Raw genomic sequence first — 55,193 nt, forward strand, 5'->3', positions numbered from 1 at the left:
CGCTGAACATACTTCATCAATACAACTGGCATTGACTTTTGGCACGCTGTTGAGTTCTCAAGGAACGGACACTTCCTTCAAGCCCCTCTCAGGACCCTCCGGGCGTTTCCCTTCGCTGTGTCCACCATATTAGCGGACTTCTCGGAGTGCTCCGCACCCCGTTTCCCGCTCCGGATTTTCGGCGTGCCGAAAGAGACCCCGGTGGGGGAAAGTCGTGCTGAGCTGAGTGGTCCGCCTGCGAAGCCGCTCCCGCGAGTCTTTCGACTCTGTGGGGCGATATCCGCTTCAGGCGACTCGACCTACGTTACGACCCAGGACCGGGTGCGTCAAGTCGCGTCCTCGGGCGGCGGGGCTGGTGGGCCCGGTAGGGGCTCACGCTGGGGTCGTCGGTGATCCAGAAGCGCCACGGGTGGGCGGCGCCGTCGCCCCCGACGCCCGTGCGCGGACCCGTGCTGATCGAGCCCGTCGCGACGGGCTTGCCCGGAAGGACCCGCAGGGGTGCCTTCTCGTCGGCGGAGCAGACGTCGGTGCCGTCGAGGACGCGGTCCACCTCGAGGGCCGTCGCCAACCGGGCGGGCCCCCTGGCGAGTTCGGCGTCGGTCCGCGACCTGGGGCGGCGGGCGCGGGCCAGCTCCGCGCCCGAGCTGACCTCGCCCGCGCGCAGCAGGACCCCGCTGGCGTGGTCCTTCGGGCCGCAGACCAGGTTGAGGCAGTACCACATGCCATAGGTGAAGTAGACGTACGCGTGGCCAGGGGGGCCGTACATCGTGGCGTTCCGGGCGGTGCGGCCGCGGTAGGCGTGGGAGCCGGGGTCGGCCTCGCCCGCGTATGCCTCGACCTCGGTGAGGCGCAGGGTGATCTCGCCCTCGGGCAGGTGGCGGACAAGGGTGCGGCCGAGGAGGTCGGGCGCGACGTCGAGGACGGGGCGGTCGAAGAAGTCGCGGGGCAGGGTGTCCATGGTCCTTCCGGTCGTCGTCCGGCTCAGCCGAGGAGCACGGTCATCGGGGTGGCCCGGCTCAGCCAGTGTGCCGTGGCGTCCTCGGCGATCCCGGCCGGGGTCCCGGTGAGGCCTGGGGCGTTCCGTTCGAGGGCGTGCCAGCCGCGGGCCACGATCAGGTAGCCGCGCGGGGTGCCCCACCACGAGAGGTCGATCAGGCAGTCGTACAGGGAGTCCCATGTGCCGCCGAACCACCCGGGGAGGTCGAGGGCGCGGGCGCACTCGGCCAGGAAGGTCTCCTTGTCGACAACGGCCGTGAGGTCGAGGGCGGTCGCGCGGCGGCCCTCGCTCGCGGCCCGGCGGAGCGCGGCCTCCGCACCGGCCTCGGTGGCGCCGGGGAGCCACCGGTGGACCCCGGGCGCGAGGGGGATCCCGACGTCCTCGCCGTGCTCCCGGTGGCTGGTCATCGTCTCCTCCCGCTGGCCAGGACAGGGCCGAGGGCCTGGCCCTAGGCTAGCGGCGCCAGTGATCACGACGTTAAGGAGGTTCCTCATGTCCCAGCCGCAGAGGCGTCCGCTCCCCCATGACTTCCACCCGCGGGTGCCCTCGTTCACGGTGCTCAGCGACGACGTCAGCGACGGCGGGCGCCTGGGGGACGGCCAGGTCTTCGCGGCGGGCAACACGTCGCCGCACCTGCGGTGGGCGGAGGCCCCCGAGGGCACGCGGAGCTACGCCGTGACCTGTTACGACCCCGACGCGCCGACGGGCAGTGGGTTCTGGCACTGGGTGCTGTTCAACATCCCCGCGTCCGTCGCCGAGTTGCCCGCGGGGGCGGGCAGCGGGGAAAAGGCCGGGCTGCCCGCGGGCGCGGTGCACGCGCGGAACGACTACGGCACACGGGACTTCGGGGGCGCCGCGCCGCCGCCGGGGGACGGGCCGCACCGCTATGTCTTCACCGTCTACGCAGTGGACAAGGAGGAGCTCGGCCCCGACGAGAACGCGACGCCCGCGCAGGTCGGGTTCATGCTGCGGTTCCACGCGATCGGGCGGGCGCACCTGATCGGGGAGTACGAGAACCCCGCGGAGAGCTGAGCCGAGGGCCGCGCTTCATCCGGCGTTTCCGTTCCCTTCGGTTTCCTGTCCCGCGGACCCCGGGGAAATTGCATTGTCCGCCCGCGGGGCCGGGGGCACAGTGGACGCAGCCCGCCGCGGGGCGGGGGAGAAGAACGGGAGGTGGGCGGGGTGCGGCAGACTCTGGTGCTCAACGCGAGCTACGAGCCGCTTTCGACGGTGTCACTGCGGCGGGCCGTGGTGCTGGTGATGCAGCGCAAGGCCCTGGTGGAGCACGCCCACCCCGGGCTCCGCGTGCGGGCGGCGGCGGTGGACATGCCGGTGCCGCAGGTGATCAGGCTCAGGCGCTTCGTGAAGGTGCCCTTCCGACAACGCGCCCCGTGGTCGCGGCGCGGCGTCCTGGTGCGTGACCGGCACCGGTGCGCGTACTGCGGCCGCAGGGCGACCACCATCGACCACGTGGTGCCCCGCTCCCAGGGCGGCGGGGACACCTGGCTGAACACGGTGGCGGCGTGTGCCGAGGACAACCACAGGAAGGCGAACCGGACGCCGGCGCAGGCCGGGATGCGGATGCTGGCCCCGCCGTTCGAGCCGACGCCCGCGGACGCGCTGCTGCTCGCGGTGGGGGCGCAGGACGGGGACGCGCTGCCGGACTGGCTGGCCGTGACGGGCGCGGGGGCGCTGCCCGAGGCCGCGTCGGCGTGAGGCGCGAGGGCGTGTGACAGGGGGGCCGTTCCCTCGGATGCGGGGGAACGGCCCCCCTGTCGCGTGCTCGGTCGTCAGTCGACGCGGGGCTGCTGCGGGGGGACGGACTTGTCGAGGGAGGACTGGGGGGGCGCTTCGTTCCCGCCGCCGCCACCGTTGGCGAACTTGCTGAGGTTGCCGCCGAGTCCCTTGAGCGCGTCGCCGATCTCGCTGGGCACGATCCAGAGCTTGTTGGCGTCGCCCTCGGCGATCTTCGGGAGCATCTGGACGTACTGGTACGACAGGAGCTTCTGGTCGGCGTCGCCCGCGTGGATGGCCTCGAAGACCGTCCTGATGGCCTGGGCCTCGCCCTCGGCGCGCAGCGCGGCGGCCTTGGCGTCACCCTCGGCGCGCAGGATCTCGGACTGCTTGGCGCCCTCGGCCTGGAGGATCTCCGACTGCCTGACGCCCTCGGCCTGGAGGATCGCGGCGCGCTTGTCGCGGTCGGCGCGCATCTGCTTCTCCATCGAGTCCTGGATGGACGTCGGCGGCTCGATCGCCTTCAGCTCGACGCGGTTGACGCGGATGCCCCACTTGCCCGTCGCCTCGTCCAGGACGCCGCGGAGGGCGGCGTTGATCTCCTCGCGCGAGGTCAGGGTGCGCTCAAGGTCCATGCCGCCGATGATGTTCCGCAGCGTGGTGACGGTGAGCTGCTCGATGGCCTGGATGTAGTTGGAGACCTCGTAGGTGGCGGCCCTGGCGTCGGTCACCTGGTAGTAGATGACCGTGTCGATGTTCACCACGAGGTTGTCCTGGGTGATCACCGGCTGGGGCGGGAACGGTACGACCTGCTCGCGGAGGTCGATGCGGTTGCGGATGCGGTCGATGAACGGAACGACAATGTTCAGGCCGGCGTTCAGCGTCCTGGTGTAGCGGCCGAAGCGCTCGACGATCGCGGCGCTCGCCTGCTGGATCACCTGGATGGTCTGGACGAGGGCGATGACGACCAGCACCACCAGGATGACCAGCACGATGATGATGGCGTCCATCGTGACTCCCCTTGCAGTTGGACGAGTTGGGATGATTGTCGGTGAACTACCGGGCCATCACATCACGACGGCCGTGGCTCCGTCGATCTCGACGACGCTGACCTGCGTGCCCGGCTCGTAGGTGTCTTCCCCCAGCGAGCGGGCCGACCACACCTCCCCGGCGAGCTTGATCCGCCCGGTGTGGGCGTCGACGCGCTCGAGGACGAGCGCGGAGCGGCCCATCAACGCGTCGGAGCCGCTGCGGTGCGCGGGAAGCTGGTCGCGGGAGCGGCGGGCGAGCGGCCGGACGGCCAGGATCAGGGCCGTGGAGGCGACGGCGAAGACGACGACCTGGAGAACGAGGCTGTCGGTGAGACCGGCCGTCAGGGCGGCGGCGGCCGCGCCGATAGCGAGCATGCCCAGCTCGGGCATGGTGGTGAGGACGAGAGCGATCGCGAATCCTCCGGCGGCTATGAGCCACCACACCCAGAAGTCCATCAACTCATGGTAGTGCGCCGAACGCGGCGTGGAACAGGGCTCGTTGGGGAGGTGGGCCGGATCGGGCGACGGTCAGGAGAGCGGCAGGCCGTGGGCGGTCCAGCGGTCGGCGCGGCGTTCGACGATCAGCGGGAGGCCGAAGCAGCGGCTGAGGTTGGCCGAGGTGAGGACGTCGTCGACGGGGCCCGCGGCCAGCACCTTGCCCTGGCGGATCAGCAGGACATGGGTGAACCCGGGGGCGATCTCCTCGACATGGTGGGTGACCATGAGCATCGAGGGGGCGTAGGGGTCGCGGGCCAGCCTGCCGAGGCGGCGGACCAGGTCCTCGCGCCCGCCCAGGTCGAGCCCGGCGGCGGGCTCGTCGAGGAGAAGCAGCTCGGGGTCGGTCATCATCGCGCGGGCGATCTGGGTCCGCTTGCGCTCACCCTCGGAGAGGGTGCCGAATCTGCGGTCGAGGAACGCGCTCATGCCGAGCCGGTCGAGGAAGGCGCGGGCGCGGCGTTCGTCCACGTCGTCGTAGCTCTCCTGCCAGCCCGCGGTCATCCCGTAGGCGGCGGTGAGCACCGTCTGGAGGACGGTCTGACGGCGGGAGAGCTTGTCGGCGAGCGCGCTGCTCGCGATGCCGATGCGGGGGCGCAGCTCGAACACGTCGACGCCGCCGAGCTTTTCGCCGAGGATCTGGACGGTTCCCGAGGTCGGGAAGAGGTAGCTCGACGCGATGTTCAGCAGCGTCGTCTTGCCCGCCCCGTTGGGTCCCAGGATGACCCAGCGCTCGCCTTCGGCGACGGACCAGGAGACCTTGTCCACCAGAGGCCGGCCTTCGCGGACCACGGATACGTCCACCAGCTCCAGTACATCGCTCATGCGCGCGGTATCTCCCCTTGCAGTCGCCGTCGGTCACAAACCTACGCCACGGCCTCTCGTCGCCTTGCGTCAGGAGGCTTGTTGGACGCACCTCCCTAAGGTAGAGGGCATGCTGGATGAACCTCGTGCGGGGCGGCTGGCCGCCTGGGGCAATGCCCTGTTCGCCGGACTTGTCTCCCCCGATGACGCCATGGTGGGCGCGGTGGGCACGGATACGGTGCACCGCGTCGTCGGACTGCCGGATGAGCCGGGCGCCGTCGGGTTGACGCTCGCGTTCGGACGGATGCGGGCGCTGGGGGTGCGGGGGCTGCGGATCGCGCTGCCCGCGCCCGGGCACCCGCTGGGGCTCAGCGGCCCCGCGGCGTTCAACTCCGCGGCGATCGAGGCGGGTGAGGCGGTGCTGGCGTCCGGCTGCCCGCTGGGGCTCGTGCCGGAGGTCGACGAGGTGGGCCCCGCGGGCGACGTGCTGACGGATGTGGTGTGGCGCTGTCTGCCGGTGCGGCCCGCGGCGCCCGCGGACGTGCCGTCGCTCGGCGAGGCGGAGCGGGAGCTCGCCGAGGTGCTGCGGGAGGCGACGGAGGCGTTGACGCGGCTCGATGTCGCGGGGGCCGGGCCCATGGCGATGACGCGGCTCGAGGCGTACCGGGCGCGGATGGAACGCGGGCGGCAGCTGCTCGCGCCCGGGTATCCGCCGCGCGCGGTGCGGGTGCTCGAGCTCGCGGGGCGGGTGGGCGCGCTGGTGGACATCGCGGACGAGGCGGCGGGCGAGGGGCACGGCGCGGCGGTGAGCGCGGCGCAGATCGCCGAGCGTGACCGGGTGTTGCGGGCGGTGGAGCGCGCGGCGCGGCGGGCGAGGGTGGCGGCGTACAACGCGTACGCGGAGGAGCTGGAGCGCCAGCGGGGCTGAGGGGGCGGGGAGCGGAGGAAAGCGAAGGGCCCCGGGAACGGCGTGCGTTCCCGGGGCCCTTACGGCGCGGTGGCTCAGCGGATGACGGCCGTGTTGCCGAACGCGGGGTTCAGCAGGCCGACGAGGTTCAGGGTGTTCCCCGAGATGTTGGGCTCGATGCTGAGCGGCACCTGGAGCAGGTTGCCCGAGAGGACACCGGGCGAGGCCACCGCCCCGCCCCCGGCGGCCGAATCCGCGGAAGCGGCGCCGGCGACGGTACCCACGACGGCTCCTGTGGCGGCCAGCACGAAGGCGACCTTCTTGGCAGTGTTCATGGTTGGGATCCTCCTGGACGGAACTGTGCAAGGACTCCGGCGACGGAGTCGCACGCTGCACAACGCGCGGGCCGAGCGCGCGGCACGGGCGAGGCGCCCGATACCCACGTTCGGCCCAACGCTCCGTCCGGGGAAGGACCGGTCAGTTGTTGGTGGCGACGTTGCCCCAGACGGGGTTCAGGACGCCGATCACGTTCACGGAGTTGCCGCCGGCGTTCACCGGGACGTGGACGGGCACCTCCACGAGGTTGCCCGAGACGACGCCGGGGGACTCCAGAGCGGTGCCGGCGGCGTTCGCCTGGGCCGAGGCCACGCCCGCACCGGCGGCGGCGAGACCGCCGACCATCAGGGTGACAGCGGTGGCCTTCTTGAGGTTCTTCACTTCCAGACCTTCCTTGCACGACCGCCGCGGCCACTCGCCGCGGCGTGACCTGCACAACGCCTGGGGCTCCTGGGAGTTGCGCTGAACGGGTTACATCCACACGACGGTATGAATCTCATCCCGGACGGTGACGCCCGGCTTGGCGTCGTCGGCCTCCGTGGGGTAACGGGCCGGGGGTGGGTCAGTCAGAGATCCCGTGGCGCACGGCCCACAGCGCGGCCTGGGTGCGGTCGGCCAGGTCGAGCTTCATCAGGATGTTGGAGACATGGGTCTTCACGGTCTTCTCGGAGAGGACCAGCGCCCTGGCGATCTCGCGGTTGGAGCGGCCGCGGGCGATCAGGGCGAGCACCTCGCGCTCGCGTTCGGTGAGCGAGCCCGCGCGGCTGTTCTCGCCCGAGCCTTCCCGCGCCAGCAGGGCGCCCGCCACCTCGGGCTGGAGCAGGACGTGCCCGGCGTGGACGGAGCGGATGGCGCCCGCGAGGGCGTCGGGGTCGATGTCCTTGTGCACATAGCCTGCGGCGCCCGCGCGCAGGGCGGGGACGACGGTGCGGCGCTCGGTGAAGCTGGTGACGATCAGGACGCGGGCGGGGTTGCCGAGCTCGCCGAGGCGGCGCAGGGCCTCGACGCCGTCGCTGCCCGGCATCTTGACGTCCATGAGGATCACGTCGGGGCGCAGCTCCTCGGCGCGCGCGACGCCCGAGGCGCCGTCGGCGGCCTCGCCGATGACCTCGATGTCGTCCTGGACCTCGAGGAACGTGCGCAGCCCGCGGCGGACCACCTGGTGGTCGTCGACGAGCAGGACGCGGATGGCGTCAGCCACCGGGGACCTCCATCTCGATCGTGGTGCCCTCGCCGGGCGCGGATACGACGGTGAGCCGGCCGCCGACCGAGGCGGCACGGTCGCGCATGGAGACCAGGCCGAGGTGGCGGCCCGCGGTGCGGACGGCCTCGGGGTCGAAGCCGGTGCCGTCGTCGGCGATCCGCAGGACGGTGCCGACGCCGCGGTGGAGGAGGGAGACCCTGACCGTGTGCGGGTCGCCGTGGCGCAGGGCGTTGTGCAGGGCCTCCTGGGCGACGCGCAGCAGCGCCTCCTCGTGGGCGGCGGGGAGGGCGCGTGAGGCGTGGCAGTCGAACGTGACGCGCGCGGGGTGCGCGCGGTCGAGGACCTGGGTCTGGGCGCGGAGGGTGGCGACGAGGCCGTCCTCGTCCAGGGCGGCGGGGCGCAGCTCGATGACGGCGGCGCGCAGCTCGTCCGCGGCCTCGGCGGCCAGCGAGGTGACCTGGGCCAGCTCGGCCCTGGCGCGGCGGGGGTCGCGGTCGAGGAGCGTGGCGGTGGCCTGGGCGGTGAGGCGCAGCGAGAACAGCTTCTGGGCGACGGCGTCGTGCAGCTCGTGGGCGAGGCGGGCGCGTTCGTCGGCGATGGTCAGCTCGCGGCTGCGCTCGTAGAGCCTGGCGTTGGTCAGGGCGATGGCGGCGTGCTCGGCGAGGAGGCGGAGCAGGTCCTCGTCCTCCGCGGTGAACGCGCAGCCGTCGGGGCCGCGGCGGCCCGGGGGGCAGCGTTTGTCGGCCAGGAAGAGGGCGCCGAGGACCTCCTCGCCGTCGGCGATGGGCATGCCGAGGAAGTCGGACATCTCGGGGTGGGCGCCGGGCCAGCCCTCGAAACGGGGGTCGCGGCGGACGTCGGCGAGGCGGACGGGGGTCGCGCTCCTGAGCATCGCGCCGAGGATGCCGTGCTGGCGGGGCAGGGGGCCGATGGCCTTCCACCGGCGGTCGCTGACGCCGTCCACGAGGAACTGGGCGAACCCGCCGTTCCCGTCGGGCAGGCCGAGGGCGGCGTAGCGGGCGTCGAGCAGCTCGCGCGCGGACGCGACGATCGTCTGGAGGACGTCGCGCACCTGGAGGGTGCGGTTCATGGCGAGCAGCGCCGCGCTGACGGCGGCGAGCCCCGTGCGTGGGCCCATGGGGAGAAGGTAACGCGTGAGGGCACCCGGCCGGATCGGGCGGGGGCGGGGGCGGCGTTGCGACGGTGGACCTAGGTCCGGGGGCGGAGGGCGGACGGCGGGTGGACGGCGGGCGGCGGGTGCCCGTGGGTGGGCGCCCGCCGCCGTGGGCCAGGTCGGGGGTGGCGGGTCAGTCGCGCATGACCTCGGGCTCGTGGCGCCGCAGGAACTTCATCACCAGGAAGCCGCAGGCGACGGCGATGAGGACGAGCATCGTGACGTCGAGGAGCCAGTACCCGGCCTCGTGCTTCCAGATGGGGTCGGGGTCGGGCTCGGCGGCGGGCGAGGCGGTCAGGACGTTGAGGTCGACCGTCGAGCCGGTGCCCGCCAGGGCCCAGCGGGAGGGCATCAGCCACGCGAGCTGCTCGACGCCGAGGCTGCCGTGGACCTGGAACAGCGCGCCGGTGAAGACGAGTTGGACCACCGAGATCATGACGAGCAGCGGCATGGTCATCTCGGAGGTGCGGACCAGGGCGGAGATGAGCAGGCCGATCATCATCGAGGTGCAGCCGAGGACCATCAGGACGAAGGCCATCTCGAGGGCGGGCGAGCCCTCGATGATCACGCCCTCGGGGGGCATGTCGCGCGGGAAGAAGCCGATGATGCTGAGCAGGGCGCCCTGGAAGACGGTGACGATGCCGAGGACGAAGACCTTTGACATGAGATACGCGGACCGTGAGAGTCCCACGGCGCGTTCCCGCTCGTAGATGACGCGTTCCTTGATCAGCTCGCGGACCGCGTTGGCCGAGCCGGTGAAGCACATGCCGACGACGAGGATCAGCAGGATGATGCTGGCGTCGCCGTTGCGCCCGCCGTTCTCGACCGGGCCGTAGCCGAGGCCGTGGTCGGCGGGGATGAACGTGCTGACCAGGCCGAGGACGATGGGCAGGGCGATCGTCAGGCCGAGGAAGCCCTTGTCGGCCATGATCACGGCGGCGTATCTGCGCATCAGCGTGAGCACCTGGGAGCCCCAGGTCTGCGCCTTCTGCTGGACGGGCGCGACGGGCCAGTACTGCTGGGGCTGCGGCTGCGCGGCGTCCAGGTCGGCGGCGTACATCTGGTAGTGCTGCGAGCCGCGCCAGCGGCCCATCCAGTCGTAGTCGCGGTAGTTCTCGAACGCGGAGAAGACGTCGGCCCAGGTGTCGTAGCCGAAGAAGTTGAGCGCCTCGTCCGGGGGGCCGAAGTAGGCGACGCCGCCGCCGGGGGCCATCACCAGGACGCGGTCGCACAGGCCGAGTTCGGCGACGGAGTGGGTGACGACCAGGACGGTGCGGCCGTCGTCGGCGAGGCCGCGCAGCAGCTGCATGACGTCGCGGTCCATGCCGGGGTCGAGGCCCGAGGTGGGCTCGTCGAGGAAGATCAGCGACGGCTTGGTCAGCAGCTCGAGGGCGACGGAGACGCGCTTGCGCTGGCCGCCGGAGAGCGAGGAGATGCGCTTCTCGGCGTGGTGGCTCAGCTTCAGCTCGGCGAGGACCTCCTCGACGCGGGCGTTGCGCTCGGCGTCGGCGACGTCGCCGGGGAAGCGGAGCTTGGCGGCGAGCCTGAGGGCCTGCCTGACCTGGAGCGCGGTGTGCAGGATGTCGTCCTGCGGGACCAGCCCGATGCGGTGGCGCAGCTCGGCGAAGTGCGTGTACAGGTTCCGGTGGTCGTAGAGCACCTCGCCATAGGTCGCGGGGCGGTAGCCGGTGAGGGCGCGCAGCAGCGTGGACTTGCCCGAGCCCGAGGGGCCGATGACGCCGACCAGGGACTTCTCGGGGACGCCGAAGGAGACGTCGTTGAGGATCGTCAGCTGGTTGTTGTTCACCTGCACCGTGAGGTGGCGGGCGGAGAAGGAGACCTCGCCGGTGTCGACGTACTCCTGGAGCTGGCTGCCCACGAGGCGGAACGTCGAGTGGCCGATGCCGACCGTGTCGTTCTGGCCGAGGTACTGGCGGCCGTTCTTGGGCAGCTGCTGGCCGTTGACATAGGTGCCGTTGTGGCTGCCGAGGTCGTGGATCTCGAAGCGGCCGTCGGGGTGCGCGAGGAACTCCGCGTGGAAGCGGGAGACCTGGAGGTCGGAGACGACCAGCTCGTTCTCCAGCGCGCGGCCGATGCGGGTGACCTGGCCGACGGCGAGCTGGTGGAGGCTGGTGGCGCCGCGGTCGGCGCCCGCCGCCCCGCTCCCCTGCTGCGGCGGCGGCTGGTGCGGCGGCTGCTGCTGGGGTGGCTGCTGCTGGGGTGGCTGGGCCGGGGGCTGGTGTCCCTGGGGCATCGCGGGCGGGTGGCCCGCCATGGCGGCGGCCTGGGCCGGGTACTGCGCCTGCGCCGGGTACTGGCCCTGCGCGGGGTACTGCTGGCCCTGCTGCTGGTGCGGCACGTGCGCGCCGCCGGCGGCGAACGTGAGCCGCGGACCGTCGGCGGCGTTCCCCAGATGGACGACCACGCCGGGGCCGAGCGGCAGGTGCTGGACGCGTTGCCCCTGGGCGTAGGTGCCGTTGGTGCTGCCGTGGTCCTCCACGATCCAGCCCTGGCCGACCCAGCGGACGGTGGCGTGCCGCCACGAGACGCGGGAGTCCTGGAGGACGACGTCGCCCTGGGGGTCTCTGCCCACCTGGTACGACCTGGTCGGATCCAATATCCAGGTTTGTCCGTTCAATTCGAGTACGAGTTCCGGCACTCCATGCCCCACAAAGTTGTCCCCCGAATAGACCCCCGCCAGGAGGTCTTGGGATGTTTGAACATCGTGGGGGAACTATTCCAGGCTCCGGCGGCGATCGGGAACCCGCCCCCCGAAAGTCACCAAGCTGGTGCAGAGCGTGCGTAGCTCCGTGACGTTCACCTCAAGGCCGCGTCCACGCACCGGAACGGACATGGCGTGGACGCCGGAAGCGGCTACCGTGGAAGAACCATGACCCTTGCACATATGGCCGAGGAATCCGCTGAGGGCGTGCTCCCTGGCGTTCCCACGTTGCTGGTGAAGGTGTTCGGCAGGGACCGGCCAGGACTGACCGCTTCGCTGTTCGAGACTCTGGCCGCCTATGCCGTGGACGTCATCGATCTGGAGCAGGTCGTCACGCGCGGGAGGATCACGCTCTGCGCCCTGGTGACCATGCCCGCGCCCGGCACCGGCACGGAGGGCGAGCTGCGCGCCACCGTGCACTCGTGGGCCGAGTCGGCGGGCGTGCAGGCCGAGATCATCTCGGGGCTCGGCGACAACCCCGCGCGGGGCGCGGGCCGCTCGCACGTCACCGTGCTCGGACACCCGCTGAGCGCCGAGGTGACGGCGGCGATCGCCGCGCGGATAACGCTGGCGGGCGGGAACATCGACCGGATCTACCGGCTGGCCAAGTACCCGGTGACCGCGGTGGAGTTCGACGTGTCGGGAGTGGCGACGGAGGCGCTGCGCACCGCGTTGGCCACGGAGGCGGCGGCGCGCGCGGTGGACGTGGCGGTGGTGGCCTCGGGGCTGCAACGCCGGGCGCCGCGCCTCGTGGTGATGGACGTGGACTCCACGCTGATCCAGGACGAGGTGATCGAGCTGTTCGCGGCCCACGCGGGCTGCGAGCGCGAGGTCGCCGAGGTGACGGCCGCCGCGATGCGGGGCGAGCTGGACTTCGAGGAGTCGCTGCACGCCAGGGTCGCGCTGCTCGCGGGCCTCGACGCGTCGGTGGTGGACAAGGTCCGCGACGAGGTGCGGCTCACGCCGGGCGCCAGGACCCTGATCCGCACGCTCAAGCGGCTCGGCTGCCAGGTGGGCGTGGTGTCGGGGGGGTTCACCCAGGTGACGGATGTGCTGCGGGAGCGGCTCGGCCTCGACTTCGCCGCGGCCAACACCCTCGAGGTGGCGGAAGGGCGGCTGACCGGGCGCGTCGTCGGGGAGATCGTGGACCGGGCGGCCAAGGCCAGGCTGCTGCGGAGCTTCGCCCATGAGGCGGGGGTGCCGCTGACGCGGACGGTGGCCATCGGCGACGGGGCCAACGACCTGGACATGCTCAACGCGGCGGGGCTCGGGGTGGCGTTCAACGCCAAGCCGCTGGTGCGCGAGGCCGCGCACACGGCGGTCAGTGTGCCGTTCCTCGACACGGTCCTCTACCTGCTGGGGATCACCAGGGAAGAGGTCGAGGCGGCGGACGCCCAGGGCTGACGCGTGCGTGCCCCGGGGTCCGGCGTGCGTCAGGACTGCGGGCTCCAGAAGGCGACGAGGCGGGCGGAGCCGTGCTCCACCGCCTTCCAGTCGCCGCTGAGGCTGAGGACGGCGAGCGACGAGGTGGGGTAGCCGCCTCGGTTCATCCGCTCGCGGGTGTCGCCGTCCGACGCCCCGGCGAGCGCGTCGGCGAGGGCGTGGACCGCGGGGTTGTGGCCGACGAGCATCAGGTCCTTGACCGCGTCGTCCGTGCCGTTGATCACGGCGATCAACTCGCCGAGCGTGGCCTCGTAGAGCCGCTCGTCGTAGACCGTCCTGGGGCGCTCGGGCAGCTCGGGGGCGAACAGCTTCCAGGTCTCGCGGGCGCGGGCCGCGGTGGAGCAGAGGGTCAGATCAGGGGCCACGCCGGCGCCGGCGAGCCAGCGCCCGGCCGCCGGCGCGTCCTTGCGGCCGCGCTCGGCCAGGGGACGCTCGTGGTCGGGCACCTGCGGCCAGTCGGCCTTGGCGTGTCGGAGAAGAACGATCCTGCGGGGAACATCGACGCTCATGTGCCCCAGCTTCGCACGAAAGGAGTGGGCGGGCGCGGGTGGTTGGGAATCGGAAAGGCCCTGATGCCCAGGTGGGGGCGGGGCCCGCTCTCAGGGCAGCAGCGCGGCGTGGACGTGGGCGACCAGGTCGCCGACGGGCTGCCACGGGGTGTCGGTGGCCGCGTCGGCCTCCGTGCCGGAGACGAGCAGCATCAGCAGGGCGACGAACGCGGCGGCCGGGAGTGCGACGGCCCACCAGCGCAGGCGGATGTCCCCCGTTGAACGATTCGCGTGGGGGGCGGCCATGACGGGTCTCCCTCGGTCGGGCGCCGGGGTCAACTCTGTTCCCCGGCCGGTGAGTCCAACCTACGCAACGCGCCGGGCGCGGGCCCATCCGGTGAGCCACCCAGTCCCCCCTGAACCTGACCCCCTAGGGGACGGTGGGGCTGGCACCACCATGGGCCTTCGGGAGGCATCGGGAGGCGTCGGGGGAACGTCAGGGGGAGGCGATGATCGCGATCACGGCGATCACGACGCTGATGCCGAGCATGGCGCCGAGGATCTGGAGGAGCTTCCGCTGGCCGCCGGTGGGGTGGGGTTCGAGCGCTGGCATGCGGCCATTGTCCCATGGCCCACGCGTCCCACCTCAGTCGCCTTCGCCCCTCAGTCGCCGTCCTCCACGCGGCGGTCCCGCCCCGCGACGACGCCGACGGCGATCTGGACGGCCATGAGCCCGGCCATCACGGCGAGCGGCACGTCCCAGCCGCCGGTGGCCTCGTACAGGCTGCCGATGACCAGCGGCCCCGGGATGCAGATCAGGTAGCCGACGCTCTGGGCGAACGCGGAGAGGCGGGCGACGCCCGTGGCGCTGCGGGCGCGCAGGCCGATCATGGTGAGGGCGACGGGGAAGGCGCAGTTGGCGACGCCGAGGAAGACGGCCCAGACCCAGGCGCCCGACGCGGGGGCCAGCCACAGGCCCGCGTAGCCGACGAGGCCGCACGCGCCGAGCACGGCGACCAACGGGCCCTGGTGGCGCATGCGGGCGGCGACGCGCGGGACGACGAAGCCGAGCGGGCCGCCGAGGCCCATGACGAGGGCGAGCAGCAGCCCGGCCGTTCCCGCGCCGACGCCCGCGTCGCGGAAGATCTGGGAGGCCCAGCCGAGGGTGATGTAGGCGGCGGTGGCCTGGAGTCCGAAGAAGACGGCGAGCGCCCAGGCGGTGCGGGAGCGGGCCAGGGACGGCACGGGCGGCGCGGCGGCCGAGCCCGTTCCCCCTGCTCCCCGTCCCTCTCCTTCTCCTTCTCCCCCGCCCGCGCCGCCCTTTCGGAGCTCCGCGCGCCGGAAGGAGGGCCTGGCGGCGAGCCAGGGCAGCAGGGCGAGGGCGGTGACGACGGCCCACACGCCGATGCCGAGGCGCCAGCTGTCGCCGAGCGCGCCGGTCAGCGGGACGGTCATCGCGGCGGAGACGGCGGCGCCGAGCGCGGCGACGCCCGCGTAGACGCCGGTCATCGTGCCGATGCGGTCGGGGAACCAGCGCTTGACGAGCACGGGCATCAGAACGTTGCCCACGGCTATCCCGGCCAGCGCGACCGTCGTGGTCAGCAGGAACGGAACGGTCGTCGGCATGAGCGAGCGCAGCGCGAGCCCCACCGTGAGCGCCACGAGGCCCGCGATCACCACCGCGGCGGGCCCGAACCTGCGGGCCAGGCGCGGGGCGGCGAAGCCGAAGAGGCCGAAGCACAGGGCGGGCAGCGATGTGAGCAGCCCGGCGACGGTGCCGTTCATGCCGAGGTCGGCGCGGACCTCGGCGAGCACGGGGCCGAGCGAGGAGATGGCGGGCCTGAGGTTGAGCGCCGCCAGGATCAGCGCGAGGACGAGCCACGCGCGCCGCTGGCCGGATCCGGCCCCCCGCACGGCGTCGTGCGGTGGCCGCGGTGCGGGGGAAGTCTTCCGGAGAGTACGGTCATCCTTCGTCAACCCCATGCAACGCATCATAGAATCATGGGATGAATCCCTTGCCCGAGGGGTTCGGACATCCCGGGAGAGATATGTCACTTACCGCGCCCCGACGTTCGGCGCTGGCGGATCAGGTGATCAGCCAGCTGCGCCAGGAGATCACCTCGGGGGAGTGGCCGGTCGGCTCGCGCATCCCGACCGAGCCCGAGCTGGTCGAGCAGCTCGGCGTCGCGAGGAACACCGTGCGGGAGGCGATCCGGGCCCTGGCGCACAACGGGCTCCTGGACATCCGGCAGGGCTCGGGCACCTATGTGGTGGCCACGAGCGAGCTGGCCGGGGTGATGCACCGCAGGTTCGCCGACGCGGCCCCGCAGGACGTCGCCGAGATGCGCTCCACCCTCGAGGCGGGCGCGGCGCGGCTGGCCGCGCGGCGCTGCACCCCGCAGGAGCTGCGGCAGCTGGAGACGCTGCTCGGGCGGCGCGAGGCGGCGTGGGCCGACGGGGACGTGGAGCGCTTCGTCGAGGCGGACGCGACGTTCCACATGGCGGTGGTCAAGGCGTCGCACAACGAGGTGCTGACCGCGCTCTACGCCGATCTCGGCACGGTGGTGCGGTCGTTCCTGCGCGAGGAGGTGGGGGACGAGCTGCGCGCCGAGGACTATGTCGAGCACGCGGGCCTGGTGGCGGCGATCACCGCGGCGGACGCCGAGGCCGCCGCCACCGAGGCCGGCTCGTACGCGCTGATCTGCCGGGGGCTGATCCCGCGCGCGGCGGTGTGAGGGGCGGTGTGAGGGGCGGCCGGGCTCAGGAGCCGATCATGTGGACGCCGCCGTCCACGTGCACGATCTCGCCCGTGGTCTTCGGGAACCAGTCCGACAGCAGCGCGACCACGCCGCGCGCCGCGGGCTCGGGGTCGGCGAGGTCCCAGCCGAGGGGCGCGCGGTTGTCCCAGATGTCGGCCAGCTCGTCGAAGCCCGGGATGGACTTGGCGGCCATGGACTTCAGCGGGCCCGCGGAGACCAGGTTGACCCGGATGTCGCGGTCCCCCAGGTCGCGGCCGAGGTAGCGCGAGGTGGCCTCGAGGGCCGCCTTGGACACGCCCATCCAGTCATATTTGGGCCAGGCCACCTGGGCGTCGAAGTCGAGGCCCACGACCGAGCCGCCGCGGCGCTCGAGCAGCGGGAGCAGGGCCATCGTCAGGGACTTGAGGGAGAACGCCGAGACCTCGACGGCCGTGGCGACCGATTCCCAGCCGGTGTTCAGGAAGTTGCCGCCCAGGGCGTCCTGGGGCGCGAAGGCGATGGAGTGCACCACGCCGTCGAGGCCGATGCCCTCGCCGAGGTGCTCGGCGACGTTGGCGGCGAGGGAGTCGAGGTGCTCCTGGTTCTGCACGTCGAGCTCGATCACCGGCGCCTCCTTGGGCAGCCGCTGGGCGATGCGCTTCACCAGGCTCAGCCGGCCGAAGCCCGTGAGCACGACCTCGGCGCCCTCCATCTGCGCGAGCCGCGCGACGTGGAACGCGATCGAGGCGTCCGTGAGCACCCCGGTGACCAGGATGCGCTTGCCTGCGAGCAGTCCGTCCATGTGTCAGTGCCCCATGCCCAATCCGCCGTCAACCGGGATGACGGCTCCAGTGATGTACGCGGCCTCGTCCGAGGCCAGGAAGCGGACGGCCGCCGCGATCTCCGCGGGCTCGGCGTACCGGCCGAGCGGCACCTGGCCGACGATCTCGGCCTGCCGCTCCTCGGGGAGCGCCCTGGTCATGTCGGTGTCGACGAAGCCGGGGGCGACCACGTTGCACGTGATGTTGCGCGAGCCGAGCTCGCGGGCGAGGGAGCGCGCGAAGCCGACGAGGGCGGCCTTGCTCGCGGCGTAGTTGACCTGCCCGGCCGAGCCGAGGAGGCCCACGACCGAGGAGATCAGCACGACGCGGCCCGTGCGGGCGCGCAGCATGCCGCGCGCCGCGCGCTTGACCACGCGGAAGGTGCCGGTGAGGTTGGTGTCGAGGACGGCCTGGAAGTCCTCCTCGGACATCCGCAGGATCAACTGGTCGCGCGTGATCCCGGCGTTGGCGACGAGGACCTCGACGCGGCCGTGCGCGTCCTCGATCTCTTTGTATGCCTGCTCCACCTGTTCGGGGTCGGTGATGTCGCACTTCACCGCCAGGCAGCCCAGCTCGGCCAGCTCCTTCGGTGGCTCACCCGAGCGGTAGGTGATGGCGACCTGGTCGCCTGCGTCGGCGAGGGCACGGGCAATGGCCAGGCCGATCCCGCGATTTCCTCCGGTGACGAGTACCGAGCGGCTCAAGGGCCTGCCCTCCTTCTGCGTCAGGTGTTCCGGACAAACCTAGCCTCCCCGCGCCGCGCCCAGGGGGGCGGGGCGCGACAGGGGGGCCGCCGGGGATCTGTTGGTCCTCCACAACGCGGCCGCGGCGTCGCCGGGAGAGCGAGGGGCCGTGGCGGTGCCGAACGGGGGTGCGCCGGGCGGCCTTTGCCCGGGACACGGCGGGAGGTGGCGGGGCATGATCGTGCCGGGGTGACCACCGTCGCCGCCACCGCCGAGGACGGACGAACGCCGTGTCCGACGAACGCCGAGGACAGATGACCGCCGAGGACAGGAGACTCCGTGCCCAGATCCATCGATGAGACGTTCCTCGCGCTACCGCTGCGCCGCCTCGCCGACGCGGCGCTGGCCAGGGCGAGGGCGCTGGGGGCCGAGCACGCCGACTTCCGCTGCGAGCGGGTGCGCAGCGCCAACTGGGTGCTGCGCGACGCCAGGCCCGCGGGATCCGCCGACACCACCGACGTGGGGTACGCGGTGCGCGTCGTCCACGGCGGGAGCTGGGGGTTCGCCGCGGGCATCGACATGACGCCCGACGGCGCCGCGGCCGTGGCCGGGCAGGCGGTGGCGATGGCGCGGCTGTCCGCGAAGGTCATCGCCGCGGCGGGCTCGGACGGGCGGGTGGAGCTGGCGCCCGAGCCGTCGCACGGCGATCGGACGTGGGTCTCGTCCTACGAGGTCAACCCCTTCGACGTCCCCGACGGCGACAAGACCGCGCTGCTCGCCGACTGGAGCGCCGGGCTGCTTGGCGCCGAGGGCGTGAGCCATGTCATGGCGCGGCTGTGGGCGGTGCAGGAGAACAAGTTCTACGCCGACACCGCGGGCACCGTGACCACCCAGCAGCGCGTGCGGGTGCTGCCCGAGCTGACGGCGACCGCGGTGGACGCGGCCGGCGGGCGTTTCGACTCGATGCGGACGCTGGCGCCGCCGGTGGGCCGCGGCTGGGAGTATCTGCGGGGCACGGGCTGGGACTGGGACGCCGAGCTGGCCGAGCTGCCGGGCCTGCTGGCCGAGAAGATGGCCGCGCCGTCGGTGGAGCCGGGGCGTTACGACCTGGTCATCGACCCGTCGAACCTCTTCCTCACCATCCATGAGTCGATCGGCCACGCCACCGAGCTGGACCGGGCGCTCGGCTACGAGGCGGCGTTCGCGGGCACGTCGTTCGCCACGTTCGACCAGCTGGGCACGTTGCGCTACGGCTCGCCGCTGATGAATGTCACGGGCGACCGGACCGTCGAGCACGGCCTGGCGACCATCGGCTACGACGACGAGGGCGTGCGGACGCGGTCCTGGGACGTGGTCAGGGACGGCGTGCTCGTGGGCTACCAGATGGACCGGAGGACCGCCGCGCTCCAGGGCTTCGAGCGGTCCAACGGCTGCGCGTTCGCCGAGTCGTCCGCGCGCGTGCCGCTCCAGCGGATGGCCAACGTCTCGCTCCTGCCGGATCCCGAGGGGCCCGACACGGCGGGGCTGATCGACGGGGTCGAGCGGGGCATCCTCGTCGTCGGCGCGGGCTCGTGGTCGATCGACATGCAGCGCTACAACTTCCAGTTCACGGGGCAGCGCTTCTTCCGCGTCGAGAACGGCAGGCTCGCCGGTCAGCTGCGCGACGTGGCGTACCAGGCCAACACGACGGACTTCTGGGGGTCGATGGCGGCCGTCGGCGGGCCGGAGACCTATGTGCTGGGCGGCACGTTCATGTGCGGCAAGGCGCAGCCCGAGCAGGTCGCGGCCGTCTCGCACGGCTGCCCCGCGGCCCTGTTCCGTGACATCAGCGTCCTCAACACCACCCAGGAGTCGGGCAGATGAGCAGCGGAAGGCGTGGCGCCGACGCGCCGCACGAGATCGTCGAACGCGCCCTCGAGCTGTCCCGCGCGGACGGCGCGGTGGTGATCGTCGAGGAGACGTCGACGGCCCATCTGCGCTGGGCGGCCAACGCGCTGACCACCAACGGCGTGACGCGCGGGCGGCGGGTGACCGTGATCGCCACGGTGAACGGCGCCGAGGGCACAGCCGCCGGCGTGGTCGGCGGGACCGCGGTGGGCGCCGACGCGTTGGAGCCGCTGGTGCGCGCGGCCGAGGAGGCCGCGCGGCAGTCGCCGTCGGCCGAGGACGCACGGGCGCTGCTCGGGGGCGCGCCCGCGGGCGACTTCACGGCCGCGCCCGACGCGACGTCGGCGGCGGCGTTCGACGCGTTCGCGCCGGCGCTCGGTGAGACGTTCGCGCGGGCGCGCGCGGAGGGGCGCGAGCTGTTCGGCTTCGCGAACGACGAGGTGGTCTCCACCTATCTGGGTACCTCGGCCGGGCTGCGGCGGCGGCACGACCAGCACACGGGCCATGTGGAGCTCAACGCCAAGTCCCCCGACCGGCGGCGCTCGGCCTTCGTGACCGCGCCGACGGACGACTTCGCCGCCGTGGACCCCGCGGCGCTCGACGCGGACCTCGCGACGCGGCTGCGCTGGGCCGAGCGCCGGATCGACCTGCCCGCGGGGCGGTACGAGACGCTGCTGCCGCCGACGGCGGTGGCCGACCTGATCACCTATCTGTACTGGAACGCGGGCGCGCGCGACGCCCACGAGGGAAGGACCGTCTTCAGCGGCCGGGGCGGCGGGACGCGGGTGGGCGAGCGGCTCTCGCCGTTGCCCCTGACCCTGTCGAGCGACCCGGGCGCGCCCGGGGTGGCGGCGACGCCGTTCGTGGTGGCGCACTCGTCGACGGACACGTTCGTCCCCGCGCCTTCCGTCTTCGACAACGGGCTGCCGATCGGGCGGACCGAGTGGATCTCCGACGGCGTGCTGCGGCGGCTGCTGACCACCCGGCACACGGCGGAGCTGACCGGCCTCCCGGTGGCCCCGCTCACCGACAACCTGCTGCTCGACGCGGGCGGGACGCGCCCCCTGTCCGACCTGGTGGCCGACACCGGGCGCGGGCTGCTGGTCAGCACGCTGTGGTACATCCGCGAGGTGGACCCCAAGACGCTGCTGCTGACCGGGCTGACCAGGGACGGCGTCTACCTGGTGGAGGGCGGCGAGGTGGTCGGCGTGGTGAACAATTTCCGGTTCAACGAGTCACCCGTCGACCTCCTGTCCCGCGCCGTCGAGGCGAGCCGGGCCGAGCTGTGCCGCTCGCGCGAGTGGGGCGAGTACTTCCCGCGCACGTCGATGCCGACGCTGCGGGTGCCGGAGTTCAACATGAGCTCGGTGAGCCCCGGGGTCTGAGGGCTCAGGGCTCAGGGCTCGATGGTGAGCCAGGAGATCAGCCCGCCGTCCAGCGCGAAGCGGAAGCGCAGGTCGACCTGGCCGCCGGGGAAGTCGCCCGCCAGGTGGTGGGTGGCCATCCAGCGGTCGTCGCCCTCGTGGCGGGCGCCGGTCAGCTCGGTGGTGTACGTGTACTCCGACGCGGCCCGGTCGAGCCAGCGCGCGATGTCGGCGCCGCCCGTGTGGGTGGCGCCGTCGTCGGTCACGGTGGCGTCGGGCGCGAACAGCGCGAGCGCGGTCGGGGTGTCCCTGACACGGTGGGCCGCCAGGAAGCGGGTGACCGTCTCGGGCAGCTCCGCGGGGTCGATCGGCCGGCCGGTCATGGGAACTCCTCGACTGCTAAAGTGGAAGCTACTCACTTCGACTTTAGCAGTCACCTCGTCGCACCATCATCCCGGGAGGCCCCATGCCTGGCCGTGTCCGACTCGAGGATCGCGAGTGCCCGCTGTCCACGACCGTGGCGCGGGTCGGCGAGTGGTGGACGCTGCTGATCCTGCATGACGCGTTCGACGGCTACACACGCTTCGACCAGTTCCAGGCAAACCTGGGCATATCGTCCAGCATGCTGACCACGCGACTGAAGGCCCTGGTGGCCGACGGGATCCTGGAGCGCCGCCCGTACCGCGCGGGCCCCACGCGCCACGAGTACGTCCTGACCGACCTCGGCCGCTCGCTGCGCCCGGTCGTGGTGGCCCTGGCCGCCTGGGGGAACGCCAGGCTGGCCCCCGAGGAGCGCAGCATGATCCTGGTGGACGCCAGGACGGGCAACGAGGTCGAGCCGGTCGTCGTGGACGCCGCCACCGGGCGAGGGCTCGACGACAGCGAGGCGTTCGTCTTCGCCGCGGGGCCCGCGGCGAGCCCGGCGATGCGGGCGCGCTACCCCGGCGGCGTGGGCCGCGCGGGGGCCGCGGATTCCCCGGGCCCCGGCTGAGCCGCCGACCGTAGGATGGGCCACGTCCCAGCCCTCCCCCCGACTTCCAGGACTCAACGTGACACGCCTCGGCGACTCCGTGCAGCGCGCCCGCGCGCTGCTGACGCGGGACCTCTCCTCCGACACCACCGTCAGGCAGCTGCTCGAGGAGACCGGCGCACGGCGTTATCTGGACCTCGGCGACCTGTCGGCGGGCGAGCAGGCGGCGTTGATCGCCTCGCGCGCCGTCGACGTGCTGCCCTCGGTCGAGCGGCTCACCGAGCGCATCGGGGCCGCGCGGGCCACGGGGCGCGGGCTGCACGTCAAGCTGGGGATCGACCCGACCGCCGTGGACGTGCACCTGGGGCACGCGGTGCCGATCATCGTGCTCAGCCGGTTCCAGCGGATGGGCCACGACGTGACGCTGATCATCGGCGACATCACCGCCAAGATCGGGGACCCGACGGGCCGTTCGACCGAGCGCCCGCCGCTCACCGACGAGGACATCGCCAGGAACCTCGCCGGGTACCGCGAGCAGGTCAGGCCGTTCTTCGACTTCGAACGCGTCAGGTTCAGGCACAACAGCGAGTGGCTCGGCGAGATCGCGCTCCCCCGGCTGATCGGCGTCCTGGCCCAGGTCCCGGCCTCCGCGCTGCTCCAGCGCGACGACTTCCGCACGCGCCTCGAGGGCGGGCACGGGCTGAGCATGTCCGAACTGATCTACCCGGTGGCCATGGCGATCGACTCGGCGGAGATCGCGGCGGACGTGGAGCTCGGCGGCGTCGACCAGCTGCTCAACATGCAGATGGGCCGCCGCGTGATGGAGATCTACGGCCTGGAGCCGCAGGGCATCGTCAGCATGCCGCTCATCGAGGGCACCGACGGCTCGGGCGCCAAGATGTCCAAGTCCAAGGGAAACTACATCGGCCTGAACGCCACCCCCGACGACGTCTACGGCAAGGTCATGTCCATCCCCGACCGGCTGATGGAGCCTTATCTGCGGGCCTGGACCGAGTGGACCGACGAGGAGCTCGCGCTGGCGCTCGGCCGCCTCGCCGACTCCTCGCTGCACCCCATGGACCTCAAGAAGGTGCTCGCGGGCGAGGTCGTCACCGTGCTGCACGGCGTCGAGGCGGCGATGGCGGCCAGGGCGGGGTTCACCGCGCGGTTCTCGCGCCGGAGCTTCACCGAGGTCGAGGCGCTGCCCGAGCTGTCGCTCGCCGAGCACGGCGGCGAGGGCATCGCGACGCTGCTGACCAAGGTGCTCGGCTTCACGCCGAGCGCGTCGGCGGCCCGGCGGCTGGCCAAGCAGAACGGGCTGCGGCTCGTGCTCGAGACCGGCGAGGGCCAGAGCAGCGCCGTGCTGGCCGAGGCGGACGCGCTGCGCCCGCTCGGCGAGGTCATCGACGAGCGCCTCGCGGGGGCCGCCGAGCCGCCCAAGGGCGTCTACCTCAAGGCCGGGCGCAAGCTCGCCCAGGTCAGGGACGAGACAGGTCACGAGGCCCCGCCGCGCTCGGGCGCCGGGCACGAGGCGAGGCGGTGAGGCGATGCTCAGGCGAAGGGGCGCGGCCCAGGACCCCGCGGTCCACCGGATCACCGGGGCACGGCAGGGGCTCGCCGACGACGTCCGCGGGCGGCAGCGCCGCTATGTCATCTCGATGCTCGTGCGCACCGCCGCGGTGGTGCTGACGCTTCTGCTGTGGAACGTCAGCACGCCGCTCGCGGCGGTCACGCTCGTCCTGGGCGCCGTGCTGCCGTATGTGGCCGTCGTGGTGGCGAACGCGGGCCGCGAGAACGCCCCCTCGCTGCCGTCGACGTTCCTCGCCGACGGCGCCACGCGGTCGCTCCCGCCCGCGAACGAGGATCCTCACAAGCGGAGTTGACGCCTCCGACCTGGGAAGCTCGATAAATCCTCAGCTCAATTGGGCCGTTCCCCTGCGCCGATCGGTGCATTGCATGTCATACTTCAAGGGCGCTCCGTATCCCCCGTCGGAGCGACGATCCGACGCCGGGCGGCTCCCCCCGTGGCTGCCCGGCGTCGCTTCTTGTATTGCGGAGACGTCCTGGCGATTTCTTGAGGGTGTTGTATGGATTTCGTGTCGAACGAATCCGCCGCCGCTCCGTTGATCTGCTCGGCCAAGGGCTGCCGTGAGGCGGCCCTGTGGGTGCTGGCCTGGAACAATCCGAAGCTGCACACCCCCGAGCGCCGCAAGACGTGGCTGGCGTGTGAGGAGCACCGGGAGTATCTGTCGCGATTCCTCGGGGTGCGCGGCTTTCTCAAGGACGTGGTGCCGCTCGCCGAGTGGCGGTCGGCGTCCGGAGGTTAGGGGGTCCGCGGCTCCCCCGGCGGTCAGCCGCCGATCGCGGACATCGGGCGCTGCGGCTGGAGGAACTCCGGGTCGTCGAGGCCCGAGCCCGCCTTCTTGCCCCACATCGCCGCCCGCCAGCGCCCGGCCAGCTCGTCGTCGTCCGCGCCCGAGCGCAGCGCCCCGCGCAGGTCCGACTCCTCGCGCGCGAACAGGCAGCTGCGCACCTGGCCGTCGGCGGTCAGGCGGGTGCGGTCGCACGCGCGGCAGAACGGGCGCGTGACCGACGCGATGACGCCCACGCGGTGCGGCCCGCCGTCCACGAGCCACCGCTCGGCGGGCGCCGAGCCCCGGCTCTCGGCCTGCTCGGGGGTGAGCGCGAAGCGCGTCCGCAGCGACTCCAGGATCTGCTCGGCGGTGATCATGCGCTCCCGGTCCCAGCCGTGCTGGGCGTCGAGCGGCATCTGCTCGATGAACCGCAGCTCATACCCGTGCTCGACGGCCCAGGCGAGCAGCCCGGGGGCCTCCGTGTCGTTGAGCCCCGGCATCAGCACGGCGTTGACCTTGACCGGCGTCAACCCCGCCTCCCTCGCGGCCTCGAGGCCGCGCAGCACGTCGTCGAGGCGGCGGCGCCTGGTGATCCGCTCGAAGACGTCGGGGTCGGTGCTGTCGAGCGAGACGTTGACCCGGTCGAGGCCCGCCTCGCGCAGCGGCGCCGCGAGCCGGGCGAGGCCGATGCCGTTGGTCGTCAGGGACAGCCGGGGGCGCGGGGTCAGCGCGGCACAGCGCGCGACGATGCCCGTGAGCCCCCTGCGCAACAACGGCTCTCCCCCGGTGAACCGCACCTCCGTCACGCCGAGCCGGGTCACGGCGACGCCGACCAGGCGGACGATCTCGTCATCCGTGAGGAGCTCGGGCTTGTCGAGCCAGGCCAGCCCCTCTTCCGGCATGCAGTAGGTGCAGCGGAGGTTGCACCTGTCGGTCAGCGAGACCCGCAGATCGGTCGCGGTCCTGCCATAGGTGTCCAGCAGCATATTTCGCAGGGTACGGCACACGTGTGACAAATGACCCCGTTCACATCCGCACACCCGCGCCCTCGCGATCCCCCCCTCGCCGTTCGACGGGACGTCAACTCCGGGCGCCGGTACGGGCGCTGTCCGAACCTGGCCGTATCCTCGGGGACCATGCTCGAGAACCACCAGACGACCTTGGCCGGCATCCCCGACCAGCAGTCAGCAGGCGTTCCCTGGCCGCCGGCGTATCCGACCGGGTACGCCGTGGTGGACGTCGAGACCACCGGGCTGCGCAGGGAGGACCGCATCGTGTCCGCCGCGGTCTACCGGCTCACGGCCAAGGGCGAGGTGGAGGACCACTGGTACTCACCGGTGAACCCCCAACGCGACCCCGGGCCCGTGCACATCCACGGCCTCACCGCGGCGATGCTCGCGGACGCGCCGCTCTTCGCCGACGTGGCGGGGGAGTTCGCGGAGCGGCTCGCGGGCCGGGTGCTCGTGGCGCACAACGCCGTGTTCGACTGGACCATGATCGCCAGGGAGTTCGCCCGCACGGAGCGGACCGCGCCCGTCGAGCAGCGGCTGTGCACCATCGCGCTGTCCAAGGCGCTCGGGCTGCCGCTCGCGAACCACAGGCTGGAGTCGTTGGCGGCGTTCTTCGGCGTGACCCAGCGGCGGGCGCACCACGCGCTCGACGACGCGCGGGTCCTCGCCGAGGCGTTCAGGCCGAGCCTGCACCGGGCGGCGGCCAGGAAGCTGACGCTGCCGCTGCTGGCGTGCCGCGCGCTGAGCGAGTGGTCCGACCCGCCGACGGCGGCGTCGCCCTCGTCGTCAGGGGCGTCGTCGGCGGCGTGGCGGGGCGGCTGGCGGCAGTCGAAGCGGCGCCCGCCGTGCCCCTACCCCAACCCCGGGCGCTACGAGACGGGCGGGCGGCTGACGCAGGGGATGCGGGTGGCGTTCTCCGGGGACACGTCGGTGGACCGCGAGCTGCTCGAGGACCAGGCGTTCGAGGCCGGGTTGCACATCGCGACCAGCGTCTCGCGCCTCACCAGCCTGCTGGTCACCAACGACCCCGACGCCATGACGAGCAAGGTCGCCAAGGCGCGGACGTACGGCACGCCGGTGCTCGACGAGGCGGCGTTCACGCAGCTGCTGCGGGACGTGGCGCCGGGGCGCCGGACGCCCCCGGCGGCGGGCGACTGACCCCGTTCGGGTACGGTCGTGAGCTGTGTACCGCTTTCTGCTGTCCCGGCAGTGGGTGCTGCTCACCCTCGTCGCTCTGCTGCTGATCCCGGCCATGGTGTGGCTGGGCTTCTGGCAGCTGAACCGCCACGAGCAGCGGGTCGCGCGCAACGATCTGATCTCCACCAGCCTTGACGCGCCCCCCGTGCCGATGGCCGAGCTGACCGGGGTCGGCGGCGCGGTCGACCCCGACGACCGGTACCGGCCCGTGACGGCGACCGGGGTGTACGACACCGACCACGAGGTCGTGGTGCGCCAGCGCACGGACGGCGACGGGGTGGTCGGATACCACGTGCTGACGCCGCTGGTGCAGGCGGACGGCACGGGCGTGGTCGTCAATCGCGGCTGGATCCCGGCCGGTGACGACATCACGCGGATGCCCGAGGTACCGGGGCCGCCGTCCGGCGAGGTGACCGTGACGGGGCGGCTGATGGCCGACGAGTCCACGGGAACGACCGGCATCAGGGAGCGCTCGGGACTGCCCGACGGCATGGTCATGATGATCAGCAGCGCGGAGCGTGCGGAGGCGGCGGGGGTGCCGATGCTCGGCGGCCACCTGGAGCTGAGCGAGACATCCCCGGCCCTCGCGGAGGCGGAGGCGGCCGGGCAGCCGGAGATGCTGTCGGAGCCGGATCACACCGGGATCGGGGCGCACTTCGCGTACGCGGTGCAGTGGTGGCTCTTCGCGGCGGGGGTGCCGGTGGGGTGGGTGCTGCTGCTGCGGCGTGAGGTCGGTGACAGGCGCCTCCCGGCGGGTTCGCCTCCGGCGGGGGGTGGGGATTCGGGGTCGGTTCCCCGTGCTGCCTCTGGTGCGGTGCGGGCGGGTCTTCGCTAGGAGGGTGGCCGGTCCGCTTCGGTGGGGCGCGCCACGTTGCCGTCGTTCGCCACCTGCGGCCCGGCCTCCGGCCGGGGCCCTGTTTCCCCACCCACCCACCCTTTCCGCCTCCGGCGGAGGTGGACCCGCCCCCGGCGCGGAGGCCTTCCTTCGGCGGGAGGCAGGGCCGCCTCCGGCGGGGGGTGGCCCGCCTTCGGCGGGAGGGGGCAGGGCCGCCTCCGGCGGGGAGGCTTCGCGGGCGTCGGCCACTCACCCGGGCCAGTATCCGAACCGCCCGGCGGGGTCCGCCCCGTTACCCGCCCCCGGCGGAGGTGGACCCGCCCCCGGCAGGGAGGCTTCGCGGGCGTCGGCCACTCGCCCGGGCGAGCATCCGAACCGCCCGGCGGGATTCGCCCCGTTACCCGCCTCCGGCGGCAGGGGGCGCGGCCGCCGCGCCGTCGGACCCGGCGGGAGGCCGATCAGCTCACGCGTTCCACCGTGTGGCGCGACGGGCGGAGGTGGGTCTCCGTCGGGAGGGCCGGGAGGCCCGCCGAGGTGCGGGCGTGGTCCACGGCTTCCTCGTGCAAGCGCCGCACCACCTCGGCCGGGTGGGCCTGCGGGGTGAGCAGCAGGCCGACGCGCACGCGTGGGGCGTTGCGGCGGCCGGTCAGGGACACGCGGGCGCGGTCCACACCGGGGAACGTCTCGGCCTCGGCGGCGAGCACCTCCTCCACCGCCCTCCCCCGCAGCACCGCCCCCGCGCCGTCGCCGCTGTCGATCAGGATCTCCGCGAGCCGGGGCCGCCTGATCTGCGCGAGCAGCCACCACAGCGACAGCAGCATCAGCACCGAGAGGCCGCCGATGACCACGGGCCACCACCAGCCGAGGTGCGCGAACCGCGTCCGGTCCGTGTGCGTCAGCAACACGTCGTGCGGCGCCCGCCACGAGAACCCTGAGGGCAGCCACAGGCCCCAGCGGCGCGGCAGGTCGAGCGCCGCCGCGAGGGCCACCAGGCCGACGCCGATCAGCAGCAGCCCGAGCAGGGCCATCAGCACTCGGTTCACCGTGCGCAGCACGCCGCGTCACCGCCTCGCCGGTCGGCGCACATGGACGCTCAACGCCGGGGGCCTGGCCAGGCCGAGCTCCCTGATGCCGTGGTCGAGCACCGCGTCCAGATCCGCCTTGACCACGTCGAGCTCGCGGAAGTGCGCCTCCGCCAGCGCCCTGACCCGGCGGCGGCCCACCAGCACCCGCACGTCCCGCACGCCCGACACCTCCATCGCGCGGTCCCGCAGCACCACCGCCGCGGCGGAGCGTTCGATGCCTGAGCGCATGCCGTCGGCGTTCGCGCGCATCGGCAGCAGGCCGCGCATGCCCGGGCTGACCGCGAGCGCGATCAGCCACACGCCGAGCGCGACCGCCGCCACCGCGCCCGCCACCACCCACCCGTCGTCGAGGCGGCGGGTGGCCAGGTCGTCGGCAAGCGTGCGGCGCCAGGCCGCGACCGGGCGGTCGGCGCGCACGGAGACGATGTCGTAGAGCAGCATCCCCGACGCGATCAGCAGCGCCACGGCGAGCAGCGCGGCGGGGGCGCGGCGGACGGACCAGAACCGGCCCGCGGGGCCCGCGGGTTCGCTCACCGCACCCTCCCCGTGGCCTCGCCGTTGAAGTGCGGGGAGTACAGACGTTCAACGGAGACCGCCACATACGACGCCTCCATATCCGCCAACTCCTTGACGCGCAGGGTCACATGGCGCCGCACCGCGCCGCACTGCGCCCCGATGTCCGACGGGTAGCCGAGGGCGACGGCGACCTGGATCCCCGCCACCCCCGTGCCGCCCTCGGCGCCCGGCGGCCTGGTGACCACGGCCGTGGCGTGGGGCAGGTCGCCGTGCAGCCGCGGGGCGACGGGGCCCTGGCCCTCCGCGCGCAGCGCCTCACGCGCGGCCTGCACGGCGAGCTTCGCGACGACGCGCTCGGAGATCCGCGTCGCGCCCCGGTCCCGCGCGGGCACCTCGGGCTCGACGGCCCCCGCCTCCACCGTGTCCGTCACCCGGCCTTCACCGCCGCCGGTCGTCGTCGCGGTCCCTGAGCCGGAAGAAGTCTCCGGGCTCCAGGTCGCCGTCGACGAACCTGCCGACCACGAAGCCGATCGTGCCCAGCGCCGCCACCAGCAGAAAGGCCCCGAATCCACCGAAGTACGTGGCGAAGCCCAGCGCCATGCCGGCGATCATGCCGACCACAGCCATGCTCATGATGTGCTCCTGGCTCCCGCTCCGTCCCCGCTACTGCAACGGAGGCCGCTCGTCGTCGTCCTCCTCGCCCTCGGGGAGGTTGACGTCGCCGACGTTGATGTTGACCTCGACGACCTCGAGACCGGTCATCCGTTCCACCGCCGCGATCACGTTCTCCCGTACCGTACGGGAAACGTCGGCGATGGAAACGCCGTACTCCACAACGATTTCGAGATCGAGCGCGGTCTGGACCTCGCCGACCTCCGCCTTGACGCCGCGCGTCGCCGACTTGCTCGCGCCCGGCACCCGATCCCTGACCGCGCCGAACGTACGGGCGAGCCCACTGCCCATCGCGTGCACGCCCACCACGTCACGCGCCGCCATCCCGGCGATCTTGGCCACCACACCGTCGGCGATCGTCGTCCGGCCCCGCGTCGCGGGGTCCCCGGTGCCACGCCGGGTCCCCAGCTGCTTGCCCGGCGCGTCGATCGTCGTGGTGCTGGTGGTGCTCGTGCCCTGCTCCGTACCGGTGTCGGTCACTGCGCCTTCACCCCTTTCCGAATGCCACAGTAAGCGTGTCCTCGGACACGCGACATACGAGATCCTGTTACCCAGCCCCGGCCGATTGAGTACGACCGGGTGAGAACAGAGAGTAAAGGTCATGGGTGCGGACCCGCTGAGTGCCGCCGTGCGGCGGCAGTTGAGTCTCGGCAGGCTGGTGCCGCTCGGGCCGCCCGAGGGCGGGGTCGGCGCCTGGCTGGCCGAACGAGCCGCGCGTCCGGTGCTGCGTTCGGCGGCCGAGGATGTCCCCGGCGTCGCCGTCGAGCGGATCGACATCACGCCCGCCGCGGACGGCGGCGCCTGGCCCGGCGAAGGCCCGCCCGGCGAAGCCCCGCCCGGCGAGCTCGCCGTTCCGCCGCCGCCGAGCGGGCTGCCGCCGGGCCCTCTGCGCATCGGCGCGGGCATCGCCACGGGCCTTGACCGGCCGCTGCCCGAGTACGCGGACGAGGTGCGCGCGGCCCTGGCGTGGGCGGCGGACGAACGGCTCGGCCTGGCCGTGGCGTTCGTCGACTGCGAGGTGACGGGCCTGCTCGGGGACGGCGAACGCCCGCCCCCCGCGGGCGGGGTGGCCGAGGCGGGCGAGGCGGCCGGGGACGCCGACGAGCCGGTGCCCGCGCTCGGCGCGGGGCCCGCCGCCGACGTGGCCGTGGCGATCCTGTCCGTGCCGGGTGTGCGCGCGCTTTCGGCCGCGCTCGGCGGGCCCGCCTCGGCCCTGACGGTCGACGAGGACCTGATCAGGTGTCAGCTCGTGGTCGCCCCCGACCGCCGCGCCCGCGACGTGGCGCTCGCGGCGGGGCGGGCCGCGGCGGAGGCGGCGCCCGGCGCGCCCCGGGTCAGCGTGCTGGTGACCCGCACCGGGGCGCGGCGCCCCGGCTGAGCCTCACTCGCCGAGACCCGCCAGGGCCCGCAGCCGCCTCGCCTGGGCGGCGCGCTCGTGGGCGCGCTGCTCGTCGTAGGAGTGGTCGACGGCGGAGCGCAGCAGCGCCTTGGTCTCGATCAACGCGTCGCGGTCCGTGGCCAGCAGGGCGGCGGTGAGGTCGGCCGTGGCGGCGGGCAGCTCGGCGGCGGGGACGACGAGATTGGCCAACCCGACGCGTTCGGCCTCGGCGGCGTGGACCGCGCGGCCCGTCGCGCAGATCTCCAGGGCGCGGGCGTAGCCCACCAGGGAGACCAGCGGCTGGGTGCCGCCCAGGTCGGGGACGAGGCCGAGCGATGTCTCGCGCATGGCGAACCGCGCGTCGTCCGCGCAGATCCGCAGGTCGCACGCGAGCGCGAGCTGGAAGCCCGCGCCGATGGCGTGGCCCTGGACGGCGGCGACGCTCAGCAGGTCGCTCCTGCGCCACCATGTGAACGCCTCCTGGAACGTCGCGATGGCCGCGTCCACCTCGGCGTCGGACGCGCGCGCCAGGTCGGCGAAGGAGAGATCGCCCTCGATGCCCTCGGGGGTGAAGGCGCGGCGGTCGAGCCCGGCCGAGAACGAGGCGCCATCGGCGCGCAGCACGACCACCCTCACCTCGCCGGGCAGCCGCCGACCGACCTCGGCGAGGGCCCGCCACATGGCGGGCGTCTGCGCGTTGCGCTTGGCCGCGCGGGTCAGCGTGACGGTCGCCACGGCCTCGTGGACCGTGGCGTGGACTCCGTCCGTGTCGAGCAGGCTCATCGCGGCCTCCGGTGGTGGTTACTCGGCGGTAATGCTGTCCGCAGGGTAACGCTCCACCGGACCCGTCGTGCGCTCAGGGGGTGGGGGCCGCCTTCTTGCCACGGGTGGCGCCGCCCCGGCCGCGCAGGGTCACGTCGGCCTCGCTCAGCATGCGGTGCACAAAGCCGTACGACCTGCCGGTCTCCTCGGCCAGGGCCCGAATGCTCGCTCCCGACTCGTACTTCTGCTTAAGGTCTGCCGCGAGCCTCTCGCGCGCGGCGCCGGTCACCCGGCTGCCCTTCTTCAGAGTCTCGGCCACTCGTGCCTCCTCGTGCGAAGTGCGCTCTGCCCTCTCATGATCACCCCTATCCCGCTTCCTGGCCACCCATTCACCGAGGTCGGTACGACAAGCGGACAGCGCGCATCCGGTCGCCCCAGGCGTGGACGGCGGGGGCGGGATCGTTCCACGGGGCAAACGGGCAGGTCAGCGCGGACGGGCACGCCCCGCCCCGCGGCGCGGGGCGACACGCGGGGATACGTCAGGGCTCACTCAGATGAATGATCAAGCGTCGGCCGAATGATCCACCGGACATGATCACAAACGGTGGACACGCGGGCGTCAGGCCAGCGCGACCAGGTCCGCGTAGTCGGCGCTCCAGAGGTCCTCGACGCCGTCGGGCAGCAGGATGATGCGCTCGGGCTGGAGCGCGTCCACGGCGCCCTCGTCGTGCGTGACGAGGACGACCGCGCCGGTGAAGCCGCGCAGCGCGCCCAGGATCTCCTCGCGGCTCGCGGGGTCGAGGTTGTTCGTCGGCTCGTCGAGCAGCAGGACGTTGGCCGACGAGACGACGAGCGTGGCCAGGGCGAGCCGGGTCTTCTCGCCGCCGGAGAGCACGGCCGCCGGCTTGTCGACGTCGTCGCCCGAGAACAGGAACGAGCCCAGCGTCTTCCTGATGTCGACCATGTCCATGTCGGGGGCGGCCGAGCGCATGTTCTCAAGAACGGTGCGGTCGGCGTCGAGCGTCTCGTGCTCCTGCGCGTAGTACCCGAGCTTGAGGCCATGGCCCGGGGCGACCTCGCCCGTGTCGGGCTTCTCGATCCCGGCGAGCAGCCGCAGCAGGGTCGTCTTGCCCGCGCCGTTGAGGCCCAGGATCACGACGCGTGAGCCCTTGTCGATGGCCAGCGAGACATCCGTGAAGATCTCGAGCGAGCCGTACGACTTGGACAGCGACGCCGCGGTCAGCGGGGTCTTGCCGCAGGGCGCGGGGTCGGGGAAGCGCAGCTTGGCGACCTTGTCGCGCTGGCGCTCCTCCTCGAGCCCGGAGAGCAGGCGCTCGGCGCGGCGCGCCATGTTCTGGGCGGCGGTGGCCTTGGTGGCCTTGGCGCGCATCTTGTCGGCCTGGGCGTTGAGCGCGGCGGCCTTCTTCTCGGCGTTGGCCCGCTCGCGCCTGCGGCGCTTCTCGTCGGCCTCGCGCTGGACCTGGTACTGCTTCCAGCCCATGTTGTAGACGTCGATCTGTGATCGGTTGGCGTCCAGGTAGAACACCTTGTTGACCACGGTCTCGATCAGGGCGATGTCGTGGGAGATCACCACGAGACCGCCCCTGTATGTCTTGAGGAAGTCCCGCAGCCAGACGATCGAGTCGGCGTCCAGGTGGTTGGTCGGCTCGTCGAGCAGCAGGGTGTCGGCGTCCGAGAAGAGGATGCGGGCCAGCTCGACGCGGCGGCGCTGGCCGCCGGAGAGCGTGTGCAGCGGCTGGCCGAGCACCCGGTCGGGCAGCCCGAGGCTGGCGGCGATCGTCGCGGCCTCGGCCTCGGCGGCATAGCCGCCCTTGGTGAGGAACTCGGTCTCGAGACGCTCGTATCTCCGCATCGCGCGGTCGCGGACGGCGCCCTCGCCGTTGGCCATCCGGTCTTCGTTCTCCCGCATGCCGCGCAGCACGGTGTCGAGGCCGCGGGCGGCCAGGATGCGGTCGCGGGCGAGGGTCTCGAGGTCGCCGGTGCGCGGGTCCTGCGGCAGATAGCCGACCTCGCCGCCGCGCGTGATGGTCCCGCCCGCGGGGATGCCCTCCCCCGCGAGGCACTTGGTGAGGGTGGTCTTGCCTGCGCCGTTGCGCCCGACCAGGCCGATGCGGTCGCCCTTGGCGATGCGGAACGACGCGGACTCGATGAGGACGCGGGCGCCGGCGCGTAGCTCGACGCCGGATGCGGTGATCACGGACGGACTCCAGGTGGCGATGGGACAACGTGCGGGTCTTGGCTGGTGTGGGTCGTACGCCCGCTAACGCACGAGGAGCGAGAAGTCCATGGGGTCATTCTAACGGCGTTGCACAACCCGTTTTCCGGCCGCCTGTCCACCCGGGGCGCGGCCATGGGTCAGGCGCCGCCGGTGTGGACCTGGAACGCCGCGCGCCTGACGCGTTTCGCCACGGCGGGGTCGGGGTGGGCCGCCGCCAGGGCGAGCAGCACCTGCACGGTGCGGGGGTGGCCGCAGGTGCGGATCTCGTTGACCAGTTCGACCACGGACGGCTGCGGGGCGGCGTCGACGTGGTCGAGCAGGACGCGGTCGGCGCCGTGCTCGTGGGCGGCCGACGCGGTGTCCACCCACAGCCAGGTCTCCTCGGCGCGGGTGAGGACGCCATGGGCGGAGTCGGTGTGGTCGCGCGGGTCGCCCTCCTCGTGGTCGGCGAGCCACAGCAGGGCGTAGGGGCGCAGCACGGGCTCGTCGGCGGCGGCGCGTATCGCCGGGAGGGCGGGGGCGCCGACGACGCGCAGCGCCTCGAACGCGAGGCCGCGGATCAGGGCGTCCTCCCCGCGGGCGGCGTTCAGCAGCTCGGTGACGGCGGGGCCCGAGGGGCGCACGGCGAGCCAGGCGCGGTACTCGGCGCGGGCGGGCCCTGGGGTGAGGTTGGCGCAGCCGCGGAGCATGGCGACGGCGGACTGCTCGATGTTCCCCGCGGGGCTCTGGGCGGCGATGCAGATGTGCTCGAGCTTGGTCCACATCGCCCAGCTGCCCAGCTCGGTGAGGCGGGCCCGCTCGGGGTGGTGGCTGCGCGCGTGCAGGGTGAGGGCGCCGACGGACGAGAGGGTGTCCAGGGCCCAGCCGAGGAGGCGCACCACCTCGGCGGTGTCGCGCTCGGCGGCGTCCCGCTCCGCCGGGTCGCGGTCGGCGCGCAGCTCGGAGATCCGTCGGCGCAGCAGGTCGATCAGCCCGGCCCCGGTGACGGGCCCGTCGGAGAGCTGCATGACCGAGAGCAGCTGCGGAACGGCGGCCACGACGTCGGCCAGCGTGCCGGGGTCGGCGTCCGGGGGCGCCGGGCGGGCCAGGGACCACGCGTCGAACAACGCCACCCAGCCGCGCAGCGCCGCCGTGTCGTCGCGGTCCCACGCGCGCAGCCGCCAGCCCGCGCGCACGGGGGCCGAGGCGGCGCTGTGCTCGACGAGCCCGGCGAGGCGGGCGCGGCCCCAGTGCTCGCGCACCTGGGTGGGCGTCAGGCCCAGCTCGTCGGCGGCGCGCTCGGCGGCGGCGTCGGGCGAGGTCCCGGTGCGTTCGGCCCAGTGGGCCAGGCGCACGGCGTCGGCCAGGATGGCGCGGGCGCGCCGGGCGAGCTCGTCCTGGGGGGCGACGCCCTTGGGGGGTGTGGGGGCCCTCCTTCCGGCCGACGCGCGTCTGCCCGCCGCGGCGCGTTGGGTGGGTGTCTGAGGGACAAGTCGCAACCGGGGCTCACGCGGAGTTCGGGACGTCACGGCAGCAGTCTCACCGGTCGGGCCGCGAAAGCCCAAACCCCCCGCCCAGCGGGGTACATGAGCGGCCGCGTCGGCATCCGTGTCCGCGCCCGCGTCGGCGTCTACCCGAGCGGGGTCAGAAAGCGGCCGAGGCGCTCCTCGTAGGCGGCGGGGTCGGCGTTCCACATCGCGGCGTGCTCTGCGTCGGGCACGGTGTGGAGGGTGGCGCTCCCCGGATGCCGCGCCGCGAGGTCGCGCGACGCGGCCCATGGCGCGACGGTGTCGTCGGGGCCGTGCAGCAGCAGAACGGGCAGCGCGCCACGGGCTCCGTGCGGGAAGTCGGGCGGCCGGTCGGCCGGGTCGAGCCCGAAGCCGCCGCGCGCGGCGCGCACGGCCAAGGGCAGCAACGGGCGCGGAACGCCACGCTGCGCCGCGAGCGCCCGCAGGGTCGCCTCGGGGTCGAGCACGGGCGAGTCGAGCACAAGCCCGCACAGGCGCGTGCGCTCCGGGGAGTGCGCGGCGGCGCGCAGGGCCATCGCGCCCCCCGCCGACCACCCGTACAACACCACGCGCCTGGCGCCCCGGTCGACGGCGTAGCGCAGGGCGGCGTCGGCGTCGTGCCACTCCGCGGCGCCCAGGCGGTTGACGCGGTCGGCGGGGCGGGGCGCGCCCGGGTCGCCGCGAAAGCCGGGGATCAGCACGGGGAAGCGCTGGTCGTGGAGGAACGGCAGCACGTTGAGCGGGTGTTCGCGCGTGGCGCCGAGGCCGTGCAGGGCGATGATCCACGTGTCGCGCGAGCCGTCGACGTACCACGCGGGGAGGGTGCCGCGCTCCCCCGTGAGCGACACGCTGGTGTGCGCGATGCCCAGGGCGGTGGGGTCGCCGACGTGGGTCTGCGGGGTGAGGTCCACCGGGGTGCCGGGGATCAGGTCGCCGCGGTTGATCCGTTCCAGGCTGCGGACGACGGTGTCGGGCGCGGTGGGAACGTCGAGCACCGGGCCGACGACCGCGTGGCCCGAGCGGGCGGCGAGGCCGTAGACGCCGGGGCGCAGGGACTCCGGGGTGCGGGAGAGCGTGACGCGGTCGGCCGTGGTGGCGTGCACGGTCAGCCCGGCGTGCCGGAACCCCGCCGGGCGCGGGGCCCTGCGGGCGCTGAGCGCGACATCGCTGGCCCACCGCCCGGCGGCGACCGCGGCCACGGCGGCTCCGGCCCCGAGCAAGGTGGTGGCGGCCACGGCCGCCGACGTGCGCCGACGCATGCACCCCAGGATGGACCGGGGGGCGGGGGGTCGCCAGTCGGCCTGGCGGCCTGAGCAACCCGGCCTGGCGGCCTGAGCGCCCCGACGCACCGGCCTGCGGCCGGTGGGGTCCCGCCCGCGGCGGGGCGGTGCGCCCTGCGGGCGGGGAACCCGCCTCCGGCGGGGAGGCCACGTCCTGCGGACGGCATCGGCACGTCCCCGACCGAGGGTGACAACCCGCCTCCGACGGGGAGGCGCCGCCCGGCGGACCGTACCGGCAGGTTCGCGGCCGAGGCGACGACCCGCCTCCGGCGGGGATTTCGCCCACCCACCCACCCTTTTCCGGCCTTCGGCGGAAACACCGCCGCCCCGCGGACGGCACCGGCCCATCCCGGGCTGCGGCGACGGCCTGACGGCCGTCGATTGCGGCCCACCCACCCACCCTTTTCCGGCCTTCGGCGGAAACGCCGCGCCCTGCGGCCGTCAGGGCCCGGCGCCGCCCTCCGTCGGCGTCTCGGCCGGGGGTGCGACGTTCCCGCCAAGCCAGGCCAACACGTCGGAGCTGCCCCTGCGGAGCGGCAACCGACGGCCGCCAGGCCGTCGTTCACCATCGCAACCCCAACCCCCGCCGAAGGCGCGCCCATGCCGCCCGCAGGGCACCGCACTCCCGGCCGCAAGGCCGGAAGAAGGGCGGGTGCGCGGGCAACCTCCCCGCCGGATGCGGCGCGACCCACCCACCGGACCGGTCGCGCGAAAACGCCCCGGCCGCAAGGCCGGAAAAGGGGCGGGTGGGCGGGGGACATCCCCGCCGGGGGCGGCAACCCCACCGCAACCGCAACCCCCCCGCCGGAGGCGACAACCGACGGCCGCCAGGCCGTCGTTGGACGCCGGAGGTGGGCGTCAGGACTGGCCGTAGGCCACCAGCTTGGCGGACACCGCCTCCAGGTCCGCCCCGGACAGAAGGGTCGGGGTGTGGGTCCTCGATGACGTCGCCGTCAGCCACAGGTGGGACATCCACTCCAGCTGTGCCGTGTGCTCGTACGCCTGGCGCAGGGTCCTGCCGTGCGCGATCGTGCCGTGGTTGCGGAGCAGGCACGCGGTGCGGTCGCGCAGTGCCTCGCGCATGTGGGTCGCCAACTCCTCGGTGCCGTACGTCGCGTAGGGCGCGACCCGGACCGGGCCGCCGAGGGCGGCGGTCATGTAGTGGATCGGCGGCAGCTCGTCCACGAGCGTCGAGACCGCCGTCGCGTGCAGCGCGTGCGTGTGGACGACCGCCGCCGCGTCGGTCGATTCGTAGATCGCGAGATGCAGCGGAAGCTCGCTCGTGGGGGCGAGCGTTCCGGCGCGGGGGCGGCCGCGGCGGTCGACGACCAGCAGGTCGCGGGGCCGGAGTCGGTCGTAGGGGACGCCGCTCGGCGTGACGAGGATCGCGTCGCCCACGCGGACCGACAGGTTGCCCGATGTACCGACGACCAGGCCGTCCGCCACCGTCTGGCGCGCCCTCAGAAGCAGCTCGGACCAGGCCCTGCGCCACTCGGCGGGAATCCCACGTCGCATGTTCATCTCTCGTTCACCTATTCACCTTACGTTAACGGGCGCTTGCCCCCCCGACCCGCCGAATGATTGTCCGGTACATGGAACACATCACGCTGTTGATCGCGATCGTGATCATCACAGCCCTGGCGTTCGACTTCACCAACGGCTTCCACGACACGGCCAACGCCATGGCCACCACGATCTCGACCGGGGCCATGAAGCCCCGTGCCGCGGTGGCGATGTCGGCGGCGCTCAACCTCGTCGGCGCGTTCCTGTCGATCGAGGTCGCCCGCACCATTTCCGGCGGCATCATCGACGAGGAGGCGGGCGTCCGGCCCGAGGTGATCTTCGCCGGGCTCGTCGGCGCCATCGTCTGGAACCTTCTGACCTGGCTGGCCGGGCTGCCGTCCAGCTCATCGCACGCCCTGTTCGGCGGCCTCATCGGCGCCACCCTCGCCTCGGTCGGCACGGGCGCGGTCAACGCCGACGCGGTGGTCACCAAGGTCGTCATCCCGGCGCTCGCCGCCCCCTTGGTCGCGGGGGTCGCGGCGTATCTCGCCACGCGCCTCACCTACCGGATCACGCGCGGCGCCGACGAGCGCGAGGCCGCGCGCGGCTACCGGGCCGGGCAGATCGCCTCGGCCGCGCTGGTCTCGCTCGCCCATGGCACCAACGACGCGCAGAAGACGATGGGCGTGATGACCCTCGCGTTGATCACCGGCGGCGCGCTGGCCCCCGGCGCCGATCCGCCGCTGTGGGTCATCGCCTCCGCGGGCGTCGCCATCGCGCTCGGCACCTACCTCGGCGGCTGGCGCATCATCCGCACGATGGGGCGCGGCCTCACGGACATCGCGCCCCCGCAGGGCTTCGCCGCGCAGACCAGCGCGGCCACCACGATCCTGGCGTCGTCGCACATGGGGTTCGCGCTGTCCACGACGCAGGTCTGCTCGGGCGCGGTGCTCGGCTGCGGGCTCGGGCGCGCGGGCGGAACGGTCCGCTGGTCCACGGCGACCCGCATGGTGGTGGCGTGGGGCCTGACCCTTCCGGCCGCCGGACTGATCGGCGCGGTGGGGGCGTTGATCGCGGAGCGCGGCGACTGGGGCGTCGGCGTGGTCGCGGCGCTGCTGGTCGCGGTCAGCGCCGGGATCTGGCTGCTGTCGCGCCGCAGGCCGGTCGACCACGCCAATGTGAACGCGGAGGTGAACGCCGACGACGAGGCGCCCGAGCCGGTCGCCGTCGACCTCCCGCCCACGCCCGCCCCTTCCGTCTCGTCCACGTCCTGACCTCCGGAGTGAGCCATGCACCTCGCCATGACCGTCGAGTGGAACGTCCTCGGCCAGGTCGTCCTCGTCTCCGTGCTGCTGACCGTGGTCCTCGTGGGCCTCTTCTCGGTCGGCATCAGGACGGCGGGCCGCGCGTCCGCGACCGCGGCCGCGCGGCCCCTCGGGCTGGTGTCGTTCGCCCTGTGCGCGGCCGCGGTCGGCTACGGCATCTGGATCGTGGCGACCTGAGAGCGGCTCGAGGGGCCGCCGTCGGCGCTCAGGCGGTGCGGCGGCGGCGCTTGGCGATCAGGACCGTCGCCGCGCCCGCCGCGAGGAGGCCCACGCCGCCGCCGATGACATAGGGCGTGGCCGAGCCACCGCCCGTGGCCGCCATCTCCGGGGCGTCCTCGGCCTCCTCGGTCTCCTCCTCGGAGACCGTCTGGGTGCGCGGGGGCGCGGCGGGCGTCTCGCAGCCGGCCTCGGCGAGCGTGAGGGTGCCGGTGACCCCGGCGATGTCCAGGTTCAGGGGGTTGACCTCGATCGACAGGTCGAGCGCGCTGGCCGCCGCCGCGCCCTCCGAGGTCTCGGTGCGCGACAGGTCGAGCGTGACCTCGCCGACGCCGGGCACCGGGACGTTCACCGAGCCCTCCACCGTGAGCGGGACCTCCTGGCCGAAGACGGTGACGGCGGCGGGCATGTCCGTCTCGGCGACCGGGGTGCCGCCGAGCGGGCAGTGCGCCCGCGCGGCGATGGCGTCCAGCTCGATCAGCGGCCGCATCGGCAGCCCCGGCACGGTGACCTGCGCGGCGGCGAGCGACGTCTCGGCGACGCTGCCCTCGGCGTCCACGGTGGCGGTCGCGTCGGCGACGTCGGCGCGCAGCATCTCGAACGGGCGCCCCCCGTCGACGCCGTCGAGCGAGGCGGTGAGCAGCGTCTCCCTGGCCGCGGTGGCCTGGCCAGGCGCCTGCACCTCGTTCAGGGTGACATTCAGCGGCACGCCCAACGTGCCGTCGAGCAGCGAGACTTCGAGACCGGCGCGCAGGACCGCGGCGCTCGCGGCGCCGTGGCCGCCCGCCGCGGGGGCGGACTCGTCGGCGTGGGCTGCGGTCACGGCGGCCTGTGCCATCAGCGCGGCGGTGGTGAGCAGCGTGGCGGCGGCGCGGCGGGCGGTGTGGTTCACGGGCGGAACTCTCCAGGGTGTGGAACGGCGAACTCGGGACGCGGGGGGACGCCCGTCATCCTTGGCGCCGCGGCCCCTGGCGGGCGGCGTTCCGGCCCTCGTTCACCCGAACGGGGGACCCCATGCGCGCCTCGCGCCGCCTCACGCCACGACGCGCCCCCGCAGCACCACGCGGCTCGGGTGCCCCAGCACGCCGACGTCCTCGCGCGGGTCGGCCGGGTAGACGACCAGGTCGGCGGGTGCGCCCTCGGTGAGCCCCTGGCGGCCGAGCCAGCGACGGGCGCTCCACGTCGCGGAGGCGAGCGCGTCGCCGACCGGGATGCCCGCGGCGACCAGCTCGGCGACCTCCCGGCCGATCAGCCCGTGCGGCAGCGAACTCCCGCCGTCCGTACCGGTGTAGATCGGGACCCCGGCGTCGTACGCGGCGCGCACCGTGTCGTACCTGCGCGCGTGCAGCCGCCTCATGTGGTCGGCCCAGCGCGGGAACTTGGGCGCGCCCTGGTCGGCGAGCGCGGGGAACGTGCCGATGTTGACGAGCGTCGGGACGATGGCCACGCCGCGCTCGGCGAACAGCGGGATGGTGTCGTCGGTCAGGCCCGTGGCGTGCTCGACGCAGTCGATCCCGGCCTCGGCCAGGTCGCGCAGCGCGTCCTCCGCGAAGCAGTGGGCGGTGACGCGGGCGCCCTCGCGGTGGGCGGCGGCGATGGCGTCGCGGACGGCGTCCACGGGCCAGCAGGCGGTTAGGTCGCCGCGCTCCCGGTCGATCCAGTCGCCGACGAGCTTGACCCAGCCGTCGCCGCGCCTGGCCTGGCGGACGACGGTGGCGGTCAGGGCCTCGGGCTCGACCTCGTCGGCGAAGTCGCGCAGGTAGCGGCGGGTGCGGGCGATGTGGCGGCCCGCCCTGATCACGGGCGGCAGGTCGTCGCGGGCGTCGGTCCAGCGGGTGTCGGCGGGCGAGCCCGCGTCGCGCAGCAGCAGCGCGCCCGCGTCCCGGTCGGCGATGGCCTGCTCCTCGGCCGTGGCGCGGTCCACGGCCCCGCGGACGCCGAGCCCGACGTGGCTGTGCGCGTCCACGAGGCCCGGCAGCACCCACCCGGTGAGCGTCGTCATGTCCCGTGCGGCGGTGGGCCGTTCGAACGTGATCCGGCCGCCGACCACCCAGACCTCGTCCCTGATCTCGTCATCAGGCCCTATCAGCACGCGTCCCGTGATGTGGAGTGCGAACACGCGGCCCATGATCACACGCGTCGGGGCCCGACGACCGCTCGGCAGCGGCGCGTTCGCCTGTTACGCCCCTCACCCGCCGGGAGCTGGACGTAGGGACGAACAGCGTACGACCCATCGGACACTCCCACGGGACGCGACCGTTCGTCAGGCCGTCGACGAGGCGGGCCACGTGCCCAGCACCGGCGGACATGGCGCGCGCGGATCCGCGCCGAGACGCGGGAGTTGCTCCGGGTGCTGCGCGGAGCGGGCGGCGGGCGCCGAGCGGGCGCTCCCGTCGTCGGGCGCGTTGGACCTGGGCAGCGGGGAGCGTTGGTCGCAGAGCAACGTCACGGTGGAGACGGCCGAGCCGTGGACGAGGGCGCGCCGGTGTTCCGGTGGGAGCTGCGCGGGGGCCGAAGTGCCACCGGGTGAGCATGTGTTCGCCGGTCGGTACGACCACGAGGGCGGGCCGCGGGACACGGCGGGCGACCGCTGTGCGGTGACGGGCGAGGGGCCCGGGGTGCGGGTGACGGCGGAAGGCCGTTTCCCCGGATCGCGCCAATTGAATTCCTGGGGTGGCGCCGAAGGCCGTGGGAAGAAATTCGGATGTCGATTCCCGGCCTATTTCGGATACACCTCTCGGGGCCTCGTCTTCCCGCTTCGACGGCTTCTAAACGGTACGTTCGCGGGTTCTTGACACAGCACAGGACGGGTCCCGGACGATCACACGGTTGTTACAAAGCTGTGACTTCCGGGCACACGCCGCCCGATTTGCCCGGTAACTAACGGACAGAACGCCACATTCTCCCGAGATTCCCCCGGGTCACCACCCGGGCCCCACGCGTGCGCGATAACACATCGGGCTCACCCTGTTAACCCCCTCCGGCGATGCATCTTCATCGATGGCTGGGTAAATTCAATCTGCATGAGCCCCGCACAAGCGGACCATACACGTCCCACCCCCGATTTCCTGGACAACGATTTTCCGGCAGGCCGAGAAGGGCTGACACTCGACATACCCCGCCTCGCGGACGGCGCCTCCCTGTGGCGCATCGCCCGCGACTCGCGGGTCCTGGACCTCAACTCCCCCTACAGTTACCTCCTGTGGTGCCGTGACTACTCCGGCACGTCTATCGTGGCGAGGGCCGCCTCGGGCGAGCCGGTCGGCTTCATCACCGGCTACACCCGCCCCGAGGTCCCGCGCACCCTGCTGATCTGGCAGGTCGCGGTGGACCACGGGCAGCGTGGACGCGGCCTCGCTGCCGCGATGCTGGACGCGTTGACCGACCGCGCGGCCGGTGAGTGGGGGGTGAATCTCGTCGAGACCACCGTCACCCCCGACAACACGGCGTCGGACCGCCTCTTCGCCTCGTTCGCCGCCCGGCGCGGCGCCGAGCTGACGCGCGAGGTGCTGTTCGACGCGGCCGTCTTCCCCGACGGCCAGGGCCACCAGCCCGAGGTGCTGTACCGGATCGGGCCCCTGCCAGGGCGCGAAGCGGAGGAGTCACGCGGACGCGCGGACCGCGCCGCCGCGGGGCGCTGACCCGCGCCCCGCGCTCCGCGCCCCCGATCCACCGAACGCCCCTCGCACATCCCCCTGAACCAGGAGTCTCCCGTGACCATCACCCAGCCGGACCTGAGCGTCTTCACCACCCTGGAGTCGGAGGTGCGGAGCTACTGCCGTGGCTGGCCCACCGTCTTCGACCGGGCCCAGGGCAGCTACCTGTACGACGAGGACGGCCACACGTTCCTCGACTTCTTCGCCGGAGCGGGCTCACTCAACTACGGCCACAACAACCCCGTGCTCAAACGCGCCCTGCTCGACTACCTGGAGCGGGACGGCATCACGCACGGCCTGGACATGGCCACCACGGCCAAGCGGGCGTTCCTCGAGACGTTCCGCGACGTGGTGCTCAGGCCCCGCGACCTGGACTACAAGGTGATGTTCCCCGGGCCCACCGGCACCAACTCGGTCGAGGCCGCGCTCAAGCTGGCCCGCAAGGCGAAGGGCCGCGAGTCGATCGTCTCGTTCACCAACGCCTTCCACGGCATGTCGCTCGGCTCGCTCGCCGTGACGGGCAACGCGTTCAAGCGCGCCGGGGCGGGGATCCCGCTGGTGCACGGCACGCCGATGCCGTTCGACGACTACCTCCAGGGCCAGACGCCCGACTTCATCTGGTTCGAGCGGCTGCTCGAGGACGCGGGCTCAGGGCTCAACAAGCCCGCCGCCACCATCGTCGAGACCGTCCAGGGCGAGGGCGGCGTCAACGTCGCCAGCCCCGAGTGGCTGCGCGGCCTGGCCGACCTGTGCGCGCGCCACGACATGCTGCTGATCGTCGACGACATCCAGATGGGCTGCGGGCGCACCGGGGCGTTCTTCTCGTTCGAGGACGCGGGCATCGTCCCCGACATCGTCACGGTGTCCAAGTCCATCAGCGGCTATGGGCTGCCGATGGCGTTGACCCTGTTCAAGCCCGAGCTCGACCTGTGGGAGCCGGGCGAGCACAACGGGACGTTCCGCGGCCACAACCCCGCGTTCGTCACGGCCGCCGCCGCGCTCGACACGTACTGGACCGACGGGCAGATGGAGAAGCAGACCCTCAGCAGGGGCGACCAGGTCGAGGCCGGGCTGCGCGCCATCGCCGCCGAGCACGCGGGCAGCGGCGCGGCGGTCCGCGGGCGCGGCCTGGTGTGGGGGCTGACGTTCGACGACGTCACGCGCGCGACGGCCGTGTGCAGGCGGGCGTTCGAGCTGGGGCTGCTGCTCGAGACCTCGGGCCCGCAGAGCGAGGTGGTCAAGCTGCTGCCCGCGCTGACCATGACGCCCGAGGAGCTCGACGAGGGCCTGCGCGTCCTCACGCGCGCCGTCCGCGAGACCGCCTGACCGGCGGCCCACCGCCCGACCGGCCCATCGAAGCGAACGAAAGGGAAGAGACCACTGTGATCGTCCGATCGCTCAGCGACATCGAGGGAACCGACCGCGACGTGGAGTCCGCCTCCGGCACCTGGCGCAGCAAGCGCCTGGTCCTGGCCAAGGAGGGCGTGGGGTTCTCGTTCCACGAGACCGTGCTCTACGCGGGCACGGAGACCAGCATGTGGTACGCCAACCACATCGAGGCGGTCTTCTGCGTGGCGGGCGAGGCCGAGCTGACCAACGACGAGACCGGCGAGAAGCACTGGATCAGCCCCGGCACGATGTATCTGCTGGACGGCCACGAGAAGCACACGCTGCGCCCGAAGACCGACTTCCGCGCGCTGTGCGTGTTCAACCCCCCGGTCACGGGCCGGGAGGACCACGACGAGAACGGCGTCTACCCCCTGCTCACCGAGGCCTGAGACCCCCATGACCCGTTGCGGGGACGCCGCGACGGGTGAAGGGCCGCGACGAGTGAAGGAGAGAGAGGAAGCGACCCCATGACCACCGCACCCGAACGCACCGCCGACCTGTATCCCACCCGAGGGGCCACCGAGGTGGCCACACCGCGCCAGGACCCCGTCGTGTGGTCCCCCGCGGACGCCAGGGGGCCGTTCACCCCCGAGGAGCTCGCGGGGCATGAACGGGACGGGTTCACCACCGTGGAGCAGCTCATCACCCCCGAGGAAGTGGCGGTCCACCGGGCCGAGTTGGACCGGCTGGTCAGCGACCCCGCGGTGCGGGCGGACGAGCGTTCCATCGTCGAGCCCTCGTCCCAGGAGATCAGGTCCGTCTTCGAGGTGCACCGGATCAGCGACGTCTTCGCCCGGCTGGTGCGCGACCCGCGCGTGGTGGGCAGGGCGCGGCAGATCCTCGGCTCGGACGTCTATGTCCACCAGAGCCGGATCAACGTCAAGCCCGGCTTCGGCGCCAGCGGCTTCTACTGGCACTCGGACTTCGAGACATGGCATGCCGAGGACGGCCTGCCGCGGATGCGCGCGGTGTCGGTGTCGATCGCCCTCACGGAGAACCTCGACACCAACGGCGGCCTGATGATCATGCCGGGCTCGCACCAGACGTTCCTCGGCTGCGCGGGCGAGACGCCCAAGGACAACTACAAGAAGTCCCTCCAGATGCAGGAGGCGGGCACCCCGTCCGACGAGGCGCTCACGGGCTTCGCCGACCGGCACGGCATCAAGCTGTTCACGGGCAAGGCGGGCTCGGCCACCTGGTTCGACTGCAACTGCATGCACGGCTCGGGCGACAACATCACCCCGTATCCGCGCAGCAACGTCTTCATCGTGTTCAACAGCGTGGAGAACGCGGCGGTCGAGCCCTTCGCGGCCCCGGTCCGCCGCCCCGAGTACATCGGCGCCAGGGACTTCACCCCGGTGCGCTGAGCGCGGCCGCTCGGCCTCGCGGCCTTGCGGCCTTGCGGCCTCGTGTGACCGGCGCCCGGCCGACCGCTCCGTTTAATGGGCGGCCTGCCGGGCGCCGCTGTTGTACCCTCCGGAGCGTTCACCAGGAAGGTCGGCCCGCGCACGGGCCGGGAGAGCAAGGGAGAGACGGATGCGGCGTCACCTCGGAGCGACCGAGCCGCTGTCCACCCCCTCCCCCATCTCCGAGGACCTCCGTGCCCGACCCTTCCACCCCCCTTCCGCGCACCACCCTGAACCTGGGCGTTCTCGCCCATGTCGACGCGGGTAAGACCAGCCTCACCGAGCGACTGCTGTTCGACCACGGGGCCATCCCCGAACTCGGCAGCGTGGACGCCGGATCCACGCGCACCGACAGCGGCGACCTCGAGCGCGAGCGCGGCATCACGATCCGCTCCGCGGTCGCCGCGTTCGCCACGGGCGACACCCAGGTCAACGTCGTGGACACCCCCGGACACCCCGACTTCATCGCCGAGGTCGAGCGCGCCCTGGCCGTGCTCGACGGCGCGGTGCTCGTGCTGTCCGCCGTCGAGGGCGTCCAGGCGCAGACCCGCGTCCTGATGCGGTCGCTGCGGCGACTGCGCCTTCCGACGCTGCTGTTCGTCAACAAGATCGACCGCATGGGCGCCCGCACCGACAGCCTGCTCGCCGACATCCGGCGCCATCTCGCCCCCGGCATCGTGCCGTTGAGCGCCGTGCGAGACCCCGGCACGGCACACGCCCTGGCCGTTCCGCTGCCGCCTGGCGAGGCGGCGGCCGAGGCGCTCGCCGAGCACGACGACGCCCTGCTGGCCCGGCTCGTCGACGGAACGCCGCCGGGTGCACGGGAGTTGGGCGCCGCACTGGCCGAGCAGACCGCGGCGGGCCTGGTGCACCCGGTCTTCTTCGGCTCGGCGCTCACCGGCGAGGGCGTGGCCCAACTGACCGAGGGGATCCGGACGTTGCTGCGCCCGCCCACCCCGGATCCCCACGCGCCCGCGCGCGGCACGGTGTTCGCCGTGGAACGGACCGGGGGCGGGCGCAAGGTCGCCTATGTGCGGCTGTTCGCGGGCACGGTCAGGGAACGGGAACGCCTCACGTTCCACCACCCCGACGGCGGCCGCCACCGGGGCAGGGTCACCGGGCTCGACGTCGTGACGGCGCCAGGGGCGACCGGTGTCGCGGGGCATGTCACGGGGCATGTCGTGGGGTCGCTGACGGCGGGTGGCATCGCGCGGCTGAGCGGCCTGCCGGGCGTGCGGGTGGGCGACCGGCTGGGCGAACGCTCCCCCTCCGGTGGCGTGCGGCACTTCCCGCCGCCGGGGCTCGAGACCGTGGTGCGGCCCCAACAGCCGGGCGGGGAGGCCGCGTTGCACGCCGCGCTGACGACGCTCGCCGACGAGGACCCGCTCATCCGCACCCGCCACGCGGGCGGCGGCGCGACGTCGGTGCTGCTGTACGGGGCGGTGCAGCGCGAGGTCATCGGGGACCGGCTGCGGCGGGAGTTCGGCGTGGCGGCGGCGTTCGAGCCGATCACCCCGGTCTTGGTCGAACGGCCCCTGGGCACGGGCGAGTCGGTGTGGGAGTTCGCCCGCCACGGCCCCAACGACTTCTGGGCGACGGTCGGCCTGCGCGTCGAACCCGCCCCGCCGGGCACGGGGATCGCGTTCACCCGGGACGTCGAATGGGGCGCGCTCCCCCGGGCGTTCCACCGCGCGATCGAGGAGGCGGCGCGGCGCGCGCTCCACCAGGGCCTGTACGGCTGGGAGGTGGTCGACTGCGCGGTCACCGTGACCCGCATCGGCTACGCCGCGCCCCTGAGCACCGCGGCCGACTTCCGCGACGTGACGCCGATCGTGCTCCACCGCGCCCTGCGGGCGGCCCGCGTCCGGGTCCACGAGCCGTGCCAGCGCGTGGAGTTGGAGGTCCCGCCCGCCACATCGGGCGCCGTGACCGGGCTGCTCGCCGCGCTGGGCGCGGACATCGGCGCATCGTTCGAACGTGGTGGCTCATGGGTGCTCATGGCCGACCTGCCGGTCCGCGTCTCCCAGGAGTTGACGGCGGCCCTGCCCGGACTCACCCATGGCGAGGGCGCGTTGTGGTCGCACCCCGCCCCCACCCGCCCGGTCAGGGGCACACCGCCGCGCCGCGAACGGTTCGACGGCAATCCGCTGAACATGGACGAGTATCTGCGGTTTCTCGCGGATCGGAGTCTGGCCGCGTCGCGGGGGGTGGGTGGGGGGTGAGCGGGTGCCCTGCGGGCGGCTTCGCGCGCGGCTACGGGCTGGATGTCCTCCCGTTCGCCGTCTGCCGGTTGGTCGGTTTCGTTGGGGTGCGGGTCAGGGCTGGCACCTACGGGGGGAGGGGTGTCGGGTGTGCGGCCGTCCCGGTAACCGGTCGGTTTCGTCGCTGGCCGGGATCGTTGGCCGAACGGGCGCGGCCGCGTCGGTAGTTGGCGGCCGTCTTCCCGGGGGTCGGTTGCGGTGGCGCGCACCCTTCGGGCCTGCCCTGGCCGCCGCTCTCGTCGTCATCCGCACGCACGTTGAGCTCAGGTAGCGGGCCGGTCCGGGGCGGGGGCGCGTTTCGTTCAGCGGGCCCGTTGGACTTTATGTCCCGCTTACGCGGGGTCGGGGTCTCTTCTGAAACGGGGCACGTTCTGTTCAACACAAAGCGTGCCCCGTGCTCGACGGGCGCCAGGGGCTGTTTCGCGGGTGTGTCCTCGGGTAAGGTCCCCGTATCATGGGAGCGCTCCCAACCCCGGAACCATCCCCCACTCCCTTCCGGAAGACGGAGACCGCACAATGTACGCAGAGACCCCCACACGCCGCTGGACGCTGCGGGTGATCACGCCGGTGATGGCCGCGATCGTCGGCCTGCTGACCCTGTTCATGAGCCCCTGGAGCGACTCGGCCAGCGCCCATGGCTCGATCGTGGAGCCCGCCTCCAGGAGCTACGGCTGCTGGGACCGCTGGGGCGGCGACCACATGAACCCGGACATGGCGGAGGAAGACCCCATGTGCTGGCAGGCGTTCCAGGCCAACCCGAACACCATGTGGAACTGGATGAGCCTGTTCCGGGAGAACCTCGCGGGCAACTTCCAGGGCTCGATCCCCAACGGCAAGCTGTGCAGCGCCGGTGATGCCCAGGGCGGCCTGGCCACCTCGCTCGACAACCCCGGCGAGTGGACCACGACGGACGTCGGCAGCGACTTCAGCGTCCACCTGTACGACACGGCCAGCCACGGCGCGGACTACTTCCAGGTCTATGTCACCAGGCAGGGCTTCGACCCCACCACCGACGCCCTGGGCTGGGACGACCTCGAGCTGGTCGAGGAGACCGGGAGCTACCCGCCCGCGCAGGACATCACGTTCGACGTCAGCGCCCCGGGTCGCTCGGGCCACCACATCGTCTACACGATCTGGCAGGCGTCGCACCTGGACCAGACGTACTTCATCTGTAGCGACGTCAACTTCGGCTGAATGACCGGCCGTTGAGCCGTAAGGGGCCCCGGTGGTCGTGTCGCCCGCCGGGGCCCCACCAATGAGCCGTTGGACCAGGCCCGGGCGCAGAGCACGAGGCGGTAGCCGGACACGCGCCCGCCGCCGTGTTCGCCGCATGCCGATGACGTGGAGCGCCGCACGCCAAAGTGGGCGGACCGCCACGGCCTCTTCCCCGACGCCGCGCACCGTGAGCGGGTCGAGCGGACGCGTTACGGATGGCTCGCGGCCCGCTACCGCACCGTCCACCTCTCGACGAACGCCGACTCCCGCGGCGTGCTGCGGCCCCGCGGATGAGCGAGGGCGCCCGTCGTCGGCGTCATCTCTCCTGCGACCACCCGCCTCCGCCCGTTCCGCCGCCGCCTCCGCCCGCGCCGCCGGTGGACGAACCACCCGAGCTGTCGCCGTCGGCCGCCGACGCCCCGCAGGCCGCCAGCACACAGGCCGCGACCACGGCCATCAGCTCGTTCCAAGGCCGCATCCGCCGCATAGCGCCTCCTCTTTGACGTGTCCATTCCTAACGCGCGCCAGCATGCCAGGTGCGTGCCCCGCGGCCGAGGGGCACGCACGGAATCAAGTCACCGGAGTCGTCGCCGAGTTGAGAGGGGCCCGTCCCTCACGGTGAACGGCGTTCCGCCGATGGTCGGTTGGCCGCGGCGTTGCGACGCCGGGACGCGGTGGGGGGCGCGCCCCGGGGCGGCCGGGCGGGTTCCGGGGCGGAGGTGGGCGGTGCGCGGGGTGGCGGGTGACGGCCGCGCGGCTGACCGATGACGCCAACAGCGAACCTCAGGTGCCCCGGACGCCGACGCGTCAGCGGGTACGGGACCCAAAAGAGGTGGAGTTCTTCACTCGATCGCTTCGAAGATGTCGCTGTCAGTCTCGCGCTGCCATTGCGGAAGTGCTTCCCAGTCTGCGACGTAGCTTGGCTTTGGTGTCTCGAAGTGCTTGTGAATCTGCGCGATCCAACAGATTGCCACAAACCTTCCCTTTTGCTCCCGGGTCAGTTCCGCTGTCTTCCCAGCACTGATTTCCGCGAACTGCCGAACCTGCCGGTATACTGCGGCGGCGGCTTCCCTCTCCCATTCTGGCGTGTCTTCCCATGGCGCGATATAACCAGGCTTTGGGTCGCCAGGGAAATGCTTCTTCACTCCGGCGATCCACGCTTCCCTAAAGATGCGGCCACCTACCTCTTCAGTCATGTGACTTTCCTTTCAAACGTTGCGATTTCTTCACTCAACTGAGAAATGCGCAGATCAGCCAATAGCGGGGTCAACCGCATCCGGATTGATTGCAGCCTCCGCCCGACGTAACCCGACTTCGTTTGCCGGGACAGCTCAATCACCGCGCGCGCGTTCTCAAGGATCATGTCCACATCTCGCTGCTGGATTCCCAGGGTGGCGAGATCAGCGAGCACGCCGACTCTTCGGCGGGCGGACAGAGGCTGTTTCAATGCGTCAGTGAGCGCTGCTTCTGCAAGGTCTGCCCGATCCAGTGCGACGAAGCAAGTGCCGCGTTCCTCGGCCAGTCTGGAACCGTCGAAGCGCAACCAGCCTCCGTTATGCACCGCACCGGAGAGAGCGCGTACTTCACCGGCTTTGTCCAGGGCACGACGGCACGCATCATAGTTGCCCAGCTTTGCAAATGCTTCGGCCTGTACTGCCGAGACCCAATAGCGCGTGGAAAGCTGCCCATCGCCGCGCTGAGCAACATGTGCGGCAGATTCAAGCAGCGGGACAGTGGCACTGTATTCCCTGTCGTACAGCCCGATGAACGCCTGCCGCGTGAGGGCACACGCCCACAGATCGTATTCGCGAGCCTCCTTGCTCGCGCTCGCAGCCAATGTGTAACTATGGGCAGCCTCAGAGTATCTGTCGCTGTCGAAGTGGATCTCCCCCGCGAGCTGGAACAGGTTCCCGGCGGCGGAGCAAAGCTTCCTGTATTCCCGACCGCTGGTCGCCCTTTTCATGCTGCCAGTGAGTTCGGCCAATTGATTCCGCACCACCGGGTAGACAGCATGTTTCGCCGTGGAGAGCCCGAAGGCTTGCCAGAGATGAGAATTCATGCGCTGGTAGGAGTCGATAGCGTCCACACGCTCGACGAGGTCCGGTGAGGTCAATTGGGGCGCGGCGACAGCAACGTTCGCCATGCTCATGAGCCGCATGAAGTCACGCCGAATCATTTCGTCCAGCTCGCCTGTATCCAGATCGCATTTTCCTGATAGCGAAGTTTCAGTGAAACCGTCACGCCGGAATTCCTCCCAAGATCGCGCCGGGACGTCGAGCATGTCGCCGGGGATTCCGAATCCGTCGCAGATTCGTTCGATGACTCCTTGTCCGCGTACGCCTCGGGCGCCTCGGATGATGTCGCCGACGCGTGAGCTGGTCATCTTGCCGATGGCGGCGGCCATGTCCGCATAGCTGGAGCCCGTCCGCCGATTCACGAGCCGGAAGATCTCACCGAAGTTGCGGGTGGCACACGCCCGTTGCATCGCTTCGCTGTGCAACAACGCGTCGGGAATCGTCAGCGGGTAGCCGGTTCGTGCGGTCTCGCGGTCGTCCATGGCTCCACCTAGGAGGTTCGGCGGTGATCGGCCCCAAGGGTAGTCATATATCTCGGCGGGGTGCCCCAAACGCCCTTGCGGGGTGCCCCGTTCGCGGTGTTCCCACCCGCCTGCCCTGACCAAGCTCGTAGGGCGTGCGTATGCCGCACCCCCGCCACCGTGGGACCGGTCCGGGGGCTTGGATCACCTGAAAGGACGTCAGTCATGATCAAGACTAACGGTGATTGTTGCTCCGCGGAGGGGGAGGGATGATTCGCCGCGACGTTTCTCGGTATCCCCGGCCCGGCGATGTGGAAACGCTGGTGGCAGCACGGGACTTGCATGGCCGGGAGTGTGAGGGCTGCCGGGGCGGGGCGCGCTGCGCGATAGGGGAGCGTCTGGCGTCCGCCGTGGAGGTGGCCACCGCCGACGAGCCCGCCACTGCCGAATCCGCGTGAGCGGATCTGGTGTCCGCACTGCTTCGGCTTCTTCGGCTGCGCGACGTGCGACGGCTCATGGAAGGTCCCGTGCCCGGAACATGCGGGCGGGGCTCGATCAGAGCCCGGCGAGCGCGCCAACACTCCCGGGCAAGGCCAGCAGGTCTTGGGACTGCTGACGTGCGAAACCCTACCGTCGCGCCGTCGCGTGGCTCTCGTCACTGATCGGGCCGTCAAACGTGCGCCATGGCCGCCGCGTGCTCGGGTGACGGCCGGTGAAGGATGTTGGGGCACACTGCGGAGAGCGTGGGGAGAAGGAGGCGGTGGGGGCGGTGGGTTCGAGGGTGGGGCAGGCGCGGGTGGCCGCGGGGACGGGGATGGTGCTCGTGCTGGTCTCCGCCGCGCTGTTCGTCGTCGTGTCGGCGGCGTTGGCGGACAAGCGCGCGTACGAGGGCGCGTCCGCCTGCCGGGGCGACGTGGCCTCGGACGCGTGCACGACGACGGCCACGGGGACCGTTCGGGACACCGAGCACGACCCGCACGGCAGGGGCGTGCGCCACTGGTTGCACCTCGCCGAACAGGGCAGCGTCCGCATGATCGGCGCCGAGCCGGTGTTGAACGCCGTGCGCCCGGGTGACGAGGTCGCGCTGACGTACTGGCGGGGTGAGATCCGCCGCGTGGGGTTCGGCGACGCCGAGCAGGAGACGTGGGCGTCGCCGGTGGACGACTGGCGGCGGCCGCTCGCGTTCGGTCTCATCCTGCTGCCCCTCGGGCTCGCCGCGCTGGGGCTCGGCCGGTGGCGGCGCCACCGCTGGCTCGTGATCGCGGGGGTCCTGACGGGCGCCGTCGTCAGCAGCGTCGGCTTCGTGGCGGGCATGGAGGCGAGCGATGTGCCGAACGCGTTGCTGGTCACGGCCGCCTCCGCGCCGCCAGCCGCTGTCCTGGGCGCCGCGTACGCGTGGTGGTGGGGGCGGCGCATGAAGGCCGCGGCGGACGTCAGCGGGATCGTCGCGGTGCCGCCCGAGGGGAAACGCTGTGTGCGCGCGACCGTGCGCGGGGACGTCCCCTACAGCGTGGACGGCTTCGACACGCTGGTGGTCGGCGACGGGCGTCCGGCGGCAACTCCCGATCCGGAAGGGCGCGTTGCCCGCAGAGCGCTGCCGGAGACGCTGACGGTGCTGCGCGTGAGGGCGTTCGAGCCCGACGATCCCGAGGGGTGGATGCGCGCCTACCGCCATGACGGCGTGGTCATCGAGTGCCGCGACGGCGACCGGCCGGTCCTCGTCGCCACGCGGCGGCGCGACGCCCCGCTCGTCCTCGGGGCGCTGAAGGAGGCGCCGATGTCCACCACCTCTCGGTAGGTTGAACGAATGCGCATCACCGTGGATCGGGGCAGCGTTGCCATGGGGGACGACGCCCGTCCCCATGACGAGACGTTCGACGTGCCGCCCGAGACGCCGCTCGCCGAGGTGGTCGCGGGCCTGCTGGCGCGGCACTTCCTCGCGTCGATCGCGGGCGGGATGGCCACCTGGATCCTCGAGTCCGACCGCCCCTTGGGCGTCGTGGCGCAGCAGTGGGACGGGCCGCGCTTCCTCGTCGACGCGTCGCGGCCGATCGCGTCGTTCGCGGCGGAGGGCGGGGGCGTCTCGCTCATGTTCCGGTACTGGAAGCAGCACGATCCCGACCATGTCTACGGGGAGTTGGCCGCGGGCCGCCGCCCCGCCCGTTGAACGGCCCGTTGCACAAGGGACGCCGCCCCGGCGTCAACCTTCCTATGAGAGCCGCCACTTGGGGGTGCGCTCGCCGCGATGCCGCGTTCGATCCGACGAGTTGGCGACCGGTCGACCACCAGGCGCTGAACAGTGGGGTGCTGTTCCTCACCCGGGGCACGGCGGCACAGTAACCTCTCAGCGACGCAGGTCTACGGCATGAGGTGACGGGGGTGCCTTCGGTGGGGGATCTTGAGGCCGGGGATCCGAGACGCGTGGGGCGATACCGCATCGTCTCGCGCCTCGGGTCGGGCGGGATGGGCCGGGTGTATCTGGGGCGCTCCCCCAGCGGGCGCGGCGTCGCCGTGAAGGTGGTGCGGCCCGAGCTGGCGGACGACGCCGACTTCAGGCGGCGCTTCGCGCGCGAGGTGTCGGCGGCCCGGCGCGTGACCGGGTTCTTCACGGCGGCCGTGGTCGACGCCGACCCCGACGGGTCGCCGCCCTGGCTGGCCACGGCCTTTGTGCCGGGACGCTCGCTCGAGGAAGCGATCCGCGCGGACGGCCCCTGGGGTGAACGCCCCGTGCTGGCGCTGGCGGCCGGGCTGGCCGAGGCGTTGGAGGCGATCCACGGGGCGGGCGTCATCCACCGCGACCTCAAGCCGTCCAATGTGCTGCTCGCCGATGACGGCCCGCGCGTCATCGACTTCGGGATCTCGGTCGCGGCCGAGGCGAGCGCGCTCACCAGGACCGGGATGATGGTGGGAACGCCCGGCTTCATGTCGCCCGAGCAGCTGACGGGCAAGCCGGTGGGCCCGGCGAGCGACGTGTTCTCGCTGGGCGCGGTCCTCGGCTACACGGCCACCGGCGCGAGCCCGTTCGGCACCGGCTCGGCCCACGCGCTCAACTTCCGTGCGGTGTACGAGGAGC

61 protein-coding genes (1 of these 61 running past the window's edge) are annotated in these 55,193 nt (G+C 72.7%); 26 read left to right on the forward strand and 35 right to left on the reverse strand.

The window, feature by feature from the left end; all coding sequences use genetic code 11:
* Positions 1–304 precede the first annotated feature (304 nt).
* Positions 305–958, reverse strand: a complete 654-nt coding sequence (locus tag D7318_RS29780) for a DNA-3-methyladenine glycosylase (RefSeq protein WP_120700358.1) — start codon at positions 956–958, stop codon at positions 305–307.
* A gap of 23 nt (positions 959–981) precedes the next feature.
* On the reverse strand, positions 982–1,404 hold the full coding sequence (locus D7318_RS29785; protein WP_183091670.1) for a barstar family protein: 423 nt from the start codon (positions 1,402–1,404) through the stop codon (positions 982–984).
* 85 nt (positions 1,405–1,489) lie between these two features.
* Here D7318_RS29785 and D7318_RS29790 point away from each other — a divergent pair, with 85 nt between their 5' ends.
* Positions 1,490–2,029, forward strand: coding sequence for a YbhB/YbcL family Raf kinase inhibitor-like protein (locus D7318_RS29790; RefSeq protein WP_120700360.1), 540 nt, complete (start codon positions 1,490–1,492; stop codon positions 2,027–2,029).
* 150 nt (positions 2,030–2,179) lie between these two features.
* Entirely contained in the window at positions 2,180–2,713 is a 534-nt protein-coding gene (locus D7318_RS29795) for an HNH endonuclease (protein WP_120700407.1), read from the forward strand.
* A 74-nt stretch (positions 2,714–2,787) separates the two neighbouring features.
* On the opposite strand, the gene D7318_RS29800 is transcribed toward D7318_RS29795, so the two are convergent.
* The 3 genes from D7318_RS29800 to D7318_RS29810 form a co-directional block, all read right to left on the reverse strand.
* A complete protein-coding gene (locus D7318_RS29800) occupies positions 2,788–3,741 on the reverse strand; it encodes an SPFH domain-containing protein (protein WP_120700361.1) in 954 nt (317 codons plus the stop codon).
* Between the two features lie 57 nt (positions 3,742–3,798).
* Positions 3,799–4,218, reverse strand: coding sequence for an NfeD family protein (locus tag D7318_RS29805; RefSeq protein ID WP_120700362.1), 420 nt, complete (start codon positions 4,216–4,218; stop codon positions 3,799–3,801).
* 72 nt (positions 4,219–4,290) lie between these two features.
* Positions 4,291–5,082, reverse strand: a complete 792-nt coding sequence (locus tag D7318_RS29810; RefSeq protein WP_120700363.1) for an ABC transporter ATP-binding protein — start codon at positions 5,080–5,082, stop codon at positions 4,291–4,293.
* Positions 5,083–5,191: 109 nt separating this feature from the next.
* Here D7318_RS29810 and D7318_RS29815 point away from each other — a divergent pair, with 109 nt between their 5' ends.
* Positions 5,192–5,989, forward strand: a complete 798-nt coding sequence (locus tag D7318_RS29815) for a hypothetical protein (RefSeq protein WP_120700364.1) — start codon at positions 5,192–5,194, stop codon at positions 5,987–5,989.
* A gap of 74 nt (positions 5,990–6,063) precedes the next feature.
* Here the strand turns inward: D7318_RS29815 and D7318_RS29820 are convergent, their stop codons facing one another.
* The 5 genes from D7318_RS29820 to D7318_RS29840 all read right to left on the reverse strand — a co-directional run bounded on the left by D7318_RS29820 (position 6,064) and on the right by D7318_RS29840 (position 11,341).
* Positions 6,064–6,303 (reverse strand): chaplin, encoded by a 240-nt coding sequence (locus tag D7318_RS29820; RefSeq protein WP_120700365.1) that lies wholly within the window; start codon positions 6,301–6,303, stop codon positions 6,064–6,066.
* Between the two features lie 142 nt (positions 6,304–6,445).
* A complete protein-coding gene (locus tag D7318_RS29825; protein ID WP_120700366.1) occupies positions 6,446–6,685 on the reverse strand; it encodes a chaplin in 240 nt (79 codons plus the stop codon).
* Positions 6,686–6,866: 181 nt separating this feature from the next.
* On the reverse strand, positions 6,867–7,505 hold the full coding sequence (locus D7318_RS29830; protein ID WP_120700367.1) for a response regulator: 639 nt from the start codon (positions 7,503–7,505) through the stop codon (positions 6,867–6,869).
* On the reverse strand, positions 7,498–8,646 hold the full coding sequence (locus D7318_RS29835; RefSeq protein WP_120700368.1) for a GAF domain-containing sensor histidine kinase: 1,149 nt from the start codon (positions 8,644–8,646) through the stop codon (positions 7,498–7,500). Before D7318_RS29835 ends, D7318_RS29830 begins: the two co-directional genes overlap by 8 nt.
* Before the next feature lie 169 nt (positions 8,647–8,815).
* Positions 8,816–11,341, reverse strand: a complete 2,526-nt coding sequence (locus D7318_RS29840; protein WP_120700369.1) for an FHA domain-containing protein — start codon at positions 11,339–11,341, stop codon at positions 8,816–8,818.
* Between the two features lie 231 nt (positions 11,342–11,572).
* Between D7318_RS29840 and serB the strand changes: the two genes are divergently transcribed.
* Entirely contained in the window at positions 11,573–12,808 is a 1,236-nt protein-coding gene (gene serB / locus D7318_RS29845; protein ID WP_230424236.1) for a phosphoserine phosphatase SerB, read from the forward strand.
* Between the two features lie 29 nt (positions 12,809–12,837).
* Here the strand turns inward: serB and D7318_RS29850 are convergent, their stop codons facing one another.
* The 4 genes from D7318_RS29850 to D7318_RS29860 form a co-directional block, all read right to left on the reverse strand.
* Complete coding sequence (locus D7318_RS29850; RefSeq protein ID WP_120700371.1) at positions 12,838–13,356, reverse strand: SixA phosphatase family protein; 519 nt, start codon at positions 13,354–13,356, stop codon at positions 12,838–12,840.
* Positions 13,357–13,446: 90 nt separating this feature from the next.
* Positions 13,447–13,641 (reverse strand): hypothetical protein, encoded by a 195-nt coding sequence (locus tag D7318_RS29855; RefSeq protein ID WP_120700372.1) that lies wholly within the window; start codon positions 13,639–13,641, stop codon positions 13,447–13,449.
* A gap of 190 nt (positions 13,642–13,831) precedes the next feature.
* A complete protein-coding gene (locus D7318_RS34700) occupies positions 13,832–13,948 on the reverse strand; it encodes an SGM_5486 family transporter-associated protein (RefSeq protein ID WP_268987370.1) in 117 nt (38 codons plus the stop codon).
* Between the two features lie 50 nt (positions 13,949–13,998).
* Complete coding sequence (locus D7318_RS29860; RefSeq protein WP_408055560.1) at positions 13,999–15,318, reverse strand: CynX/NimT family MFS transporter; 1,320 nt, start codon at positions 15,316–15,318, stop codon at positions 13,999–14,001.
* 65 nt (positions 15,319–15,383) lie between these two features.
* Here D7318_RS29860 and D7318_RS29865 point away from each other — a divergent pair, with 65 nt between their 5' ends.
* Positions 15,384–16,070: a FadR/GntR family transcriptional regulator gene (locus tag D7318_RS29865; protein WP_120700373.1), complete on the forward strand. Its 687-nt coding sequence runs from the start codon at positions 15,384–15,386 to the stop codon at positions 16,068–16,070.
* 25 nt (positions 16,071–16,095) lie between these two features.
* On the opposite strand, the gene fabI is transcribed toward D7318_RS29865, so the two are convergent.
* Complete coding sequence (gene fabI, locus D7318_RS29870) at positions 16,096–16,875, reverse strand: enoyl-ACP reductase FabI (protein WP_120700374.1); 780 nt, start codon at positions 16,873–16,875, stop codon at positions 16,096–16,098.
* Positions 16,876–16,878: 3 nt separating this feature from the next.
* A complete protein-coding gene (fabG, locus tag D7318_RS29875; RefSeq protein WP_113687576.1) occupies positions 16,879–17,598 on the reverse strand; it encodes a 3-oxoacyl-[acyl-carrier-protein] reductase in 720 nt (239 codons plus the stop codon).
* 318 nt (positions 17,599–17,916) lie between these two features.
* On the opposite strand from fabG, the gene D7318_RS29880 reads away from it, so the two are divergent.
* Positions 17,917–19,440 carry a TldD/PmbA family protein gene (locus D7318_RS29880; RefSeq protein ID WP_120700375.1) on the forward strand — a complete coding sequence of 508 codons (1,524 nt, stop codon included), beginning with the start codon at positions 17,917–17,919 and terminating at the stop codon, positions 19,438–19,440.
* On the forward strand, positions 19,437–20,849 hold the full coding sequence (locus tag D7318_RS29885; protein ID WP_120700376.1) for a metallopeptidase TldD-related protein: 1,413 nt from the start codon (positions 19,437–19,439) through the stop codon (positions 20,847–20,849). Before D7318_RS29880 ends, D7318_RS29885 begins: the two co-directional genes overlap by 4 nt.
* 11 nt (positions 20,850–20,860) lie before the next feature.
* Here D7318_RS29885 and D7318_RS29890 read toward each other — a convergent pair whose 3' ends face one another.
* Positions 20,861–21,211: a nuclear transport factor 2 family protein gene (locus D7318_RS29890; protein WP_183091669.1), complete on the reverse strand. Its 351-nt coding sequence runs from the start codon at positions 21,209–21,211 to the stop codon at positions 20,861–20,863.
* A gap of 83 nt (positions 21,212–21,294) precedes the next feature.
* Between D7318_RS29890 and D7318_RS29895 the strand changes: the two genes are divergently transcribed.
* The 4 genes from D7318_RS29895 (at position 21,295) to D7318_RS29910 (ending at position 24,125) form a co-directional block, all read left to right on the forward strand.
* Positions 21,295–21,819, forward strand: coding sequence for a winged helix-turn-helix transcriptional regulator (locus D7318_RS29895; RefSeq protein ID WP_120700377.1), 525 nt, complete (start codon positions 21,295–21,297; stop codon positions 21,817–21,819).
* 58 nt (positions 21,820–21,877) lie between these two features.
* Positions 21,878–23,341, forward strand: a complete 1,464-nt coding sequence (gene tyrS, locus D7318_RS29900; protein WP_120700378.1) for a tyrosine--tRNA ligase — start codon at positions 21,878–21,880, stop codon at positions 23,339–23,341.
* 4 nt (positions 23,342–23,345) lie between these two features.
* A complete protein-coding gene (locus D7318_RS29905; RefSeq protein ID WP_120700379.1) occupies positions 23,346–23,681 on the forward strand; it encodes a DUF3099 domain-containing protein in 336 nt (111 codons plus the stop codon).
* A 204-nt stretch (positions 23,682–23,885) separates the two neighbouring features.
* Entirely contained in the window at positions 23,886–24,125 is a 240-nt protein-coding gene (locus D7318_RS29910; RefSeq protein WP_120700380.1) for a hypothetical protein, read from the forward strand.
* A 23-nt stretch (positions 24,126–24,148) separates the two neighbouring features.
* Here D7318_RS29910 and moaA read toward each other — a convergent pair whose 3' ends face one another.
* Complete coding sequence (moaA, locus tag D7318_RS29915; RefSeq protein WP_120700381.1) at positions 24,149–25,138, reverse strand: GTP 3',8-cyclase MoaA; 990 nt, start codon at positions 25,136–25,138, stop codon at positions 24,149–24,151.
* Between the two features lie 150 nt (positions 25,139–25,288).
* Between moaA and D7318_RS29920 the strand changes: the two genes are divergently transcribed.
* A complete protein-coding gene (locus D7318_RS29920; RefSeq protein WP_120700382.1) occupies positions 25,289–26,320 on the forward strand; it encodes a DEDDh family exonuclease in 1,032 nt (343 codons plus the stop codon).
* Positions 26,321–26,345: 25 nt separating this feature from the next.
* Entirely contained in the window at positions 26,346–27,194 is an 849-nt protein-coding gene (locus tag D7318_RS29925; RefSeq protein WP_120700383.1) for an SURF1 family cytochrome oxidase biogenesis protein, read from the forward strand.
* A 458-nt stretch (positions 27,195–27,652) separates the two neighbouring features.
* On the opposite strand, the gene amaP is transcribed toward D7318_RS29925, so the two are convergent.
* The 5 genes from amaP to D7318_RS29950 are packed head-to-tail and all read right to left on the reverse strand — an operon-like array spanning position 27,653 to position 29,896.
* Positions 27,653–28,249: an alkaline shock response membrane anchor protein AmaP gene (gene amaP, locus D7318_RS29930; protein ID WP_120700384.1), complete on the reverse strand. Its 597-nt coding sequence runs from the start codon at positions 28,247–28,249 to the stop codon at positions 27,653–27,655.
* Positions 28,250–28,255: 6 nt separating this feature from the next.
* Positions 28,256–28,813: a DUF6286 domain-containing protein gene (locus D7318_RS29935; protein WP_120700385.1), complete on the reverse strand. Its 558-nt coding sequence runs from the start codon at positions 28,811–28,813 to the stop codon at positions 28,256–28,258.
* Entirely contained in the window at positions 28,810–29,226 is a 417-nt protein-coding gene (locus tag D7318_RS29940) for an Asp23/Gls24 family envelope stress response protein (protein WP_120700386.1), read from the reverse strand. Before D7318_RS29940 ends, D7318_RS29935 begins: the two co-directional genes overlap by 4 nt.
* A gap of 7 nt (positions 29,227–29,233) precedes the next feature.
* The gene (locus D7318_RS29945; protein WP_120700387.1) at positions 29,234–29,428 is read right to left on the reverse strand and encodes a hypothetical protein; all 195 of its coding nucleotides are present in this window, start codon (positions 29,426–29,428) and stop codon (positions 29,234–29,236) included.
* A 30-nt stretch (positions 29,429–29,458) separates the two neighbouring features.
* Positions 29,459–29,896, reverse strand: coding sequence for an Asp23/Gls24 family envelope stress response protein (locus tag D7318_RS29950; RefSeq protein ID WP_113687623.1), 438 nt, complete (start codon positions 29,894–29,896; stop codon positions 29,459–29,461).
* Between the two features lie 172 nt (positions 29,897–30,068).
* Between D7318_RS29950 and D7318_RS29955 the strand changes: the two genes are divergently transcribed.
* Complete coding sequence (locus D7318_RS29955) at positions 30,069–30,845, forward strand: nucleopolyhedrovirus P10 family protein (RefSeq protein ID WP_120700388.1); 777 nt, start codon at positions 30,069–30,071, stop codon at positions 30,843–30,845.
* Between the two features lie 3 nt (positions 30,846–30,848).
* Here D7318_RS29955 and D7318_RS29960 read toward each other — a convergent pair whose 3' ends face one another.
* From D7318_RS29960 to D7318_RS29985, 6 genes are all read right to left on the reverse strand, one after another.
* Complete coding sequence (locus D7318_RS29960; RefSeq protein WP_120700389.1) at positions 30,849–31,628, reverse strand: enoyl-CoA hydratase/isomerase family protein; 780 nt, start codon at positions 31,626–31,628, stop codon at positions 30,849–30,851.
* Positions 31,629–31,701: 73 nt separating this feature from the next.
* Positions 31,702–31,926, reverse strand: a complete 225-nt coding sequence (locus D7318_RS29965) for a helix-turn-helix domain-containing protein (protein WP_049578499.1) — start codon at positions 31,924–31,926, stop codon at positions 31,702–31,704.
* Between the two features lie 300 nt (positions 31,927–32,226).
* A complete protein-coding gene (locus D7318_RS29970) occupies positions 32,227–33,825 on the reverse strand; it encodes an ABC-F family ATP-binding cassette domain-containing protein (protein WP_120700390.1) in 1,599 nt (532 codons plus the stop codon).
* A 158-nt stretch (positions 33,826–33,983) separates the two neighbouring features.
* Positions 33,984–35,354: a hypothetical protein gene (locus D7318_RS29975; protein ID WP_120700391.1), complete on the reverse strand. Its 1,371-nt coding sequence runs from the start codon at positions 35,352–35,354 to the stop codon at positions 33,984–33,986.
* Between the two features lie 101 nt (positions 35,355–35,455).
* On the reverse strand, positions 35,456–36,592 hold the full coding sequence (locus D7318_RS29980; protein WP_120700392.1) for an alpha/beta hydrolase: 1,137 nt from the start codon (positions 36,590–36,592) through the stop codon (positions 35,456–35,458).
* An 879-nt stretch (positions 36,593–37,471) separates the two neighbouring features.
* A complete protein-coding gene (locus tag D7318_RS29985) occupies positions 37,472–38,134 on the reverse strand; it encodes a class II aldolase/adducin family protein (protein ID WP_120700393.1) in 663 nt (220 codons plus the stop codon).
* Positions 38,135–38,205: 71 nt separating this feature from the next.
* Between D7318_RS29985 and D7318_RS29990 the strand changes: the two genes are divergently transcribed.
* Positions 38,206–39,390 carry an inorganic phosphate transporter gene (locus D7318_RS29990; RefSeq protein ID WP_120700394.1) on the forward strand — a complete coding sequence of 395 codons (1,185 nt, stop codon included), beginning with the start codon at positions 38,206–38,208 and terminating at the stop codon, positions 39,388–39,390.
* Between the two features lie 15 nt (positions 39,391–39,405).
* Positions 39,406–39,618 (forward strand): hypothetical protein, encoded by a 213-nt coding sequence (locus tag D7318_RS29995; RefSeq protein WP_230424239.1) that lies wholly within the window; start codon positions 39,406–39,408, stop codon positions 39,616–39,618.
* A 28-nt stretch (positions 39,619–39,646) separates the two neighbouring features.
* Here D7318_RS29995 and D7318_RS30000 read toward each other — a convergent pair whose 3' ends face one another.
* The 3 genes from D7318_RS30000 to D7318_RS32525 form a co-directional block, all read right to left on the reverse strand.
* Positions 39,647–40,549: an SCO1860 family LAETG-anchored protein gene (locus tag D7318_RS30000; RefSeq protein WP_120700395.1), complete on the reverse strand. Its 903-nt coding sequence runs from the start codon at positions 40,547–40,549 to the stop codon at positions 39,647–39,649.
* 141 nt (positions 40,550–40,690) lie between these two features.
* The gene (locus D7318_RS30005) at positions 40,691–41,776 is read right to left on the reverse strand and encodes an amidohydrolase family protein (protein ID WP_230424240.1); all 1,086 of its coding nucleotides are present in this window, start codon (positions 41,774–41,776) and stop codon (positions 40,691–40,693) included.
* Between the two features lie 144 nt (positions 41,777–41,920).
* On the reverse strand, positions 41,921–42,106 hold the full coding sequence (locus D7318_RS32525) for a hypothetical protein (protein ID WP_147437876.1): 186 nt from the start codon (positions 42,104–42,106) through the stop codon (positions 41,921–41,923).
* A gap of 574 nt (positions 42,107–42,680) precedes the next feature.
* Here D7318_RS32525 and ectA point away from each other — a divergent pair.
* From ectA to D7318_RS33145, 7 genes are all read left to right on the forward strand, one after another.
* Positions 42,681–43,298 carry a diaminobutyrate acetyltransferase gene (gene ectA / locus D7318_RS30010; RefSeq protein WP_120700396.1) on the forward strand — a complete coding sequence of 206 codons (618 nt, stop codon included), beginning with the start codon at positions 42,681–42,683 and terminating at the stop codon, positions 43,296–43,298.
* 72 nt (positions 43,299–43,370) lie between these two features.
* A complete protein-coding gene (gene ectB / locus D7318_RS30015; RefSeq protein WP_120700397.1) occupies positions 43,371–44,639 on the forward strand; it encodes a diaminobutyrate--2-oxoglutarate transaminase in 1,269 nt (422 codons plus the stop codon).
* A gap of 56 nt (positions 44,640–44,695) precedes the next feature.
* Complete coding sequence (locus D7318_RS30020; protein WP_120700398.1) at positions 44,696–45,091, forward strand: ectoine synthase; 396 nt, start codon at positions 44,696–44,698, stop codon at positions 45,089–45,091.
* Between the two features lie 78 nt (positions 45,092–45,169).
* Positions 45,170–46,069: an ectoine hydroxylase gene (thpD, locus tag D7318_RS30025; protein WP_120700399.1), complete on the forward strand. Its 900-nt coding sequence runs from the start codon at positions 45,170–45,172 to the stop codon at positions 46,067–46,069.
* Between the two features lie 233 nt (positions 46,070–46,302).
* Positions 46,303–48,330 (forward strand): elongation factor G, encoded by a 2,028-nt coding sequence (locus D7318_RS30030; RefSeq protein ID WP_120700400.1) that lies wholly within the window; start codon positions 46,303–46,305, stop codon positions 48,328–48,330.
* 555 nt (positions 48,331–48,885) lie between these two features.
* Positions 48,886–49,563: a lytic polysaccharide monooxygenase auxiliary activity family 9 protein gene (locus D7318_RS30035; protein ID WP_120700401.1), complete on the forward strand. Its 678-nt coding sequence runs from the start codon at positions 48,886–48,888 to the stop codon at positions 49,561–49,563.
* 147 nt (positions 49,564–49,710) lie between these two features.
* Positions 49,711–49,878, forward strand: a complete 168-nt coding sequence (locus D7318_RS33145) for a hypothetical protein (protein WP_183091668.1) — start codon at positions 49,711–49,713, stop codon at positions 49,876–49,878.
* A gap of 22 nt (positions 49,879–49,900) precedes the next feature.
* Here D7318_RS33145 and D7318_RS33150 read toward each other — a convergent pair whose 3' ends face one another.
* The 3 genes from D7318_RS33150 to D7318_RS33550 all read right to left on the reverse strand — a co-directional run bounded on the left by D7318_RS33150 (position 49,901) and on the right by D7318_RS33550 (position 52,141).
* Positions 49,901–50,062: a hypothetical protein gene (locus tag D7318_RS33150; RefSeq protein ID WP_183091667.1), complete on the reverse strand. Its 162-nt coding sequence runs from the start codon at positions 50,060–50,062 to the stop codon at positions 49,901–49,903.
* Positions 50,063–50,426: 364 nt separating this feature from the next.
* On the reverse strand, positions 50,427–50,780 hold the full coding sequence (locus tag D7318_RS30040) for a hypothetical protein (RefSeq protein WP_120700402.1): 354 nt from the start codon (positions 50,778–50,780) through the stop codon (positions 50,427–50,429).
* Positions 50,777–52,141: a transcriptional regulator gene (locus D7318_RS33550; RefSeq protein WP_220729878.1), complete on the reverse strand. Its 1,365-nt coding sequence runs from the start codon at positions 52,139–52,141 to the stop codon at positions 50,777–50,779. Before D7318_RS33550 ends, D7318_RS30040 begins: the two co-directional genes overlap by 4 nt.
* Positions 52,142–52,889: 748 nt before the next feature.
* Here D7318_RS33550 and D7318_RS30050 point away from each other — a divergent pair.
* From D7318_RS30050 to D7318_RS30060, 3 genes are all read left to right on the forward strand, one after another.
* Positions 52,890–53,918, forward strand: a complete 1,029-nt coding sequence (locus D7318_RS30050; protein WP_230424243.1) for a hypothetical protein — start codon at positions 52,890–52,892, stop codon at positions 53,916–53,918.
* A gap of 9 nt (positions 53,919–53,927) precedes the next feature.
* Positions 53,928–54,287 (forward strand): hypothetical protein, encoded by a 360-nt coding sequence (locus tag D7318_RS30055; protein ID WP_147437879.1) that lies wholly within the window; start codon positions 53,928–53,930, stop codon positions 54,285–54,287.
* 254 nt (positions 54,288–54,541) lie between these two features.
* Positions 54,542–55,193, forward strand: the beginning of a protein-coding gene (locus D7318_RS30060) for an outer membrane protein assembly factor BamB family protein (protein WP_120700405.1). Its footprint extends 1,502 nt past the window's final position; the window shows 652 of its 2,154 coding nt (coding positions 1–652); it begins with the start codon at positions 54,542–54,544; its stop codon lies off the right edge, out of view.

The sequence above is a fragment of the Streptomyces radicis genome, assembly GCF_003626575.1.
Lineage (GTDB): Bacteria > Actinomycetota > Actinomycetes > Streptomycetales > Streptomycetaceae > Streptomyces > Streptomyces radicis.

Coding starts and splice junctions, on each gene's coding strand:
- D7318_RS29780 (WP_120700358.1), bottom strand. CDS start 958: ATGGACACCCTGCCCCGCGACTTCTTCGACCGCCCCGTCCTCGACGTC.
- D7318_RS29785 (WP_183091670.1), bottom strand. CDS start 1,404: ATGACCAGCCACCGGGAGCACGGCGAGGACGTCGGGATCCCCCTCGCG.
- D7318_RS29790 (WP_120700360.1), top strand. CDS start 1,490: ATGTCCCAGCCGCAGAGGCGTCCGCTCCCCCATGACTTCCACCCGCGG.
- D7318_RS29800 (WP_120700361.1), bottom strand. CDS start 3,741: ATGGACGCCATCATCATCGTGCTGGTCATCCTGGTGGTGCTGGTCGTC.
- D7318_RS29805 (WP_120700362.1), bottom strand. CDS start 4,218: ATGGACTTCTGGGTGTGGTGGCTCATAGCCGCCGGAGGATTCGCGATC.
- D7318_RS29810 (WP_120700363.1), bottom strand. CDS start 5,082: ATGAGCGATGTACTGGAGCTGGTGGACGTATCCGTGGTCCGCGAAGGC.
- D7318_RS29815 (WP_120700364.1), top strand. CDS start 5,192: ATGCTGGATGAACCTCGTGCGGGGCGGCTGGCCGCCTGGGGCAATGCC.
- D7318_RS29820 (WP_120700365.1), bottom strand. CDS start 6,303: ATGAACACTGCCAAGAAGGTCGCCTTCGTGCTGGCCGCCACAGGAGCC.
- D7318_RS29835 (WP_120700368.1), bottom strand. CDS start 8,646: ATGGGCCCACGCACGGGGCTCGCCGCCGTCAGCGCGGCGCTGCTCGCC.
- serB (WP_230424236.1), top strand. CDS start 11,573: ATGACCCTTGCACATATGGCCGAGGAATCCGCTGAGGGCGTGCTCCCT.
- D7318_RS29850 (WP_120700371.1), bottom strand. CDS start 13,356: ATGAGCGTCGATGTTCCCCGCAGGATCGTTCTTCTCCGACACGCCAAG.
- D7318_RS29855 (WP_120700372.1), bottom strand. CDS start 13,641: ATGGCCGCCCCCCACGCGAATCGTTCAACGGGGGACATCCGCCTGCGC.
- D7318_RS34700 (WP_268987370.1), bottom strand. CDS start 13,948: ATGCCAGCGCTCGAACCCCACCCCACCGGCGGCCAGCGGAAGCTCCTC.
- D7318_RS29860 (WP_408055560.1), bottom strand. CDS start 15,318: ATGGGGTTGACGAAGGATGACCGTACTCTCCGGAAGACTTCCCCCGCA.
- D7318_RS29865 (WP_120700373.1), top strand. CDS start 15,384: ATGTCACTTACCGCGCCCCGACGTTCGGCGCTGGCGGATCAGGTGATC.
- fabI (WP_120700374.1), bottom strand. CDS start 16,875: ATGGACGGACTGCTCGCAGGCAAGCGCATCCTGGTCACCGGGGTGCTC.
- D7318_RS29885 (WP_120700376.1), top strand. CDS start 19,437: ATGAGCAGCGGAAGGCGTGGCGCCGACGCGCCGCACGAGATCGTCGAA.
- D7318_RS29890 (WP_183091669.1), bottom strand. CDS start 21,211: ATGACCGGCCGGCCGATCGACCCCGCGGAGCTGCCCGAGACGGTCACC.
- D7318_RS29895 (WP_120700377.1), top strand. CDS start 21,295: ATGCCTGGCCGTGTCCGACTCGAGGATCGCGAGTGCCCGCTGTCCACG.
- D7318_RS29905 (WP_120700379.1), top strand. CDS start 23,346: ATGCTCAGGCGAAGGGGCGCGGCCCAGGACCCCGCGGTCCACCGGATC.
- D7318_RS29910 (WP_120700380.1), top strand. CDS start 23,886: ATGGATTTCGTGTCGAACGAATCCGCCGCCGCTCCGTTGATCTGCTCG.
- moaA (WP_120700381.1), bottom strand. CDS start 25,138: ATGCTGCTGGACACCTATGGCAGGACCGCGACCGATCTGCGGGTCTCG.
- D7318_RS29920 (WP_120700382.1), top strand. CDS start 25,289: ATGCTCGAGAACCACCAGACGACCTTGGCCGGCATCCCCGACCAGCAG.
- D7318_RS29945 (WP_120700387.1), bottom strand. CDS start 29,428: ATGAGCATGGCTGTGGTCGGCATGATCGCCGGCATGGCGCTGGGCTTC.
- D7318_RS29955 (WP_120700388.1), top strand. CDS start 30,069: ATGGGTGCGGACCCGCTGAGTGCCGCCGTGCGGCGGCAGTTGAGTCTC.
- D7318_RS29960 (WP_120700389.1), bottom strand. CDS start 31,628: ATGAGCCTGCTCGACACGGACGGAGTCCACGCCACGGTCCACGAGGCC.
- D7318_RS29980 (WP_120700392.1), bottom strand. CDS start 36,592: ATGCGTCGGCGCACGTCGGCGGCCGTGGCCGCCACCACCTTGCTCGGG.
- D7318_RS29985 (WP_120700393.1), bottom strand. CDS start 38,134: ATGAACATGCGACGTGGGATTCCCGCCGAGTGGCGCAGGGCCTGGTCC.
- D7318_RS29990 (WP_120700394.1), top strand. CDS start 38,206: ATGGAACACATCACGCTGTTGATCGCGATCGTGATCATCACAGCCCTG.
- D7318_RS29995 (WP_230424239.1), top strand. CDS start 39,406: ATGCACCTCGCCATGACCGTCGAGTGGAACGTCCTCGGCCAGGTCGTC.
- ectA (WP_120700396.1), top strand. CDS start 42,681: ATGAGCCCCGCACAAGCGGACCATACACGTCCCACCCCCGATTTCCTG.
- thpD (WP_120700399.1), top strand. CDS start 45,170: ATGACCACCGCACCCGAACGCACCGCCGACCTGTATCCCACCCGAGGG.
- D7318_RS30035 (WP_120700401.1), top strand. CDS start 48,886: ATGTACGCAGAGACCCCCACACGCCGCTGGACGCTGCGGGTGATCACG.
- D7318_RS33150 (WP_183091667.1), bottom strand. CDS start 50,062: ATGCGGCCTTGGAACGAGCTGATGGCCGTGGTCGCGGCCTGTGTGCTG.
- D7318_RS30040 (WP_120700402.1), bottom strand. CDS start 50,780: ATGACTGAAGAGGTAGGTGGCCGCATCTTTAGGGAAGCGTGGATCGCC.
- D7318_RS33550 (WP_220729878.1), bottom strand. CDS start 52,141: ATGGACGACCGCGAGACCGCACGAACCGGCTACCCGCTGACGATTCCC.
- D7318_RS30055 (WP_147437879.1), top strand. CDS start 53,928: ATGCGCATCACCGTGGATCGGGGCAGCGTTGCCATGGGGGACGACGCC.